The sequence below is a fragment of the Salinarimonas sp. NSM genome (genome assembly GCF_052380005.1).
Classification (GTDB): Bacteria; Pseudomonadota; Alphaproteobacteria; order Rhizobiales; family Beijerinckiaceae; genus Salinarimonas.
On the sequence record NZ_JBQTCJ010000003.1, the window covers coordinates 1 to 55,481 of the forward strand.

Sequence of the window (55,481 nt, forward strand, 5' to 3'; positions counted from 1 at the left end):
GCCTCGAGCGGCCCGATCCCCGCCGCGACGAGCGCCGCGCGCTCGATCGCCTCGCGTCGCGCCTGCGCCCGCGCCGCCTCGCCGTCGATGCGCTCGGCGTGCGCGCGCAGCCGGTCGGGGATCTCGACGAGCATGCGGTAGTCCCGGCGCAGCTCCTCGAAGCCGATCAGGTCCGCGACCTTGCCGTCGCCCCATCGGGAGAAGCCGCCGCCGCGATAGGCGCTCGTGCCGAAGCCGCGCGCCAGCAGGTAGGCGAAGAGTGGGTCGGCGTCGTAGGGCGCGCGCTTGTCCGCGCGCTCGCTCTCCGCGCGCTCGGCCTTGGTGCGGGCGGCCGAGGCCTGCTCGGCGAGCGCGGCGAGCGCGGCGCTCGCCTCCGCCCAGGCGGCATCGCCGGGGATCTCGTCCTCGACGCGCGCCTCGAGCGCGTCCGTCGCGGCCTCCGCCGCGTCGAGGGCGGCAACGCGGTCGTCCCGCTCGCGGGCCGTATCGCGCTCCCGCGCCTCGAGCGCGGCGACCCGCGCGCGGAGTGCGTCGAGCGCGCCGCGCCGCTCCTCCAGGATCGCGAGCGCCTCGCGTTCGGCCCTGTCGAGGGCGGCGGCGGCGCCGTCCTCGGCGAGCGCCTGGAGACGATGGCGGGCGAGGGCGGCGTGCGCCTGCGCCTCCCGCGCACGGGCCTGCGTCAGGTCGGCCTCCGCGGACGCCGCGGCCGCGGCGAGGCGGGTCTCGTCCGCACGGGCCCTGCGCTGCGCCTCGTCGATGCGGGCGCGCACGCTGCGGGCGGTGTCGACGCTCATGGGGCTCACCAATCCGTGATCCGGCCGCCCTCGACGGGCATGGCCCACTCGACATCGAGCGCCCCGCGCGGCTTCTCGCCGAGAACGTCGTCGCGGATGATGCCGTCGTCCTCCTTGTCGCGCCGCACGGCCTCGAACGTGCGCTCGGGCACGCGCACGCCGAAGACCGAGACGCGCGTCGTCTCGTTCGTCTCCTCGCTCTCGACGGGGAGTTCCAGCACGCGGCCGTCCGGGCCGATCGGCTGGACGACGAGGTAGTAGTTGCGCGCCCGCTCGTTGGCGTCGGGAATGCGGAAGACGCCGGTGGGGATCTCCTCGTCGACGACGATGCGCAGCACGTAGGAGAGAGCGAGCGCATCGCGCAGCGCCTCCAGCTCCGCCACCGTGGCCGACGCGCGCGCGGCGTCGCCGGCAGCGAGGTAGCCCTCGGCGCGCGTGCGCAGGGCGTCCGCCTGCTCCCGCGCGTCCGGCACGCGCGCCTCGGCCAGGGCGGCGGCGTGGGCCGCGGAGAGGCGCTGCGGGAGGACGCTGCCGATCAGTTCCGCCTGCGCGATCCGCGCGCGCTCGGCCTCGCCGGCGCGCCAGGCCGACCAGCCGACGCCGCCGACCGCGATGAGCAGAACCAGCCCCGCCACCGCGGCGATCTTGCCGCGGGCGATCCACAGCCCCGCGAGCCGCCGGCCGAGCGCCGAGCCGCGACGCACGTAGGCGAAGCGCTTCTCCCGCAGCGCCGCGATTCCGGCGTGCAGCGCCTCGTCCGTCACGGCGATGCCCTGCGCGGCGTAGAGGCCGCGCAGGCGCTCCATGAGCACGTCCTCGCGCTCGTCGCGGGAGATCTCGCGGGTGAGCGCCGCCTCCTCGTGGCGGAGCGTGTCCACCACGTCCATCGCCAGCATCAGCTCGTCGAGCCCGCCCCGCTCGGCGTCGACCCCGCCCGCCATGCCTCGCTCCCGTTTCCCGCCGCGTATCCCGGCCTGCGTCAGGCGGGCAGCTCGAGCCCCTTGCCCTCCTCGGCGAGGCGCGCCATCCGACGCTTGCCGTCCTCGACCGCCTCGCGGATCTCCTCGGAATTCTTCGTCGCGGAGACGCGCATCTCCTCGATGATCTCGAAGGAGCGCGTCTGGAAGTTGATCACCGAATCGACGAGCGCTTTGACGGCGTCGGCGCGGATCGTCGGGCCGTAGCCGGCCTTGAGCGCCTCCTCCTGCACCTTGCCGCCGATCTCGGCCAGCACCTCGAGCGACTGCGCGGCGCCCTCCTTCATGGCGTCGAGCGTCTTCGTCGATTCGTGCAGGCCGAAGATGCCGGTGAGCGAGGCGGAGAGCGCGGTGAACACCGACTCGTTCGTGGAGAAGAACGAGATCGCCTGCTGGTAGACGCGCTCCTTGGCCGATGTCGTCTGCATCAGCCGCGCCATCACCACCTCGGACGTGTTGTAGCCGATGGTGAGGTTGTCGGAGAGGTCCTTGGCGATCTGGAAGCGGCCCTCCTCGGCGCGAAGCGCGCGCATCTTCTCGTCGCGGGCGAGCTCGAGCCGGGCGCGCTCGGCGGGGTCCGAGCCGGCGAAGGCGGCGACCGCGTCGGAGGACTGCTTCAGCGCCCCCTTGGCCTCCTCGAGCTTGCCGCCGGCGACCCGCAGCACCTCCAGCGCGGCGATCTCGGCCTGCTTGAGCGCGCCGCGGAAGTCCTGGTAGGCCTCGAGGATGACGTGCTCGCGGTCGATGTTCGCCTTCGTGTCGCGCGCGACGTCGAGATAGGTCTCGCGGATCTCGGCGAAGCGCTGGGCGATGTCGCCGCGGGTCATCTTCATCATCATGTTGGCGAATCGCTCGCCGACCGAGACGCGCCCGTCCTCCATCTGGTCGACCAGCATCTTCGAATCGTCGCGGATCGAGTTGAAGGCGTTGGTGATGGTCTCGTAGCGCTGGGCCACCTCCATCTGCCGGACCTGCTCGCGCACGACCTCGTTGAACAGCGATTGCTGCGAGAGCGTGCGGGCGATCACCGCGACCTGCTCGGGGGCGAGGAGCTGGATGCGGTCGAGGAGCGCGACGACGGGCGCCTCGTCGCTGCGCACCTCCGGCACGAGGCCGAGCTCGCGCAGGCGGCCGATGGCGCGGTCGAGATATTGCAGCGGGCTGGGGAGGGGAGCGGAGCCGGTGGCGGCGGTCTCGGTCGTGTCGGTCATGGCGGGCCCTCGCGTCGGAGCGGTGCCAGCCGGAGAGATCATACTTTCGCGGTCTCGGAAAGTCGTCCTGTTGCGTATGACGTGCCGGGCACACACGGCGCACGCGCCGTCAGGACGTCTCCACCGGGCCGCCGGCTTCCTTCCAGGCCTTGAAGCCGCCCTCCACGTGGGCGACGGGCTTCAGCCCCATCTCGTCGGCCCTGGCCGCCGCGAGCGCCGAGCGCCAGCCGCCGGCGCAGAAGAAGACGAAGCGCTTATCCTGCGCGAACACCGGCTTGTGGTAGGGGCTCCGCGGGTCGATCCAGAACTCCAGCATGCCGCGCGGGCAATGCACCGCGCCTGGCATGCGGCCCTCGCGCTCGAGCTCGCGCGGATCGCGCAGGTCGACGAACACGACGTCCTCGCGGCCGGCGAGCGCCATCGCGTCCGCCACGGGCAGCGTCTCGATGCGGGCGTTCGCCTCCTCCATCAGGGCCTCGTAGCCCTTCACGATCGTCTGGGGCATGGTCGCGCTCCGCTCCTCGTCCGTGCTTTCGTGCGAGGGTCGCAAACCGGGCCCGCGCACGCAAGCGCGAGCCCTCGGATGCCATCCGGCAGGAACGGGGGACCATGACCGCCTCTCTCGGCTTCTCGAACCTGGATCTCGTCGCGCTCGCCTTCTTCGCGGCGGCGTGGGGTGGCTATCATCTCGCGGTCGAGCGGCTCGGGCCGGCGCGGCGCTCGCTCAACACGCGCATGGCCGCGCACCGGCGCGCCTGGATGCGCGAGCTGCTCGGGCGGGAGAACCGCATCGTCGATTCGACCATCATGGCTTCGCTCCAATCGGGTGCGGCCTTCTTCGCCTCGACGGCGCTGCTCGCGGTCGGCGCCGTCCTGGCGCTGATCCAGGCGACCGAGACCGCGCTCGCGCTGTTCGCCGATCTGCCCTTCGGCGTCGCCACGACGCGGCTCGCCTTCGAGGCGAAGGTGTTCGGGCTCGGCGTGATCTTCGTCTACGCCTTCTTCAAGTTCGCCTGGTCCTACCGGCTGTTCAACTACGCCGCGATCCTGGTCGGCGCGATCCCGCAGGACGGCGGTGCGCCGGAGGCGGCGGTGGCGGCGGAGCGGGCGGCGCGGATGACGATCGTCGCCGGCGGCCACTTCAATCGGGGGCAGCGGGCGTTCTTCTTCGCGCTCGGCTACCTCGGCTGGTTCGTCGGGCCATGGGTGCTGATCGCGGCGACGGCCGCGGTCCTCGTCGTGATGGCGCAACGGCAGTTCCGGTCCGACGCGCTCGCCGCCCTGGATGTCCCGACCGATCGCGCGTAAGGGTGGGCGCATGACGAACCCCGCTCCCGACGACGTCTCCCGCACCCTCCTAGACCTCGTCGCGCAGCGAGGGCCGGGGAAGACGATCTGCCCCTCCGAGGTCGCCCGCGCGCTCGGCGGGCCGCATCCCGAGGGCTGGGGCCCCCTGATGCAGCCGGTCCGCCGTGCGGCGGTCGCGCTCGCCAAGGAGGGGCGTGTCGCCATCCTGCGCAAGGGCCGGCCGGTCGACCCGGACGACTTCAAGGGCGTCTACCGGATCGGGCTGCCGCCGGAGGCGGAGTAGGGGCCTTGACGCGATGCGGCCGCCGACGCAATCGCTTGTCATGTCCCTGATCCTCTATAAGATAGACGACGAAGGACCAGCCGACGGAAGGATGCGGACGCGATGATCGAGCGCGAGGCGGCGCAGGACGCGCTGGGCTATCGCCCACTCTACCGCCGGGTCCGCGACGTTCTCGTCAAGCGCATCGGGGACGGCGTCTGGCAGGCGGGCGCCGCGATCCCGAGCGAGCCCGAGCTCGCCGCCGATCTCGGCGTCTCGCAGGGCACCGTGCGCAAGGCGCTCGACGCCATGGCGGCGGAGCGGCTCGTCGTGCGCCGGCAGGGCCGGGGGACCTACGTCGCGCGCCACGACGACGCGCGCATCCTGTTCCAGTTCTTCAAGCTCGTGCCGGACGACGGGCCGGCCCGCTTCCCCACGAGCCGCTTCCTGTCCGTCGGGACCGGTCGCGCCGACGCGGCCGAGGCGACGCGGCTCGCCCTGGCGCGCGGGACGCGGGTCGTGCGGCTCGAGCGCGTGCGCGCGCTCGACGGGCGCGAATGCGTCCACGAGCGCATCGTGGTGGAGAAGGCGCGCTTCCCGGATCTCGACAAGCGCGACCTGCCCAACAATCTCTACGAGATGTACGCCAACCTCTACGGCGTCTCCGTCGGCCGAGCGGTCGAGCGCCTCAAGGCGATCGAGGCACCGGCGCGCATCGCCGAGGCCCTCGGAGTCTCCCCCGGCGCCCCGCTCCTCCAGGTCGACCGCATCGCCACCGCCATCGACGGCGCGCCGGTGGAATGGCGGCTCTCCCTGTGCCGGACCGAGCGGGTGCACTACGCGTCGGACTTGCGGTGAGCGCGGGTCCGAGCCGCGGGCGCGGGAGGGTCCCGCCGCCTCAGAACCGCAGCCCGACGCCCGCCGTCACCGTATGGCTCCGCGCCGTCTCGTCGAACGACCCGGTATAGGCGACCTCGCCGGTGAGCCGGGCGTCCGTCGCCTCGATCCGCAGGCGGGCGCCCACCTCCAGCGCGTCGCGGCCGACGCCGTTCGCGCGCGCCACGATGCGGGTGCCGAGCAGGTCGACCGCGGTCGCCGGTGCCAGGTCGCCGGAGCGGCGGGCGTAGGCGAGGTCGAGCTCGGGTGCGAGCCGCAGCGTCTGCGACAGCGCCAGCGGCGCGAAAGCCACCCGCAGGCCGGGGCCGAAGGCGGCGCGGGCGTGCTCCTGCGCCGGCAGGGTGAGCGACAGGATGCCCGCACCGGTCTCGGTGGCGGCGTCCGTGCGCTGCCAGGAGCCCGAGGCGTGCAGGTAGGGCGAGAGCGCGCCGAAGGCAGCCTCGAAGCGCGCCCCGAAGCGCAGCCGCGCGTCGAGCGCCGTGCCGGACACGTCCGTGCGCCCGACGAAGGCGCGCGTCGTGCCGAGCCCCGGGATGCTGCGGCGGGTGAGCGTGTCCTCGAAGCCGGCGACCTGCCCGATCACGTCGGCGAAGAAGGCGCCGCGGCCGAGCGTGGCGTAGGCGAAGAGGTGGCGCGCGTCGCCCTCGGCGGCGTCGCCGCCGGTCGCGAAGTCGGTCTCGCTGCGGGTCGCGCCGACGCCGACGCCGAGCCGCAGGCCCGCGCTCGGCGCGAGCTCGACGCCGGCGAGCACGCCGGAGAGGTCCGTGGTCGAGCCCGGCCCGCGCGGCCCGCCGTCGAGCCGTGCCTGGCCCCAGAGCCCGCGCACCCAGACCGACCCGTCCACCGTGCCGTCGGTCGCGAGGCCCACCGTTCCGGTGGCGGCGCCGAGATTGGCGTAGGCCACGACCGGCCCGCCGGAGGCGCTCTGCGCGGGGAGGGGCGCGCCGACGGCGCCCGCGCCGATCTGGTTGCCGATCGCCGCCGTGACCTGCGAGACGCTGCCGAAGCGGTGCGTCGCCATCGCCGCGAACGAGCCGCCCGCGCGGGTGTCGCGAGTGGCGGCGAGGTTCGAGAGGCTGAGCAGGCCCCAGCCGTAGACCGGGTCGACGCCCGGCGCGCCGAGGTCGTTGGCCGTCTGCAGCAGGAGCTGGGCGAGATCCTGCGCGCCGGCGGCCGGGAACATCTCCTTGGCGACGGCGAGCGCGCCCGAGACGTGCGGCGCGGCCATCGAGGTGCCGGACAGGCGCTTGTAGGTGCTGCCGGGGACGGTCGAGTAGATGCCGTCCCGGTCCTGGTCGTCGCCGCCGCCGGGGGCGGCGAGGCAGTAGTCCATCGCGACGCCGCAGCGGTTGGCGTATCGCGTGATGATTCCGTCGCGACCGACCGAGGTCACCGCGAGCCAGCCGCGCTGGAGCTCGGGGAAGAGGTAGGGCAGGCCGGTGAGGATGCCCGGCTGGTCGAAGCTGTCGTTGCCCGTGGCCCAGACCTGCACGGCGCCGCCGGCGACGAGGTCGCGATAGGCCTGGAGCAGCCCGGGAAACTCGCCCGCGAAATCGGCGCGCGCGACCTCGGGCGTGCGCACCGAGACGCCCCAGGAATTGTTGATGATGCGCGCGCCGTTGCCGTAGGCGGCGCGATATCCCGCCGGCAGGAGCCGCTCCATGTCGGCGAAGCTGATGCTCCCGCCCTGGAGGATGAGCACCGGAAGGAGGCGCGCGCCGGGCGCCACGCCCATCATCTCGCGCCCGTCCCGCGCGGCGCCGATGATGCCCGCCACGTGCGTGCCGTGCTCGTCCGAATCACTGGTGACCGGGCCGCCCGTGTACATGTCGAACGAGGGACCGATGCGGCCGATGAACTCGGGATGATCGAGCTGGAGCCCGGTATCCATGATGGCGACCGGGACGTTCGCCCCGGTGAAGCCGAGGGATAGCGGCACCTGTGCGCCGATCATGGAGAGGCCGTACTGGGCCTGGAATTCCGGCGTCTGGGCGATCGCCGACGAGGACACGGCCAGCGCCACGAAGGACACCAGCGACGCAACGCGAACCGACATGATGAACCGTTCCGAAGTCTTTGGGACGTCGTTCGTAAGCGCACGACGCAAGAGCGGCAACGTGCCGTGTGCGGGCGCGCGTCGGAATCGCGGATGGGCAAGAATCGCACGCGCGCACGGCGCGACCTCTCGGCCGCGCCGTGCGCGTTCGCGTCCGGCCCCGTCGCCTTCGGATCAGAGGCGGTAGCGGATCTGGTCCGTCCAGAAGCGCTCGAGCCGCGTCAGCGCCGTGTTGAGGCGGCCGAAGTCCTCGTCCGAGATGCCGCCGATCGGCTCGATCGTGCGCGAGTGCTTCTCGTAGAGGGCGTGCACGATGTCGTGCACCTCCTTGCCGCTCTCGGTGAGGGAGATGCGCACCGCGCGGCGGTCGACGCGCGAGCGGGCGTGGTGGAGATAGCCCATCTCGACGAGCTTCTTGACGTTGTAGGAGACGTTCGAGCCGAGATAGTAGCCGCGGGTGCGCAGCTCGCTCGCCGTCAGCTCCTTGTCGCCGATGTTGTAGAGCAGAAGGGCCTGGACCGAGTTGACGTCGTCGCGGCCGCGCCGCTCGAACTCGTCCTTGATCACGTCGAGCAGCCGCCGGTGCAGGCGCTCAACGAGGTGCAGGGCCTCGAGGTAGGCGGGCTTCACGGGGCCGGGCGTCTCCTCGCGGGACACGGGCTCGACGATGGACTTCGCCAGAGTGTTCATCATGCGCCTCACTGTTCTTGTGTAGTGGCCGGGTTCCCGGCTCGTTCATGAGGCGAAACTAGGTTGCTCCGATAAAAACGAGTTTAAACGACACGATGAACGACAAGTTTCCACGATTCGGCGATTCCCGGAAAGATACGCCGATATTCATCGTCAAAGGCTCTAGGCCTTGTGAGATCTAGGCGAGATCTCATTAACCCTTACTCGTCTTCACCGGATGCGAGGAACGAGATCAGGAGATAGGTAACCATCAGCCCACAATAGGCCGTCGCGAGCGTGAGGCTGACGGGCACGACGCCCGGAAAGAACACCGCCAGGATGAGGTGGCTCATGACCGCGAGCAGCCACAGGACCCCGCCCCAGGTGGCCGTGAGCCAGAGGCCGACGGCGGCGATCGGGTCGATCACGGCGAAGTAGACGATCGCCGCCTGGAAGCCGAGCGTGCGGTCCTCGAAGGGCGGGACCATCGCGCTCGCGCCGACGATCACCGCCCAGAAGGACAGGCCCTTGGCGATCCACAGGAGCGCCATGAGCCGCATGAACCAGGTCAGCGTCCTGTCCCAGCGCAGGCCCCGCCCGGAGGCGGGCTCGGACAGCTTGAGCGCCGCGTCGACCGAGGAGGGCTCGGGACGGCCCTCCTCGGAGGCGCCGGCGCGACGCCGGAAGGGCCACATCAGAGGACGAGCTCGTCGTCGCCGAGCGGCGCGAAATAGGCCTCGATCGCCTCGGGCGTCACGTCCTCGAGCCGCGGCGGGCTCCAGCGCGGGGCGTGGTCCTTGTCGACGACGACCGCGCGCACGCCTTCGTAGAAGTCGTGACCGTCGAGGATGCGCGAGACGATGCGCCACTCCATCCGCATCGCGTCCGCGAAGGAGAGGCCCGCCCCGCGGCGCATCTGCTCGAAGGCGAGCTTCAGCGACGTCGGCGACTTCGCGGCCAGCGCGTCGCGCATCTCAGCCGCGGGTGCGTCGCCGGCCTGCGCCATCCGCTGGAGCGCGGCGAGGACGGCCTCGACGGAGACTTCCGCGAAGCAGGCGTCGATGGTCGCGGCCTTCGCCTCGATCGGCGCCGGGCCGGGGTCGCGGCGATGGCGTTCGATCAGCGCGTCCGGGTCTTCGCCCGCGATGAGGCCCGCGCGGACGCCCGCGATGGCGGCGCTGTCGACCGTGTGCGTCGCGAGCCCCAGGGCGAGCGCGTCTGCGGGGCCGATCCGCGCGCCCGTGAGCGCGAGCCAGAGGCCCGTCCGCCCCGGCAGCCGCGGCAGGGCGAAGCTCGCGCCGACGTCGGGGAAGAAGCCGATGCCGACCTCGGGCATGGCGAAGAGGTAGCGCTCGCCCGCCACCCGGTGGGAGCCGTGCAGCGAGACGCCGACGCCCCCGCCCATGACGATGCCGTCGATCAGCGCGACGTAGGGCTTCGGGTACGATTCGATGAGCGCGTTCAGCTCGTATTCCTCGCGCCAGAAGGCGTGCGCCTCCTCCCGCCGTCCCGCCTTGCCGGCCTCCACCAGCATGCGGATGTCGCCGCCCGCGCAGAACGCCTTCTCGCCCGCGCCCTCGATGACGACCCGCGTCACCGCCGGATCGCTCACCCACGCGTCTAGCGCGGCGCGCATGGCGCGCACGGCGTCGAGGGTGAGCGCGTTGAGCGCCCGGGGCCGATCGAGCGTGATCAGCCCGGCGGCGCCCTCGATGCGGCAATGGGCGTCTCGTGTGTCGGTCATGCGTGCCTTCCTGTGGGAACGGGTTTAGGCGGGCGGGGGAGGGGGCGTCAATGCGGGGAGCGGCCGGTCGACGGCGCGCGCGGTGCTGCACGTTGCCATCGCGCCCGAACGCACGCTAAGGCTCGGCCGGTCGCGCGGACCGACCCGCCCGCGCAGGTGGACATGCGATGGATCCCCTCGTCCTCGCCGCGATCCTCTTCGCGGCCTTCCTGCACGCCGCCTGGAACGCGCTCGTCAAGGCGAACGTCGATCGCTTCACGATGATGCTGATGATCGCCGTGGTGCAGACCGGCATCGCCTGCGCGATCGTTCCCGTCGTGCCGCTGCCCGCGGCGGCGGCGTGGCCGTGGCTCCTGCTCACCGCGATCCCGCACACGACCTACAAGGTGTTCCTGGCGCGCGCCTACGACACCGGCGAGCTCGCGCGGATCTACCCGATCATGCGCGGCCTCACCCTCGCGCTCGTCACCGGCGCCTCGATCGGGCTCCTCGGCGAGAGCGTCCCCCTGCTCGGGCTCGTCGGCGTCGCGGTGATCGGGGCGGGCGTGGTGATCCTGTCGGGATCCGGCGCGAGCGGCAGCGCGATCGCCGGTGCGCGTGCGGCGACGCTCGCGATCACGCTCGGCGCCGCGGGGAGCGCGGCGGCCTATACGGTGATCGACGGCATCGGCGTGCGGCTCGCCGGCGAGGTCGCCGCCTTCGCCGCCTGGATGTTCGTCCTCGACGGGCTCGGCATGATCCTCTTCGCCGCGGCGACCCGGGGGCGGCCCGCCTTCGAGGCGATGAGGCCGCATTGGCGGGTGGGCCTCCTCGCCGGATCGATCGCCTTCGGCTGCTACTGGATCGCGCTGTGGGCGCTCGCCCACGCCCCCATCGCCCTCGTCGCGGCGCTGCGCGAGACGAGCATCCTGTTCGCCCTGGCGCTGGCGCGCCTGCGGCTGCGGGAGCGGCTCGACCGGGCGAAGCTGTCGGGTGCGGGCGCGGTGCTGGCGGGGATCGTGCTGATCCGTGTGGCTTGAGGGCGGCGCTGCCGCGCCCGTTCGCCCCGACCGCGGCATCCGTGTCCTTGCGCATGGCGCGGGATGCGCCCCATGCTAGACCTGTTCCAAACGCATCGTCGGCCCTCTCCGTCTCCCCCGGGCCGGCACGGAGACCCGTCGATGTCGAGCCACACACCGTTCCAGCGTCCCGGTTCCGATCCGTCCTCCCGTGCCGGCGACCTGGGTGCCTCCGCCGCGCAGGAGGTGCACGGCCGGCTGGACCTGCGCCATCGCCCGCGCCGCAACCGCAAGGCCGACTGGTCGCGCCGGATGGTGCGCGAGAACACGCTCACCGTCGACGACCTGATCTGGCCGCTCTTCCTCACGGACGGGGAGGGTGTGCGCCAGGAGGTGCCCTCCATGCCCGGCGTGGTGCGGCTCTCCGTCGACGAGGCGGTGGCCGAGGCGGAGCGGGCGGCCGCGCTCGGCATCCCGGCGCTGGCGCTCTTCCCCAACACCGATCCGGCCAAGCGCGACGAGCGGGGCTCGGAGGCGCTCAACCCGGAGAACCTCGTCTGCCGCGCGAGCCGCGCGATCAAGCGGGTGGTGGGAACGGTCGGCCTCGTCACCGACGTGGCGCTCGACCCCTACACCTCCCACGGCCACGACGGGCTGCTCGCCGGGGAGACCATCCTCAACGACGAGACGGTGGAGACGCTGGCGCGCCAGGCGGTGCTGCAGGCGCAGGCCGGGTCCGACGTGATCGCCCCCTCGGACATGATGGACGGGCGCGTCGGCGCGATCCGCGAGGCGCTCGACGCCGCCGGCCACGCCGACGTGCAGATCATGGCCTACGCGGCCAAGTACGCGAGCGCCTTCTACGGCCCGTTCCGCGATGCGGTCGGCACGTCCAAGACGCTGTGCGGCGACAAGCGCACCTACCAGATGGATCCCGCCAACGCCCGCGAGGCGCTGCGCGAGGTCGCCCTCGACCTCGAGGAGGGCGCCGACATGGTGATGGTGAAGCCCGGCATGCCCTATCTCGACATCTGCGCCAAGGTGAAGGACGCCTTCGGCGTGCCGACCTTCGCCTACCAGGTGTCTGGCGAGTACGCGATGATCGAGGCGGCGGCGCGCAACGGCTGGCTCGACGGCGAGCGGGCGATGCTCGAGAGCCTCATGGCCTTCAAGCGCGCGGGCTGCGACGGCGTCCTGACCTACTTCGCCCCGCGCGTGGCCGAGATCCTGTCGCGTCGCTGAGGTGCGGGCAGCCGTGCTCCGGCCGATCGTCACCCTCTGCGCGCTGGCGGCGCTGGCGGTCCTCCTCGGCGCCTGCGGCAGCGCCGCGCGCGAGGAGGCGCGCCTGTGCCGCCTCACGCTCCCCGTCCTCAACGTCGAGGGCGCCCGGCTGGCCGTGCTGCGCAGCGTGCCCGCCGGGGAGAACGCGGTGCGGGTCGACTACACGGTGGAGGCCGGCGGGCGTTCGCGCCAGCGCTGGGTGGTCTGCCGCTTCGCGCCGACCCAGATGCGCGCCGGCACGCCCGAGATCGTGGCGCTGGAGACCGACACGGGGCGCATCGGCGGCGCGTCGCTCTACCTGATGCGCCGCTTCTGGCTCGACACCCCGGATGCGCCCGCCGCGGACCCCGGAGCGGGGTGACGGCCCGGCGCGCCCACGAGAGAAGAATCCTCCCCATCCGACAGCGATCCCCATCCCGCCGGGAACAAAGCCGGCGTCCCGTGCGTAGCGCCAGGGCAAGCGAAACGCGGCCGGACGGCGCCTCGACGGCGCCCCGGCCATCGTCGGATCGGGAGGATGCCTCATGGCCGCTGGCACGGTTCGCGTCGGGTTGGTGGGCGTCGGCAATTGCGCGAGCGCCTTCCTCCAGGGGCTGAGCTTCTACGAGAGCGCGGCGGCGAACGAGCCGATCCCGGGGCTCATGCACGCAGACCTCGGCGGCTACCGCGTGCGCGACATCGTCGTGTCGTGCGCCTTCGACGTCACGGACGCGAAGGTCGGGCTCGACCTCGCCGACGCCATCCACGCCGCTCCCAACGGCACGCTGCGCTTCGCCGAGGTCGCCCCGACGGGTGTCACCGTCGCGCGTGGGCCGACGCTCGACGGGCTCGGGCGCTATCTCTCCGCGCGGGTGCGCGAATCCGAGGCGCCCGTCGCCGACGTCACCGAGGCGCTCAAGCGCTCGGAGACGGAGGTGCTCGTCTCCTACCTCCCGGTCGGCTCGCAGAAGGCGGCGGAGTTCTACGCCGAGCGGGCGATGGAGGCGGGCTGCGCCTTCGTGAACTGCATGCCGGTCTTCCTCGCCTCGAACCCGGACTGGCGGCGGCGCTTCGCCGAGGCCGGCGTGCCGATCATCGGCGACGACATCAAGAGCCAGGTCGGCGCCACGATCACGCACCGGGTGCTGACGAACCTCTTCCGCGAGCGCGGCGTGCGGCTCGACCGGACCTACCAGCTGAACGTCGGCGGCAATTCCGACTTCGAGAACATGCTCGAGCGCGAGCGGCTCGTCTCGAAGAAGATCTCCAAGACCCAGGCCGTCGACAGCCAGCTCGGCACGCCGATGAACCCGGACGACATCCACATCGGCCCCTCCGACCACGTGCCCTGGCTCGGCGACCGCAAGGTCGCGCACATCCGCATGGAGGGCACGGCCTTCGGCAACGCGCCGATCTCGCTCGAGATGCGCCTCGAGGTCTGGGACAGCCCGAACTCCGCGGGCATCGTCATCGACGCGGTGCGCTGCGCCAAGCTCGCGCTCGACCGCGGGCTTTCGGGCGCGTTGGTGGGACCGTCCTCCTACTTCATGAAGTCGCCGCCGCGGCAGTTCACCGACGCGCAGGCGCACGCGCGGACCGAGGCGTTCATCGCCGGCGACGAGGCGGACGAGGCGGCCGGCACGAGCCTGCCGGGGAACGCGAAGACGGGGCAGACGCTGCAATGAGCCTTCTTCTCCACCTCGTCCGTCACGGCGCGCACGACGGCGCGCCCGGCACGCTCGCCGGGCGCGATCCCGCGATCCGGCTGTCCTCGAAAGGGCGCCGCGAGGCGGAGGCGCTCGCCGCGAGCCTGGCGGGCGTGCGTCTCGCCGGGATCGTCTCGAGCCCGCAGCCGCGCACGGTCGAGACGGCGGAGATCCTGGCGCGCGGGCGCGGCGTGACGATCGACGCCGCGCTGGACGAGATCGACTTCGGCCCCTGGACCGGTCGCAGCTTCGCCGAGCTCGAGGGCGATCCCGTCTGGCGGCGCTGGAACGAGGCACGCGACACGGCGGCGACGCCGGCGGGCGAGACCATGGCCGATGTCGCCGACCGCGTGGAAGGCCTCATCGCGGATATCGCGGGCGTGCATCCCGCAGGCGCGGAGCTCGCCCTCGTCACCCATTGCGACGTGATCCGCGCCGTCTCGTGCCGGGCGCTGGGCCTGCCGTTCTCGCGCGTCTTCGACATCGAGATCGCCACCGCGAGCCGCACCACGCTCGTCCTCGACGCCGACGGCGCGCGGGTGCTCGTGGTGAACCACACCCCACGCGATGCGACGTCCGAGCCATCGCTCGACGCCCCCGAGGAGACCCTTCGTGAGCCTGTCGCGTGACGCCATAGCCGAGCGGGTCGAGGCGCTCGGCCCCTGGTTCCACAACCTGTACCTGGACGGCGTCTGGACGGCGCCCGACCACTTCCTGGGCGATTTCCCGGGCATCATGTGGCGGCGCTTCCGGGACGCGCTGCCGGAGGATCTCGCCGGCCGCTCCGTCCTCGACATAGGCTGCAACTCGGGCTTCTACTGCGCCGAGATGAAGCGCCGCGGCGCCGGGCGCGTGGTCGGCATCGATTCCGAGCCGTTCTACCTCGCCCAGGCGCGCTTCGCCGCGCAGGTGCTCGGTCACGACAGCGAGTTCCGGGAGATGAGCGTCTACGACGTCGGCGCGCTCGGCGAGCGCTTCGACATCGTGCTGTTCATGGGCGTCGCCTACCATCTGCGCCACCCGCTGCTCGCGCTCGACCTCCTGTGGGAGCACGTCGCCGACGACGTGCTCGTCTTCCAGTCGATGCAGCGCGGGGCGAGCGAGGTGCTCGAGCCCGCCGACGACATGGACTTCTTCGACACGGAGGCCTTCGACGCGCCGGGCTGGCCGAAGCTGCACTTCATCGAGAACCGCTACGCGGGCGACCCGACCAATTGGTGGGCGCCCAACAGCGCCTGCACGCAGGCCATGCTGCGCTCGGCCGGGTTCCGGCCGTTCTCGCAGCCCGAGAAGGAGGTCTTCGTCTGCCGACGCACCATGCGCGCCGAGGGCGCCGCGCCGGTCTACCCGGCGCGCGGGCGCGACGACGCCATCACCGAACGACCGAGGAAGGGACGAGCCGCATGATCGACGCCGCGATGATCTGGAACGAGCCGAACAACAAGTCGCACTGGGACCTCGAGCTCGATCCCGACCTGCGGCTCTTCGCCGAGACCGCGATCGCCGGCGCGCGGGCGATCCGCGACGCGAACGCGGGCGTGCCACGGGTGCTCGGCGGCATGTCGCCGATCGATGCCGGCTTCGTGCGCAACATGGAGGCGCGCGGCGTGCTCGACCACGTCGAGGCCATCGCCGTGCACGGCTTCCCGCTCGACTGGAACCACTGGTCGATCCACGAATGGCCGCGGATGGTGGCCGAGATCCGGGCGCTGACGCATCTGCCGGTCTGGGTGAGCGAGGTCGGCGTCTCCACCTTCGGCGCCGAGGAGGTGCAGGCCTGGGGCCTCGCTCGCACCGCCGAGCTCCTGAAGGGCGAGGCGCCGCGCATCCTGTGGTACTCGCTGTTCGACCTGCCCAAGGCCTGGGGGGCCACCACCCGCCATCGCGAGGCGGAGGGCTCCTCCTACTACCGCCACTTCTACCTGGGCCTCATCCGCGAGGACGGGACGCCCAAGCCCTCGCTCGAGGTCTTCGCACGGCACACGCCCGATCTGGGCTTGTGCCAGTGGTTCCATTTCGAGGATCATCGGCTCGACGACGCGGTCGCCTGGATGCGGCGGCTCGGCGTGCGTCACCTGCGCACCGGTCTCTCATGGGCGGACTGGTATCGCCCGAACGCGCAGGCCTGGTTCGACCGGATGATGGATGCGCTCGCGGAGTTCGACGTGACGGTGACCTTCTGCTTCACGCCCGAGCATCTCGGCATCGCGCCGCACCACACGAGCCCGCCGCTGCGCAACGAGGACTTCGCCGAGTTCTGCCACCTCATGATCGAGCGCTACGCGGCCCGCACGGGCATCGTCCCCGCTGCCGCGGCGCGACGCGCGCCGTTCGACGCCACCGCCGGAGCGGCGTGATGGCCGGGCGCGCCGACGCGCCGAGCGCGGAGGCGGCACGCGCCTTCCTCGCCGCGCTGGCGGCGTCTCCCGACGCGCCGATCGAGACGCCCGTGATGCTCGTCGTGGCTCATCCCGACGACGAGACCATCGTGCTCGGCGCGCAGATGCCGCGGCTGTCGCGCCTCGAGATCGTCACGGTCACCGACGGCGCGCCCGTCGACGGGCGCGATGCCGCGGCCCAGGGCTTCGGAACGAGCGAGGCGTATGCGCAGGCGCGGCGCCGCGAGCAGGCCGCCGCCGTCGCCCTCGCGGGCATCGGCGAGGAGGCTCTCGGCCATCTCGGCTTTCGCGACCAGACGAGCGCGAACCGCCTGATCGATCTCTGCTCGGTCCTCGCCGCGCTCTTCGCCGCGCGGGCGCCGGAGATCGTCGTGACGCATGCGCTCGAGGGCGGGCATCCCGATCACGACGCCGTCGCCTTCGCGGTCCGCGCCGCGCGCCTGCTCGCCCTTCGCGGCGGCGCGCGGGCGCCCGAGCTCGTGGAGGCGCCGCTCTACCGGCTCGACGGAGAGACCCGCGTCTTCCAGAGCTTCGCGCCCGGCTCCGGCGCGGGGGAGACCGTTCTCGACCTCGACGAGACGCGGCGCGATCTCAAGCGCCGCATGCTCGCCGCGCATGCCACGCAGGCCGCCGTGACGACGCCCTTCGGCCTCTGCGTCGAGCGCCTGCGCCCCGCGGAGCCCGTCGACGTCGACGCGTTGCCGAACGGCGGCGCGCTCCTCTACGAGCGTCGTCCCTGGAACCTCGACGGCCCCGGCTGGCGCGCCGCCGTCGCCACCGCCCGCGAGGCGTTCGACCTGCCGCCGCGCTTCTGACGCATCGCCGGCCGCCTTCCCGCCGCGAGCGAGCCTCCCGACGGCCACGATGTCGCAGCCCATGCCCGGGGACCCGGAAAGGCGAGACGACGCCACCTGCGATAATGCAATACGCCGGCAAATGAAGCGAAAACGTTAGACCACTAAGTATAGTCGTCAAAAAACTGTTACCGAGCCCCAATAGAGCGTGATCGCGCGGCGTTGAGCGCCGCTATCCCGCACGTTCTACAGGATCGGAGACGACCTCCATGTTCCGCACCCTTCTCGCCGGCACGGCCGCCGCCGTCGCGCTCGTCGCCGCCGCTCCCGCCTTCGCCCAGGACTGGAAGCAGGATCTCCCCGTGTTCCGCATCGGCCTGCTCGGCGGCGAGAACGAGGCGGACCGCCTGCGCAACAACGAGTGCCTGATCGAGTCGCTCGGCTCGCGCCTCGGCGTTCCCGTCGAGCTGTTCCCGGCGCCGGACTACGCCGGCGTGATGCAGGGCCTGCTCGCCGACCAGCTCGAGATGTCGTTCCTGGGTGCCTCGGCCTATGCCGGCATCTACCTGCAGGATCCCGAGGCGGTGGAGCCGGTGTTCGTCGGCGCCGAGGCCGACGGGTCGCTCGGCTACAAGTCGGTGATGTACGTGCGTGCCGACAGCGGCATCACCTCGCTCGCCGAGCTCGAGGGCAAGTCCCTCGCCTACGCCGACCCGAACTCGACCTCCGGGTATCTCGTGCCGCGCGCCGAGCTGCAGGCGCAGGGCATCGACGACGAGGCGTACTTCTCCAACGTCGGCTTCGGCGGCGGGCACGAGCAGGCGGTCACCGCCGTGCTCAACGGCCAGTACGACGCGGGCGTCACGTGGGTCTCCGGCATCGGCGATTCGGCCGAGGGCTACACCCGCGGCAACCTGCGTCGCATGATCGACAACGGCCTGCTGAACATGGCCGACCTGCGCATCATCTGGGAGTCGAACCTGATCCCGAACGGCCCGGCGGTCCTGCGCAAGGACATCCCGGCCGAGGTGCGCGAGATCGTCGTCGACTACCTCGCCACCCAGCACGAGACCGATCGCGACTGCTACGTCAGCGTCTCCTTCGGCGACGGCCAGGGCTGGGCGCCGGTCGACCATTCCTTCTTCGAGGGCGTGGTCGCCATGCGCCGCGCGGAGCTCGAAGGCTCGCGCTGATCGTCGTATCCGACGGGACGGACCCTCGCCGCGAGCGGGGGTCCGTCGCGTTCGTCCGGTGCGTGCACAACCGGCCCGAGCCCACCACCCCGCGAGGACGTCATGCTCGAATTCAAGGCGCTCACGAAGCGCTTCAACTCCAACGTCGCCGTCGACGCGGTCACCCTGACCATTCCCCAGGGTCAGATGGTCGGCGTCATCGGGCGCTCCGGCGCGGGCAAGTCGACGCTCCTGCGCATGATCAACCGGCTGAACGACCCCTCCGGCGGCGCGCTGCTCTACAAGGGCGTCGACGTCGCGAAGCTCGAGGGCGCGGCGCTGCGCAAGTGGCGCTCCGACTGCGCCATGGTGTTCCAGCAGTTCAACCTCGTCGGGCGGCTGAACGTCATCACCAACGTGATGACCGGGCGCCTGCACGAGCACGGCCTCGTCTCCTCCATGCTGCAGATGTTCTCTGCCCGCGAGCGCGCCTTCGCGATCCGTGCGCTCGATCGGCTCGGCATGGCGCACACGGCGCTCCAGCAGACGGATACGCTCGCGGGCGGACAGATGCAGCGCGTGGCCATCGCCCGCGCGCTCGTCCAGGAGCCGGAGATCCTGCTCGCCGACGAGCCGATCGCCTCACTCGACCCGCTCAACGCCAAGGTCGTGATGGACGCGCTGCGCGCCATCAACGTCGAGGACGGCCTCACCGTCATCTGCAATCTGCATACGCTCGACACGGCGCGCGCCTATTGCGACCGCATCATCGGCATGCAGGGCGGGCGCGTCGTGTTCGACGGCGCCGCGTACGAGCTCACCGACGAAGCCGCCCGCGAGATCTACGGCGCCGAAGCGGGCGAGGCCTTCCAGGAGGGCCTGACCTCGACGTCGCTCGGCGGTCACTCGCGGCCGGCGCCGGCGCCCGTGCGTGCCGCGGCCGTGGGCTGACGCGATGTCCGCGCACGCGCTCGCCTCCTCCGCCGCCGGGCCGGACGCACCCGACGCCGTCGCCCTGTTCGAGACGCATCGCAAGGCGCTGATCCGCCAGAAGATGTGGACGAACCTCCTGTTCCTGGCGCTCTTCCTCGCGATGCTCGCCTGGTCGATCGACGTCTCACGCTTCTTCCCGGAGCGGCTGGCGCAGGGCGTGCCGCGCATCTTCGAGTATTTCGGCACGATCCTGCCCGGCCTCGAATGGGACAAGCTCTTCCTGCCCCGCGGCGAGGACGGGCGTGCGGTGCCCGGTTCGCTGACGTTCTGGTACTCGGACCTCGACAAGTACCTGCGCCTCATCTTCGAGACGATCCTGATGGCGATCACGGCGACGATCCTCGGCGCCGCGGCGGCCTTCGCGCTCTGCTTCCCCGCAGCGCGCAACCTCGCGCCGAAGGGATGGGTCGGCGTCGCCTGCCGGCGCCTGCTCGAGGTCTTCCGTGGCGTGCCGGAGATCCTGTATGCCCTCGTCCTCGTCTTCGCGGTCGGCATCGGGCCGCTCGCCGGCGTCATCGCCATCGCGATCCACACCGCCGGCGCGCTGGGCAAGCTCTTCGCGGAGGTGAACGAGAACGCCTCGATGCGCCCCGTCGACGGCATCCGCTCGGTGGGCGGCACATGGTTCGAGGAGGTGCGCTACGGCATCCTGCCGCAGGTCCTGCCGAACTTCGCCTCCTACACGCTGCTGCGTTTCGAGATCAACGTGCGCGCCTCCTCGATCGTCGGCTTCGTCGGCGCGGGCGGGATCGGGGCCGAGCTCAACCACGTGATCAGCTTCTTCTCGGACGACCGCGTGCTCGCCGTGCTGATCCTCGTCGTGCTGACCGTGACCTGCATCGACCTGATCTCCGAGCGCGTACGCCACGCCTTCATCGGGCTGGAGAACCTGAAATGAGGACGTTCACCCTCGCCGCCATCGGTCCCGCCGAGATCGAGGCGGCGCGCGCCGACAACCCGAAGGCCTTCGGCGACCCGCGCAGGCGCGCCCTCGTCGTCGGCTCGTGGGCCGTGATCCTGGGCTACCTGCTCTACTCGCTGTGGCTGTTCGAGTTCTGGAAGCTGTTCGCGTCCTCCGAGAACGCCCTGCGCATGATCACGCGCATGTTCGTCTGGCAGGGCATGGACACCTGGATGTACGCCCAGATCTACACGGGCATCGCGGAGACGATCGCGATGGCCTTCCTGGGCACGCTGCTCGCGACCATCCTCGCGCTCTTCATCGCCTTCGCGGCGGCGCGCAACACGATGCCGCTGTTCCTGCCGCGCCAGGCGACGCGCCGCGTGCTCGACGTGCTGCGCGGCGTCGACCAGGTGATCTGGGGCCTCGTCTTCGTGCGCGCCGTCGGGCTCGGCCCGCTCGCGGGCGTGCTCGCGATCTTCGTCTCGGACACCGGAACGCTGGCGAAGCTCTATTCCGAGGCGATCGAGAACATCGACAGGAAGCAGGTCGAGGGCGTCACCTCCACCGGCGCGGACGGCGTGCGCACGATCCGCTACGGCATCCTGCCGCAGATCCTGCCGGTGTTCATCTCGCTGTCGCTCTACTCCTTCGAGTCGAGCACCCGCTCGGCGACGATCCTCGGCCTCGTCGGCGCCGGCGGCGTCGGCATGGTCATCATCGAGCGCTTCCGCGCCGGCCTCTTCGATCAGGTGGCCTTCGTGGTGATCAACGTGCTCGTCGTCATCGCGGTGATCGACTGGGTATCGGCCAAGATCCGCCGACGCTTCATCGGCGAGCGGGGGCATTGACCATCCGCCTTGGGTGCGACCCTCGAGAGGTCACGCGGCCCGCTCCGTCGATTTTTCGAGCGGCGAGGGATTAAGATCGCTGTCCGTGCGTAATTGCCTTCGAGAGCAACGACGGACGGGCTCGATGGGCGACGCCTCGGAGATCACGGCACACGTACGAAGCCTGCGGCGCTACGCGCTCCAGCTGACCCGCTCGCGCGACGCCGCGGACGATCTCGTGCAGGAATGCCTGGCACGCGCGATCGCGAACGCGTCGACCCTGAAGCCCGGGCTGCCGGTCCGCCCCTGGCTCTTCCGGATCCTGCACAATCTCCACGTCGGCGAGCAGCGCAAGCTGCGGCTGCGCAGGGCGGCGCTGCTCCATCCTTCGGACGACGAAGTCCCCGCGCCGCAGGACGATTCGCTCGAGCTGCGTGCCGTCCTCGACGCGGTCGCGCGACTGCCCGACGAGCAGAGGGCCGCGCTCCACCTCGTCGCGGTCGAGGGCATGTCGTACCAGGAGGCCGCACGCGTCCTGGAAGTTCCCGTGGGAACCCTGATGTCGCGCCTCGCACGGGCGCGAGAGGCACTGAGGCGCGCGCTGCAGCGGCCCGGGGCTGCCTCCCTGCAGATCGTGGGAGGGCGTGATGTCCGATGAGCCGACCGAAGCCGACCTCCATCGCTGGCTCGACGGCGAGCTCGGCTCCGCGGACGCGGCGCGAATCGAGGCGTTCCTCGAACGGGACGAGCGAACGCGCGCCCGCCTGGCCGATTATGCCCGCAACGACCAGCTCCTGCGCTCCGCGCTCGCGACGGACGACGTGGCCGAGCCGTCCCCGGCGATCGACGATCTCGAGCGGCGCCTCTCGGGGCGGCTTCGCAGGAGGGGCGTACGCCCGATCGCGGCGCTTCTCGTCGCGTCGGCAGCCGCCTTCGTGGCGGGTGTGGCGACCTATCCCGTGCTCCAGGGGATCGTCCCCTGGCGTGTCCCGCCGGTCGTCGAGGCGGCGATCCGTGCGCACGACGTCCTCGAGACGACCAGCCGGGTGGAGGTGCCCGCATCCGCTCGCGCCGAGCTCGTCGAGCGACTGGAGCGTCATCTCGGTGCCGACGTCCTCGTGCCGGACCTCGCCGCGGTCGGGCTGAGTCTCGTGGGCGGTCGCCTGCTCGTCGCGGACGAGGGGCCGCTCGCGCAGATCGTCTACGAGGACGTCCGCGGCTCGCGCCTGAGCGTGTACTTCGCCGGTGCCGACACGGTCGAGCAGGACGAGATCACGCTCGTCGAGGTCGAGGACCTCACGGCGGGATACTGGCAGGGGCGCACGCTCGCCTACAGCGTGATCGCCGACATGGACCCCGAGATCCTGCGCCAGGTCGCGATCGAGGTCTCGGCCGCGGTCGAGGCCGCACCCAGGAGCTGACTCACATCGAGGAGGTATGCATGCTGTCGTCGATGAGCCCCAAGCTGATCGCCGGTGCGATCATCGTTCCCGCCGTCGCTGTTTTCGCGACGTGGTCTCTCGCATCGAACGCGGCGAGACCCGAGCTCACCACGGTGACCCAACAGGGATGCGGCGCGCCGGTGAATTTCGCGCTGCCGCTGCGCACGTCACGGGAAGCGGCTCCGACGGTCCTCGTCACGTACGGGCCCGTGGAGCTGACGGCGGCCGAGCCCGTGTCCCTCGGCTTCGACCCCACGCTGACGGCGGCGAACGAGGTCGCGATGAACGACGGCGCCCTCGTGCTGCCGATGACGTTCGGCACCGACCGCCTCTCGCCGAAGGCGATCCGCGTGAACTGCCGCGACGGTGCCGTGACCTCGGTCCGCTACGAACGCGACCGGACCGTCCGGAACTTCAACGTGGTTCGCACGACGCCGGAAGTGGTCGGCGATCCGCAGACCTGAGGCTCCACCGCGAGCGGGCGACGCGCCGCGTCGTTCGCCCGCGCAACTCCGTCGAGACGATGCCCCTCCGCCTTCGCCCCCTACGCGACCTTCTCGCCCGATCCGTCCCGGTGAAGCTGCCGGGTTCGGACCCCCCGCGCCCGCGGCTTCTGACGTGCCGCCGATGTGGCGGTGGGCGCTTCTACGAGCTTCCGACCAAGGGGATCTGCACCCTGCTGCGTTGCGCCGACGAAAGCTGCGCGCAGTGGCACGAGGCGGCCCCGATGCTCGGCCATCTCGAGCCGGCCGACATCGAACCCGCCGTCGACGCGGCTGCGCTCGACGGGCCGCGCCAAGTCTACGTGGATTAGCGATGCCGTCGCGACCGCGCCGCGTCGACGGCACGCGACCGGCCGAGTGACGAAGTGCTTGTCGGCCGCCGCGGACGTGAGATCATGTGATCCCCACCATTGATTCGGAGGTCGCGATGCACGGCCGCGATGGTGCCTCGCGTCTCCGCCATACTTGGCTCGCCGCGTTCGTCGCCGTGGCCTGCATCGCGGCGGCGATGGTGTTCGTCAATTCGTGGGCGGAAGACCGCGTCCGCGCGTCGCTCGAGGCTCGCAGCTCGATCGAGCGGCTGCATCGGGCCGTCATCGAGGCGGAGCGGGCGCAGCGTGCCTACATCCTGACCCGGGATCGAGAATATCTCGCGGACGCCAACGAGGCGCGGGCGAAGCTGGACGGGCTCGCCGACACGGTTCGGGACGTCGTGGCGCGCAACGCCATCGAGAGCCGGGCCGTCGACGACCTGTTCGCACTCGTGGACGAGCGGGACGCCCAGCTCGCGGCGGCCGTCGAGGTCTTCGAGGCCGAGGGTGCGGCCGCGGCCGCGGAGGCCGTGCGCAGGAACGAGATCCGCCGGACGTCGGCGCGGATCTTCGACATCGTCACGTCGATCGACGAGGAGGAGAATCGAATCCTCGCGGGCCGCGAGCGAGATGCCGGCGTGTTCCGCGCCCTGCTGATGCTCGCGATCGTCGGTGTCGGCGGCGTCGCCGTGCTCGTGACGATCTCGGGACTTCGCGAGGAGCAACGCCTCGCCGCGCGCCTCGACGCCGCCAACCGGGACCTGGAGCGTCGCGTGGACGAGCGGACGCGCGAGCTCGAGGTCGAGCGTGCGCGCATCGAGCATCTGCTGCGCGACCTCGGGCACCGGGTCGGCAACAATCTCTCCATGGTCTCCTCGTTCCTGCTGCTGGAGGCGCTGAAGTCGGACGACGAGCGGGTGAGAGCCGCGCTGGAACGAGCCCACCGCCGCATCCTCGGGATCGCGTCCGCGCAGCGTCGGTTGCGGATCGAGGCCGGCTCGGCGCATGTCGATGCGCAGGCCTATCTCGCCGCGATCGTGGAGGACGTACGGGAGATCCTGGTCGCTGAGGGTGTCGTCCTCGATCTGGCCTGCGAGCCCGTCGACCTGCGCGGTGCGGACGCCGTCGCGCTCGGCATCATCGCCAACGAGCTGATCACGAATGCGCTCAAGCACGCCTTTCCTGACGGCACGGGCCGCATAACGGTGTCGCTGCGCACGCGCGAGGGCGCTGTGATGCTCGAGGTCGCCGACGACGGCCGCGGGCTCCCCACGGAGGATGCCGGTGGCTTGGGAGGCCTCCTGGTCCGCTCGATGGTCGCCGCGCTCGGCGGGAGGGCGGCGACATCGATGGCGGGGCGAGGAGATCGCCCCGGGACGCGGTGGACGATCGGCTTTCCCCATCGTCATCCGGACGGCTCGCCTCTGGCCACCGCCGCGGGGCACGAGGAGATGCGGCGGGCGGGCTGACTGCCGCTCGCGCCTCGATGCGCTCCGGCCATCCTGCGAAAAGAACGTGGCGGCTCATCGCAGCTTCATGCGCGGGCACGGCCGTGACGCGATCGGTCGCAGCTCGAAGGCGGGACAGGACAGAATTCCCGCCCTATGATGCGTAATTGCCACGACGAGGGTTTCGTGCTGATCTCGGGGTTCACGGGGGAGCGGGCGACCTTATAACCGGCTGCGGCGCGTGGATGAGCGCCGATCGCTGCGGGGACGTGTATGGCGTTGCGGAACCAGGACGAGCGGAGGACGACGAAAGCGGCGCTCGCCTTGCTCGTCGCGGTTTCGCTGGGGCTGACGGCGACGCCGGCTCTCGCGCAGTTCGACTTCTTCGGCCTCTTCGGCGGTGGCGACGAGGAGCCGCCCGCGCCCAGCGCGGACGCGCTGCCCTACGATCTCGACATCGCCGTGGAGGGTGACGTCGACATCGACGACGCCTTCGAGACCGTCTCCACGCTCTACCGCCTGCGCGCCGACCCGCCGCCGGACGCGGAGGCGCTCGTGCGCCGGGCGCAGAGCGACCTCGTGCCCTTCATCGACGCCCTCTGGGGGCTCGGCTACTACAATGCGAGCGTGCGCATCGAGGTGGCCGGCGTGCCGCTCACCATCCGCGGCGAGAACGCCGCGGCGGCCGCTGCCGCCGCACGCGGCTACCGGGGCGCCGAGCTCGTCCCCGTGCGCGTGCTGATCGAGCCGGGCAACGTCTTCCGCGTGCGCGCGCTGCGCGTGCTCGGTCCCGACGGCACGCCGCTCGCGCTGCCCGAGGGCGTCTATGCGCTCGAGCCGGGGGACGAGGCGGCGAGCGCCGCGATCCTCGCCGCCCAGGCCGACATCGTCGACTATTATCGCGCCGCCTCGCGCCCGCTCGCCGCCATCGCCGGCATCGACCCGGTGGTGGTCCACCCCGAGCGGGCGCTCGACCTGACGATCCGGGTCGAGCCGGGACCCGTGGCCGGTATCGGGCCGATCGCGGTCGGCGGCAACGAGGACGTGCCCGAATCCGTCATCCGCTCCTTCATCTACACCGAGCCGGGCGATCCGTACTCGCCCGAGGCGCTCGCCTCCATCCGCCGCTCGATCGGCCGGATCGAGGCGATCTCGTCGGTGCGGATCCGCGAGGCCGAGGCACTCGATCCGAATGGCGACCTGCCGCTCGAGGTCGTCGTCTCCGAGCGCCTGAAGCGCCTCTTCGGCGTCTCGGCGAGCTATTCCACCGCCGACGGGCCGGCGGCGTCGATCTACTGGGCGCACCGCAACCTCTTCGGCGGGGCCGAGCGGCTTCGGCTCGAGGCCACCGCGCTCTACCTCACCCAGACCGGGGCGCGCACGCAGCGCAATGGCGACGAGTGGTGGGACGACGTCGGCGGCAAGGTCTCGGCGAGCTTCATGAAGCCGGCGCTGTGGGGCACCCGCAACGACTTCCTGGCGGACGCGTTCGTCTCGCGCGATCGCACGGCGGGCTACACCGCGGAGCTCGTGAACGTCACCGCCGGGATCCGCCACCGCTTCGGCGACGGCTTCAACGTCCAGGCCGGCGTCGAGTACGAGACGGGGCGCGGCACGGATGTACTCGGAAAGTACGACTACACGCTGGTGGGCCTGCCGCTCTCGGCCGAGCTCGACGGCAGCGACTCGCGGCTCGACCCGCGCGAGGGCTATCGCCTGCGCGCCGGCGTGACGCCCTATCTCGAGGCCTTCGGCTCGAGCACCGGCTTCACCTATGCGCTCGCCGAGGGCTCGGTCTACCTGCCGCTCGACGCGCTGAAGCGCTGGGTCATCGCCGCCCGCGTCGAGGTCGGCTCGATCGCCGGGGCGGAGCTGAACGAGGTGCCGGCGAACCGGCGCTTCTACGCGGGCGGCGGCGGGTCCGTGCGCGGCTACGCCTACCGCAGCCTCGGCCCGCGGATCGGCGCCGAGCCGATCGGCGGCCGCTCGCTGTTCGAGGCCTCGGTAGAGGCGCGGCTGCGCGTCACCGACACGATCGGCATCGTCCCCTTCGTCGACGCCGGCTCGGCCTTCCGCGAGAGCTACCCGAGCTTCGACGAGGAGCTGCGCTTCGCCGCCGGCATCGGGCTTCGCTACCACACGGCGATCGGGCCGCTGCGCGCCGACATCGCCTTCCCGCTCAACCCCGAGGAGGGAGACGACGCGTTCGGGCTCTATCTCGGCATCGGGCAGGCCTTCTGATGATGCGCACGCGCACGGTTCTCCTCTCGCTCGCCCTGATCGGGACCACCCTCGCGGGCGGGCTCCTCGCGACCTCGGCGCTGCGCGCGCAGGAGGACCAGGGCGTGCTGGCGGGGCTGATCTCGAACCTGCTCTCGACCCCGACCCAGCAGATCTCCATCGGCTCGGTCGAGGGCGCGCTGTCGTCGGAGGCGACGATCCGCGACATCCGGATCTCGGACGGGGAGGGCGTCTGGCTCTCGCTCGACCGCGCCACGATCGACTGGAACCGCTCCGCGCTGATCTTCCAGCGCAGGCTCGAGGTGAACGAGCTGACGCTCGGCACGCTGACGGTGGAGCGCCTGCCCGTGCCGGGCGAGGACGTCGACGAGGGGGACGTGGAGGAAGGGCCGCTCTTCCCCGAGCTGCCGCTCGAGGTCGACGTCGATCGCTTCGCGCTGGAGGAGCTCGTGCTGGGTGAGCCGGTGCTCGGCACCGCCGCAAGACTCTCCGCGGAGGGGTCGACGCGCATCGGTGATCCCGAGGAGGGGATCACCCTCGACTTCGAGGCCCAGCGGCTCGACGAGCCGGGCACCTTCAGCGCGGACGTCGCCTACCAGCCGGTGGCGAACACGCTCGCCCTCGACGTCACGCTCGACGAGCCCGCCGGCGGGCTCGTCGCGCGCATCGCCGACCTGCCGGGCCTGCCGCCGGTGCGGCTCACGCTCCAGGGAGAGGGCCCGCTCGCGGACTTCGCGGCGAACCTCGACTTCGAGGCCGGTCCGACGATCGGCGCGGACGGGCGCGCGACGGTGCAGCGCGTCGACGGCGCCTACGCCCTCGATCTCGACCTCGCCGCGCGCATCGCCGGTCTCCTACCGGAGGCGGTGGCGCCGATCTTCGAGGGCACGACGCAGCTCTCCGGCGACGTGACGGTGGGCGATTCCGGCCGCATCGCGCTGGAGGGTGTCCGCCTCGCCTCGCCGGTGGCCGAGCTGACCGTCGGCGGCGCGATCGGGCCGCAGGGCGCGCTCGACCTGGCCGTACAGGGCCGGGCGCTGCCGACGGAGGGCGGCGTCACCGAGGCGGGCCGCGCGCGCATCGGCGAGCTGGCGCTCGACCTTTCCGTCAACGGATCGGTGCAAGCTCCTCGGATCGACGGCGAAATCGTCGCGCGTGACGTCGCGACGCCCGTCGTATCCCTCGACAGCCTCGACCTGACGGTGGATTCGGCGCCCGTCGGCACCGACGATCCGCCCACCCGCTTCTCCTTCGACGTCGATGCCGCCGCGCAGGGCCTCGCCTTCGCCGATGAGGCGCTCCAGGACGCGATCGGCCCGAGCCTGTCGGTCGTCGCGCGCGGCGCGGTGAGCGCCGAGGGCGTCGCCGACGTCGAGACGGCGGCGATCGAGACGCAGACCGCCTCGGCGACCTTCCAGGGGCGCCTCGGCGCCAGCGATCTCGACGGCACGCTCGACGCCGCCATCCCCGGTCTCGAGGCCTTCTCGCGCCTCACCGGGCTCGACCTCGCCGGCTCGGCGGACGTCTCGGCGCGCCTCGTCGGCGATCCGGCCGCGGAACAGATCACGGCGCAGCTCGACGGCACGCTCGGCGGCTTCGAGAGCGGCATCGCGGCGATCGACGGCCTCGTCGGCGACACGGCGACCCTGTCGGGCACGGCGCAGCGGATTCCCGGCGGGTTCGGCCTCACCAACCTGATGCTCGACGGCGCGAACCTCATGCTCGTCGCCGACGGGCGGGCGACGGACGAGGACGCGGACCTGACGCTCGACGTCACGATCCCCACGCTCGCACCCCTCGACGCGCGCATCGACGCCGGGCGCGCGACGGCGCAGGCGCGGCTGACGGGCTCGCTCGCGACGCCAAACGTTGCCGCCACCGTCTCGCTGCGCGACGTCGTCGCCATGGACCGGCCGATCGAGCGGCTCGACCTCAGGCTCGCCGCCCAGGACGTCACCGGCGATCTCGACGCGGACATCGCGCTCTCCGGCAGCGTCGCCGGCGAGGCCGCTGAGGGCACGGCACGTCTCCGGCGCACCGACGGCGGCGGGCTCGCGCTCGACGGCCTCGACCTGGCGATCGGCTCGGTCGATCTCGCCGGCGACCTCGCCGTCGGCGACGCCGGCCTCGCGGCGGGCGAGATCCGCCTCGACGCCGGCGATCTCTCCGACCTCGCGCCGCTGCTGCTCACCGAGCTCGGCGGGGCGCTCGAGGCGGACGTCTCGCTCGCCGTCGAGGACGGCGGGCAGAACGCGGACATCATGGCGGAGGGCTCGTCGCTCCGGGTCGGCGACGTTGCTCTGTCCGACGTGTTCGTCGATCTGCGGGCCCGCGACCTCTTCCGCAACCCGGTGCTGAACGGCGCGGTGCGGGCGCAGCGGCTCGTCGCCGGGGGGCAGACATTCGAGAGCGTCGGCCTCGCCTTCGACGGCACGCCTCAGGAGACGGCCTTCACGGCCTCCGCCACCGCGCAGGGCTTCGACCTCGATGCGGACGGTCGGCTCGTGCCGGAGGGCGATGCGATCACGATCGCGCTCTCCGAGTTCAGCGCCACCCGCGACGGGCGCAGCATCGTCCTCGCCGACGAGGCCTCCGTCACGATCGCCGACGGCGCGGTCGCGATCGACGGCCTGCAGCTGCGGGCGGACGGGGGCACCATCGCGGTCGACGGGACCTTGGGCGAGGCGCTCGACCTCGAGGCGCGGATCGCCGACCTGCCGCTCTCGGCGGCGGAGATCTTCGTGCCCGATCTCGGAATCGCGGGCGTCGTGAACGGCACCGTCGACGTGTCGGGCACGCCGGCGGCTCCGGAGGGGGCGTACGACCTCTCCGTCTCCGGCTTCTCCGTACCGCAGCTGCGCGACGCCGGCCTCCCGGGCGTCGACCTGGAGGCGCGAGGCGCATTCACGGGGGAGCGGGCGACCGTCGACTCCACCCTCGCGGTCGGCGGTGGCCGGCTCGCCGTGTCGGGCTCCGTCCCGCTCGATCCGTCCGGCACGATCGACCTCGACTTCACGGCGCGCGCCATCCCGCTCGCGCTCGCCCGGGCGGCGGCGCCCGACCTCGACATCTCCGGCACGCTCTCGGGCTCGGCCGATCTCGGCGGCACCTTCGAGGCGCCGACGGGAAGCTACAGCCTCGACGTCGACGGGCTCTCGCTCGCGCAGGCGCGCGACGCCGGCATCGACGCGATCGACGTGACCGCCACCGGCCGCCTCACCGGCGATCGGGCGACGGTCGACGCCAGCATCGCCGCGCCGCCGCTCGGCACGCTCTCGGTCGACGGCTCGGTGCCGCTCGACCCGTCGGGCACGATCGACCTCGCGGTCAGCGGACCCGTGAGCCTCGACCCGCTGTCTCGCTTCCTCGATCCCGGCCAGCGCGTCGGCGGGCAGGCGCAGGTGGACCTCGACGTCGGCGGCACGTTCGCGGATCCGCGGATCACCGGCGGGGCCGCGCTGTCGGGCGGGGCGTTCCGCGATGACCTGCGTGGCATCGCGCTCACCGACATCTCCGGGCGGGTCAGCGCCGAGGGCGACACGGTGCGCATCGCCGACCTGACGGCGCGCACGCCGAACGGCGGCACGCTGTCCGTCGGCGGAAGCGTCGGCTTGCGCGGCGGCTTCCCCGCGACCCTGACGATCACCGGCCGCGACGCCCAGCTCCTGAGCTCGGACCTGCTCACCGCGGTCGCCGATCTCGACCTCGACGTGACCGGCCCGCTCGCAACGACGCCGACGATCGCCGGCCGAGTCGATCTCACGACCCTCGACGTCACCATCCCCGACACGCTGCCGACCACGCTGGAGCCCCTCCCGGGGACCGAGCACGTCGACCCGCCTCCGCAGGCGGCGGCGCGGCTCGCGCTGGCGCGGGAGCGGGCGGCCCGCGAGGCGGGCGCCGGCGGGGCGCCGTTCGACGCGCGCCTCGACCTGACTGTGAATGCGCAGAACCAGATCTTCGTCCGCGGGCGGGGAGTCAACGCCGAGCTCGGCGGGCAATTGCGGCTCACCGGCACGACCAGCGACCCGATCGCGCTCGGCGCCTTCGACCTGCGCCGCGGGCGGCTGGACATCCTGGGCCAGCGGCTCGACTTCACCCGCGGGCGCCTCACCTTCGAGGGTTCCCTCATCCCGTCGCTCGACCTCGTCGCGCAGACCAGCGCCGAGGGCATCACCGCGCAGATCGCCGTGCGCGGTCCCGCGACGGCGCCGCGCTTCGAGCTCTCCTCCACGCCGGACCTGCCCGACGACGAGATCCTCTCGCGCATTCTCTTCGGCCGCGCCGCGGGCGGACTGTCGGCCGGGCAGGCGCTCCAGCTGGCGCAGGGCGTGGCGAGCCTCGCCGGTGGCGGCGCGGGCGTCTTCGAGGAGATCCGCAAGAGCCTGGGCGTCGACAGCCTCGACATCTCGGCCGGGGAGGGCGGGCCGACGGTGGGCGTCGGCCGCTACATCGCCGACAACGTCCGCCTGGGCATCCGCGCAGGCGCCCGCCCGGACGACACCGGGGTCTCGCTCGACATCGACCTCACCGACCGCCTGCGCTTCCAGGGCGCGGTCGGCGCCGACGGCCGCTCCTCGGTGGGCGTGGGCTACGAGATCGAGTATTGAGGGCGGCCCGTCATCCGGATGCCGAAGGCAGTCCGGGACCCAGAGCCACAGGTGCCTGTCGAGCGGCGTGTACGCCGCGGCGCTCGACGCCTCCGGCAGCGTTCCTCGACGCCTCCGGCAGCGTTCGTGGACGCGCGCGCTTCGCGGACGCTCATCCGACACCTGTGGTTCTGGGTCCCGGACTTGCTTCGCAATCCGGGATGACAGCCTTCACGCCGCCCCCACGCGCACCCTGATGTCGTGGAACGCCGCGCCGCCGTAGGGCGCGACCTGGTCGGCGCCCGACAGCGTGTTGATGCCGCGCCCGTCCGGATGCGCGGCGTTCGGCCAGATTCCCTCGGCGATCAGCACGCCGCGGCGGACTCCCTCGAACAGGCGCGCGACGACCAGCACTCGCCCGCGTGCGTTCTCGAGCGCGACCCAGGCGCCCTCGGCGATCCCGTTCGCGGCCGCGTCCGCCGGGTGGATCATCACGGTCGGACGCTCCTCCTTGGCCTTGGAGGTCGGCGTCTCGGTGAAGGTCGAGTTGAGGAAGTGCCGTGCCGGGCTCGTCGCCAGGCGGAACGGGTATTCTTCCGTCGGCTCCTCGGTGACGGCCCAATGGTCGGGGAGGGCGGGCATCTCCGCCCAGGGCCCCATCGTCCCCGCGTTGGGGGCGGGGACGCGCGACCAGTCGGGCCGGAAGCGGAACTTGCGGTCGGGCCAGGCGAAGCCGTCGAGGTAGTGGGCGGTCTCGAAGGGCGGCTGCACGTCGTTGAAGGCCGCCTCCTCCAGCGCCGCGAGCGATCCCCAGCCGGACGACGACAGCGTCTCGTCGATCATCTCCCGCGGGCTCATCGAGAAGCCGCGATGCGTCGCGCCGAGACGCTCGGCCAGCGCGCAGATCACCTCGTGGTTCGAGCGGCACTCCCCCGGCGGCTCGACGATCTTCGGCCCGAGCTGGATGTGCTGGTGCCCGCCGCCCTGGTAGAGGTCGTCGTGCTCGAGGAACATCGTCGCCGGCAGCACCACGTCGGCATGGGCGGCAGTCTCGGTGAGGAACTGCTCGTGCACGACGGTGAAGAGGTCCTCGCGCGCGAAGCCGCGCTTGACCAGCTCCTGCTCCGGCGCGACCGAGACCGGGTTCGAGTTCTGGATGAAGAGCGCCGTCACCGGCGGGCCGCCGCACAGGGCCTCGGCGTCGCCCGTGAGCACGCGTCCGATCTGGGATTGGTCGAGCATGCGCACCGACGGGTCGCGCAGGTCGTGGCCCTCGATCAGCGACTTGTCCCAATGGTATATCGCGCCGTTGTTGTGGAAGGCGCCGCCGCCCTCGACCTGCCAGGCGCCGGTGACGGCGGCGATGCAGGACGCCGCGTGCATGCTCACCGCGCCGTTGCGCTGGCGGGTGAAGCCGTAGCCCAGCCGGAAGTAGGTGCGCTTCGTCTCGCCGACGAGCCGGGCGAAGGCCTCGATCTCGGCGGCCGGGATGCCGGTGATCGCCTCGGCCCAGGCGGGCGTGCGGGTCGCGAGATGGGCGGCGAGGTCGTCCGGGCAGTCCGTCCAGCGGCGCAGGTACTCCCAGTCCGCGAGGCCGTCGCGGAAGAGGACGTGCATCGTCGCGCAGGCGAGCGCGCCGTCCGTCCCTGGGCGCAGCAGCAGCTTCACGTCCGCCTGCTTCATCGTGGCGTTGTCGTAGACGTCGACGACGACGATCTTCGCGCCGCGTTCCTTGCGGGCGCGGATCGCGTGGGTCATCACGTTGACCTGCGTGTGCACCGCGTTGGTGCCCCAGATCACGACGCAGTCCGCCTTCGCCATCTCCCGCGGGTCCGGACCGGCGAGCCGGCCCGTCCCGGCGATGAAGCCGGTCCAGGCCATGTTCGTGCAGAAGGTGGAGAACATGCCGGAATAGCGCTTGGCGTGGCGCAGGCGGTGGATGCCGTCGCGCATCACGAGGCCCATCGTGCCGGCGTAGTAGTACGGCCACACGGCCTGCGGGCCATGCGCCGCCTCCGCCGCGAGGAAGTGCTCGGCCACGAGGTCGAGCGCCTCGTCCCACGTCGCCCGCCGGAAGGCGCCCGCGCCCCCGTTCGCGCCCTTGGCGCCGGTGCGGATCAGCGGATGCGTCAGCCGGTCCGGATGGTGGATGCGCTCGGCGTAGCGCGCGACCTTCGCGCAGATGACGCCGGCGGTGTAGCTCTGCGTCGGGTCTCCATGGACGCGCCCGATCGTGCGTGCGTCGAGAACCTCCACCTCCAGCGCACAGGTGGAGGGGCAATCGTGCGGGCAGACCGACTTGCGGCGGGCGATGCGAGGGGGCGCGTTCATGGGGATGTTCTGCCAGAGTTCCGCGCCGCCGGGAAGCGGCAGGCGAATGCGTCGGCGTCGAGGCCGCTCTCAGGGCTCGGCACGACCTGGCTCCTCGTAGGAGAGCGACCAGTCCGGCCCCGCGTGCCAGGTGCCGGTCGCCGAGGGCGGGATGCGCCAGCGCAGGCTGCGCACGAACTCCGCGCCGCCCCCTTTCAGCGCGCGCTGGAGCGCCATGCACTCGTCGGTCGTCGCGGCGAGCGCGCCGCCGTCGCTCTGGGCCCGTACGAACTGCGCGGGGCCGATCGCCCGGGCGGCGAGGATGCCGTCTCCCGCGCCGCGGCGCCGCGCCAGCAGGCCGATGCCGATCCCCGTGCTCGCGAGGCGGCTCCCCGGCCGGTCCTCTCCCGGAACGCCAAGCGGGAAGAGGATGCGCCCCCCGGCTGTTAGCCGATCGAGCCAGGCGGCTGCCGGACGCTCGACGCTGGCGTTGACATAGACGACGTCGACCTCCTCCCCCTCCTTCGGGAAGCGCGCTCCGTCGCCGGCGACGACCCGCGCCTGCGGCAGGTGCGCGAGGTTTACCCGCGCCGTCTCCGCGAGGACCGGGTCGACCTCGACTCCCAGCACCCTGCCGCTCTCGCCGACGCAGCGGGCGAGGAGGGCGGTGTAGTAGCCGGTGCCCGCGCCCACGTGCAGCACGCGCTCGCCCGGCATCGGCGCGAGCGCGGCGAGCCAGCGGGCGTGCAGCGACGGGCTGCCGTTGTTCACCCGCCGCGCCTCGGCGAGCGCGAACAGGCCGTCCTGGTAGAGCACCACCGGGTCCGTGCACGGCACGTCGCGATAGCCGCCGGGCGAGGCCATCCGCCAGGGAGGCGGGCCGAGGTAGCGCTCGCGCGGCTCGGCGGCGAAGGCCGCCTCAAGCGCGGGGTGGGGCCGGTGGGCATGGCTCATCATCTGGCGCGCGAAGGCGCGGCGCACGACGGCGAGCTCGTCCTCGGCGAACGGCGCGTCGACGTCGGGGGCGGCGGTCATTGCGGTATCCTCGGGCTGGGACCCAGATCATAGTCGCGCACCAGGCCGCACGCCACAGCCAGAACGTGCTTCTTGCCTTGGGGAACCGCCGCGCCGTCGCCACCGTTGCTCCGCCGTGTCCAAGATCGCTCACGCCCTGCGCCTCGCGCGATCCTTCTCCATGCTCGCGCGCGCGGTCCTCGCTGCGGGGCGCCTGCGCCCGCGCGACCGGGACGCGCGGCTCGCTATGTTCCCCGCGGACGGGCTGCCGGTGGCACGGCCCGTCGAGATCCGCTGGAACGACCACCTCGTGCCCTGGATCACGGCGCGCAGCGACCGTGACTGCGCGGTCGCGCTCGGCGCCATCCACGCCCATCTGCGGCTCACCCAGCTCGAGGTGCTGCGCAAGGTCGCCAGGGGTCGCGTCGCCGAGATGGCGGGGCCGGCGGCGATCGACGTCGACCGGGCGCTGCGCACGCTCGGGATCGCGCGGGCGGTGCCCGGCATCCTCGCCATGCAGCCGCCCGAGACGACGCAATGGCTCGAGGGCTTCGTCGACGGGATCAACCACGTCGTCGACACCGCGCCCGAGGACCCGCCGGACTTCCCCATGCTCGGGCTCGGCCGCGAACGCTGGACGCCCGCCGACGTGATGGCGGTGGGCCGCGCGGCGGTGGCGGACGTCAACTGGCTCGTCTGGCTACGCCTCGTGCCGCTGCGGCGCGAGCCCGGCTGGCCCGACCTGTGGGACAAGCTCCTCGCCAACGGCACGGGCTCGATCGCCAACCTCGCGGGCTTCGACCTCGAGACGATGCTCGCCGGCGCGCTCGGTGGCGCGCTGAAGGGGTCGAACGCCTGGGCGGTCCATGCCGATAGCAGCGCCACCGGTTCGGCGCTGCTCGCGGGCGATCCGCACCTGCCGATCTCGGTGCCGAACATCTGGCTCTGCGCGGGCTACCGCTCGCCCTCCCATCATTGCGTCGGCTTCCAGCTGCCGGGCCTGCCCTTCACGGCCTTCGGCCGCAACCCGGACCTCGCCTGGGGCGGGACCGCGCCGCACACGGCCTCCTCCGACCTCTTCGACCTCTCGGACCTGCGCTACGAGCCGTTCGACTCGCGCTCCGAGACGATCCGCGTGCGCGGCGGCGGCGAGGAGACGGTCGTGATCCGCACGAGCCGCTACGGCCCGATCATCTCCGACGCCGTGCCGATGGGCGCGACCTACGCTCTGCGCTGGGTCGGGCACGAGCCCTCCGACGAGCTCTCCTCGATGCTGGCGCTCAACCGTTCGAGGAGCTTCGAGGACTTCCGCGAGGCGGCGGACGGGATGGCGGTGCCGGGCCAGAACTGGGTCGTCGCCGAGCGGACGGGCGGCATCGCCAAGCAGATCGCCGCCAAGCTCCCGCGCCGCCCGCACGCGCCGCTCGCCGACCTGATCTCCAGGCCCGAGGCCGCCAGCCATTGGGAGAGCTTCGTCACGGCGAAGGACTTCCCGCCCGAGCGGGATCCCGCGCGCGGCTTCGTCGTCTCCGCCAACGACCGGCCGGAGGACGGACCCGCGCCGCTCGCCTACTTCTACTCGCCCGTCGATCGCGTCGAGCGGATCGCCTCGGTGCTCGCCGAGGCGCGCCCGGTCACGCTCGAGACGATGGCGGCGCTCCAGCGCGACGTCGCCGTGCCCGGCGCGCTGGCGCTGCGCGACCGGATGCTCGCGCTCGCCAAGGCGGCGGGGGAGCGTGGGAACGGGGAGGGCGGCCCCACGACGCGCGAGGTGCTCTCCGCCCGCGGCGAGGTGGTGCCGCTCCTCGTGGACTGGGACGGCTCGTATCCCGAGACCTCGCGCGGGGCGCTCGCCTTCGAGCTGCTCGTGGCACACGTGAGCGCGGACTACCATTCCCAGGCCGAGCGCGCCTTCTACGGCGCGCTCTTCACCGCCCGCACGCTGATCGCGCAGGACCTCCACGAGCCGCGCACCGCGCTCGTCACGGCCGTCGCGAAGGCGCTCGTCGCCACCGCGAAGGAGCTGCGGCGCTACGACACCTGGGGCGACATCCACCGCCTGCGGCTCGCGCACGTGCTCGGCGGCCTGCCGCTGGTGGGCCGCCGGCTCGTCTTCGCGGACCTGCCCGTCGGCGGCACGTCGGACGCGGTGATGAAGACCGCGCACCCGGCGGTGCCCCGGCCGCACCGAGCGTTCTACGGATCGATCGCGCGCTTCGTCTGCGATCTCGGCGCGGAGGACTCGGCCACGGCCGTGCTGCTCGGCGGCCAGGACGGCTGGCTCGGCAGCGCGGCGATGCTCGACCAGCTTCCCCTCTGGCGCGAGGGCCGCGCCATGCGCCTGCCGATGAGCGAGGCAGCGGTCGAACGCGACTTTCCGCATCTCATGACGATCGCGCCATGCTCGACGCCACCCCGCTCCTGAGGCTCTGGGCCGCGCGGCGACGGCGCGTGCTCGACGGGCAGGATGCCGTCGCCGCGCAGGACCGCACGCTGCGCGCTCTGGTGTCCCGCGCCGCCGAGACGCGCTTCGGGCGCGCGCACGGCTTTTCGCAGATCCGCTCGGCGGAGGACTTCCGCGCCCGCGTGCCGGTGCGCGGCTACGAGGAGCTGTGGTCCGGCTGGTGGCAGGAGAGCTTCCCCGTCCACGAGGGCGTGACCTGGCCGGGGCGCATGCCCTTCTTCGCCCTGTCGTCGGGGACCACCACCGGGCGCACGAAGTACATCCCCGTCAGCACGGAAATGGTGGCCGCGAACCGCCGGGCGGCGCTCGACATCCTGGTCCACCATCTCGCGCGCCGTCCAGGCTCGCGCGTGCTCGCCGGCAAGAGCTTCATGCTCGGCGGCTCGACGGCTCTGGAGCCGCTCGCGCCCGGCGTGCGCGCGGGGGATCTCTCGGGGATCGCGGCGGCGACCGTGCCGGCCTTCGCGCGGCTGCGCACCTTCCCGCCGCAGCGCCTCGCGCTCGAGGCCGACTGGGAGCGCAAGATGGCGGCACTCGCGCCCGCCGCGCTGGCGCAGGACATCCGGGCTGTCTCCGGCACGCCGACCTGGCTCCTCGCCTTCTTCGAGACGCTGGCGGCGAGCCACCCCGCCCGCGGCGAGCGGCTCGCCGCCTACTGGCCGCGGCTCGAGCTGGTCATCCACGGCGGCGTCGCCTTCGCGCCCTACGCCGCCCGCTTCGCCCGGCTCGTCGAGGGCTCCGACATCCGCCTCCAGGAGGTCTACCCGGCGAGCGAGGGGTTCTTCGCCATCCAGGACGGGCCGCCCGAGGCGGGCCTGCGGCTCATCGTGGACAACGGCGTCTTCTACGAGCTCGTGCGTCCGGACACGTTGGGAACGGCCGCGCCCGAGCGGCTCGGGCTCGCGGAGGCGGAGATCGGCGTCGACTACGCCCTCGTCGTCTCGACCAACGCCGGCCTGTGGGCCTACGAGGTCGGCGATCTCGTGCGGCTCGTCTCGAAGGACCCGCCGCGGATCGTCTTCGCGGGGCGCACGGCGTTCACGCTGTCGGCCTTCGGCGAGCATCTCACGGGTGCTGAGATCGACCGGGCGGTGACCGAGGTCGTCGCGCGTGCCGGGCTCGGGCTCGTCGAGGTTTCGGCGGGCGCGCGGCACCGGGCGGCGGGTGCGGCGCACGACCACCATCTCTTCGTGATCGAGCTCGTCGCGGGCGCGCCGCCCCACGAGGACGCCCGGGCGCTGCGCGACGCGCTCGATGCCGCGCTCGCGCGCGCCAACGCCGACTACGCCTCCCACCGCGACGCGGGCCAACTCGCGGCGCCGGAGCTGATCTGCGCGCCGCGGGGCACGTTCGAGGCCTGGATGCGCGCGCGCGGCAAGCTCGGCGGCCAGAACAAGCCGCCGCGGGTCATCGGAGACGCGGCGTTGCTCGCGAGCCTCGAGCGGGAGGCCGAGGCGGGAACACGGGTTCCCTCCGGCCGTTGAACACGGCCGCGGTCGAGAGCCGCGTCGCCCGAGGATCCAACGAGATGGCCGAGATCACCCTCCAGACGCGCAGCCCTTTCACGCTCGCCGACATGGTGAGCGGCGACGCGCCCGAGATCACCGCGACGGGCTTCCTCTTCACGCCCAGCGCCGTCGCGGCCGCGAAGAGCCGACCGGCGGTCGTGATCCTGCCGGGGCTCGGCGGCATCATCGCCGAGCGCGAGATCCGTTATGCGAAGCGGCTCGCCGAGGAGGGCTACGTGGCGCTGGCCGTGGACACGTTCGGCAGCCGCGGCGCGGCCTATTCCAACCACACGCTGCGCGCGCTCCACGTCACGGAGACGATGATGCTGGCGGACGCCTACGCCGCGCTCGCGCATCTCGCGAGCCTGCCGATGGTCGACCCGGCGCGGATCGCCGTGATGGGCTTCTCCTACGGCGGCATGGTCTCGGTGCTCGCCGCCTACCGCCAGATGGCCGCGCTGTTCGGCGCCGACGGGCTGCGCTTCGCCGGCCACGTGAGCTACTACGGTTGCTCGGTACCGCGCTTCGACGATCCGACGACGACCGGCGCGCCGGTCGAGATCTTCCTCGGCGCGCTCGACCGCAACGTCGATCCGGACCGCTCGCGCGAGATCGCCGAGGACCTGCGCCGCGGCGGATCGCGGGTGGGCTTCCATCTCTTCCAGGACACCTACCACCAGTGGGATTCGCAGAACCTGGAGAAGAAGTTCGTGCGCTTCTCGCTCTATTCGTGCCGGTTCGCGGTGGATCGGAACAACCGCCTGCGGGACCTGCGCACGCGCCTGCCCATCACGGGACGCGTCTCGCGCACGCTTGCGCTCGCCGCCAACGCCGACCCGCGCGGCTACCACATGCTGCGCGACGAGCGCGTGATGGCCTGGACGGACACGCGTCTCTCGGACTTCCTCGCCGAGGCGCTCAGCCACCGTCCGCCGCGGGCGGCGCCAGCCGATGCCGGCGCACGAACGGCGCCTGCGCGGCGATGAAGGCGAGGTTGGCGGGCAGGACCGCGAAGGTCTTGAACGCCACCCACACGTCGACCGGAAAGAACCGCCAGGTGATCTCATTGAGAACGCCGAGCAGGATCAGGTAGGCGCTCGCGCGCAGCGTCAGCACGCGCCAGGCCCGCGTCCCGTCGAGCACGAGCGAGCCGCGCAGCACGCTCTTCAGCACCAGCCGCCCCATGGCGAGGCCGCCGAGCAGGATCGCCGCGTAGAACCAGTTCATCACGGTCGGCCGGATCATGATGATCAAGGCCTCCTCGGCGGCGAGGCTCGCGCCGCCGAAGGCGAGGACGACGAGGGTCGAGGCCAGTGGCGTGAGCGGCACGCGCCGCTCGCGCACGAGGTTCGCGACGAGGGCGAGAACCGTGGCTGCCATGAAGACGCCGGTGCCGACGAAGATGCCGCCGAGCTGGTTGCCGACGAAGAAGGCGATCAGCGGCCCGAGCTCGTAGGTCAGCCGCTCCTTCAGCCGCAGGACCGGGACCGCCGCTGCGGCGCCGGCCGTCTCTCGCCGCATCGCGTCCATCCGCGCTCCCGGGCTCTCCGCACGGCGAGGGACGCCGCGCGAAGCACAACGGTGGGCGGGGGAGGGGTGTTCCAGCGCCGGGGGGGGGCGGGCCGGCGGGTCCCGCTCACCCCAAGATCTGCGCCACCACCGCCACGCAGTCCCCCGGCTTCACGAGCCCCGGGAAGTGGCGCGCGGCGAGGATGCCGTCCATCGCCGCGCGATAGGGGCGGGGCGCCGCGCCGGTGCGGCCGATGGGCGCGATCTCGGCGATCACGTCCCCGGCGCGCACGGCTTCCCCGAGGTCGACCCGGAAGGCGACGAGGCCGCCCTCCTCGGCGAAGGCGAAGCAGTCGCCCGACGGCATGTCGAGCCAGCGCGTCTCGCGCCGCGCGACCGCGCCCCGCAGGATGCCGGCGTGGATCAGGAGGTCGCGCACGCCCGCGCGGGCGATCGCCGCCGTGCGCGCGGAGGCGGTGCCGCCGCCGCCGAGCTCGGTCGTGACGAAGGTCTTGCCCATGGCCTCGACGGTGGTGTCGAGCATGCCCACCGCGTCGATCTCGAGCATGGTCATGGAGTAGGGCGCGCCGAACGCCTCCACCGCCGCCTTGCAGGCAGCCTCCTGGGCGGGGTCCGGCAGGCGGTGCGCGGCGGCGAAGGGGACGAAGTCGAGCGTCCGGCCCCCCGAGTGGAAGTCGAGCACGACGTCGGCGAGCGGCACGAGCGCGCGCGCGACGTAATCGGCGATCTTCTGCGTGACCGTGCCGTCGGGTCGCCCTGGAAACGCGCGGTTGAGGTTGCCCTTGTCGATGGGCGAGGTGCGCGTCCCCGCCTCGAAGGCGGGGAAGTTCATGGCCGGCAGGATGATGACGCGCCCCGTCACGTCCTGGGGCCGCAGCGTGCGGGCGAGCTCGTAGAGGGCGATCGGCCCCTCGTACTCGTCGCCGTGGTTGGCGCCCGTCAGGAGGGCGGTGGGGCCCTCCCCGTCGGCGACGACGCAGATCGGGATCATCACCGAGCCCCAGGCCGAATCGTCGCGGCTGTAGGGCAGGCGCAGGTGCCCGTGCCGGACGCCGTCGGCGGCGAGGTCGATCGTCGGGACGACGGGGGAGGGCGGCAGGTCGGGAGCGGGAAGCGCCATGGCGGGCCTCACGCCTTCACGAACAGCTCGCGCGGGACGTTCGCGAGGCATTCGACGCCGCTCTCGGTGATGACGATGCTCTCGGTGATCTCGAGGCCCATGTCCTCGAGCCAGAGCCCGGTCATGAAGTGGAAGGTCATGCCGGGCTCGAGCACCGTCCTGTCGCCGCGCCGCAGGCTCATCGTGCGCTCGCCCCAGTCGGGCGGGTAGGACAGGCCGATCGGGTAGCCGGTGCGGTTGTCCTTGACGATGCCGTGGCGCTCCAGCACCGCGAAGAAGGCGCTCGCGATGTCCTCGCAGGTGTTGCCGGGCCTGGCGGCGGCGAGCCCCGCCTCCATGCCCTCGAGCGTCGCCTTCTCGGCATCCAGGAAGGCCTGGGAGGGCTGACCGAGGAAGACCGTGCGCGAGAGCGGGCAATGGTAGCGGTTCACGCAGCCGGCGATCTCGAAGAACGTGCCCTCGCCGGTTCTCATCGGCCTGTCGTCCCAGGTGAGGTGGGGCGCCGACGCGTCCGCGCCCGACGGCAGCAGCGGCACGATGGCCGGGTAGTCGCCGCCGACCTCCGGCGTGCCGCGAATTCCGGCGTCGTAGATCTCCGCGACGAGGTCGCACTTGCGCATCCCGGGCTCGATGACGTCGAGGATGCGCGCGTGCATGCGCTCCACGATCCGCGCCGCCTGGCGCATGTAGGCGAGCTCCTGCGCGCTCTTGACCGCGCGCTGCCAGTTCACGAGCGCGGTGGCGTCGGCGTACTTCACCTCGGGCATGCCGAGCAGCAGGCGCGTGTAGGCCTGGGCCGAGAAGTAGTAGTTGTCCATCTCGACGCCGATCCTGCCCTGCGCCCAGCCGCGGTCCTGGAGCACGGTGCACAGCACGTCCATCGGATGGCGCTCGGTGGACTGCACGTAGTGGTCGGCGTAGCCGACGATGTCGTCCTGCCGGAGATAGGTCGTGCGCCTGGCGCCGTTCGCGTCCTGCCCGCGTCCGAACCAGACGGGGTCGCCCTCGGGACCGACGATGACGCATTGGTGGACGTAGAACGACCAGCCATCGTAGCCCGTCAGCCAGGCCATGTTGGAGGGATCGCTGACGATGAGCGCGTCGAGGCCGCGCGCGTCCATCGCCTCGCGGATCTTGGCGAGGCGGGCGGCGTATTCGGCGCGGGTGAACTTGAGGGCGACGTCGGTCATGGGGCTTGTCTCGGCTGGGGATCAGATGTCGGTGACGAGGCCCGCGCCGGCGTCGGCGACGCGCGCGCGGGCGAGGGCGGCGATGGCGGTGTCCTGCGCGCCGGTTCCCGTGAGGTCGCACACGGTGATCGCGTCGGGTCCCGCACGGCCCGGGGCGGTGCCGGCGAGGACGGCGCCGAGCTCGGGGCTGGCGTGATCGGTGGGGAGCGCGCCCGCCGCGATCGCCGCGCGCAGCTCGCCGAGCCGACGGCTCTGGGCGAGGCTGTCGACCACGACGAGATCCGCGCGCGCCAGGATGGCGGGATCGAGCTCGGTCTTCGTGTCGGCGTCCGAGCCCATCGCGGTGACGTGCTGGCCGGGCGCGAGCCAGTCGGCGAACAGGATCGGCGCCGTCGCCGGCGTCGTCGTGACGACGACGTCCGCCCCGCCGACGGCGGCCCGCGGCTCGCCGACGGCGCGGGTCCGCACCCCCGTCGCCGCCTCGACGTCGGCGGCGCAGGCCGCGGCCTTCACCGCGTCGCGCGCCCAGACGCGGATCTCGGACAGGTCGCGCACGAGGGCGAGTGCCTGCATCTGCAGGCGCGCCTGCGTGCCCGCGCCGAGAACCGCGGCGACCCGCGCGTCCTTCCGGGCGAGCGCATCCGCGGCGACGGCGCCGGCGGCGGCGGTGCGCACGTCGGTCAGCCAGCCGTTGTCGAGGAAGACCGCCTCGACGAGGCCGGTCGTGGCAGAAAGGACGACCATGAGGCCGTTCACCGAGGGAAGCCCGCGCTTCGGGTTGTCGAAGAAGCCCGGCGAGATCTTCACCGCGAAGCCGTCGAGGCCGGGCACGAAGGCGGTCTTCACGTCGACCTCGCCGTGCACCTCCGGCATCGCCATGGAGAGGATCGGCGGCATGATCACGCGTCCCGAGGCGAGCGCCAGGAACGCGCCGCGCACGGCCTCGAGGGCGGCGCGGTCGAGCGGCACGGCCGCGCGCAGCGCGGCCTCGCCGACGAGGGTGACCGTGCTCATCGGGCGAGCCTTTCGAGGATGGCAGGATCGGAGACGATGCGGGCGTGCTGCGCGGGATCGACGTTCGCGCCGGTGAGCAGCGCGACGGTCGGGCCGATCGGGCGAATGCGGCCGGCGAGGATCGCCGCCGGCCCGACCGCGCCGCCGCCCTCGACCACGACGCCCTCCGCGACATGGCAGAAGGCCATGCCGGCGGCGATCTCGTCCTCGGTCAGGAGCACGACCTCGTCCATGAGGTCGCGCAGCATCGCGAGCGTGTGGCGGTTCTCCAGGCCGATACCGCCGCCGAGCGAATCCGCGAGGCTCTGCGCCTCCTCGACCAGGACGGGCCGGCCCGCGGCGAGGCTCGCGTGCATGGCGGCGCCGCGCTCCATCGAGATGCCGACGACACGCGCGCGCGGCCGCCGCGCCTTCACCGCCGCGGCGACGCCGGCCGCGAGGCCGCCGCCGGAGAGCGGGATCAGCACCTGCGCGACGTCGGGCACGTCGTCGAGGATCTCGAGCCCGAGCGTGCCCTGGCCTGCAATCACGTCGGGATGGTCGAAGGGCGGGATCTCGACGAGCCTCTCCTCTGCCACCCTCCGGTCGACCTCGCCTTGCGCCTCGTCCTGCGAGGCGCCGTGGATGGCGATCTCGGCGCCGAGCGCCGCGATGGCGTCGCGCTTGTTGGCCGGCACGAGGCGCGACATGGCGACGACGCAGCGTACCCCCGCCTCGCGCGCGGCATGCGCCAGCGCCCGGCCGTGATTGCCGGTGGAGACCGTGACGACCCCGCGCGCACGCTCGGCGTCCGTGAGGTTCGCGAGCGCGTTCGTCGCGCCGCGCAGCTTGAAGGCGCCGGTGATCTGCTCGTGCTCGTGCTTGAGGACGACGGGCGCGCCGAGCCGCCGGGCGAGACCGGGCGAGGGCCGCGCCGGCGTTTGCCGCACGCGGCCCATGAGCGCGGCGCGGGCGCGCTCGATCTCGGCGAGGCCGGGATGCGCGCTCATGCGAAGGCCGCGGGATCGGGGAGGGGGAGGGCGGCGAGGCGCGCGTCCACGCGTGGGCTCTCGCCGACGAGCCGCGCGCAGGCCCACGCGGTCGCGAGGTTCGAGGTGACGACGGGCACGCCGAGCGCGCGCTCCATCTCCCCCGCGATCCCCGCCGAGCGCAGCGCCGTGCAGGAGACGAAGAGCGCGTCCGAGCCCGGCGCCAGCGCCGCCCCGGCGGCCTCCGTCAGCGTCGCCGCATCGAGCCGCGCCATTTGCCGGTCGTCCTCGAGGCCGAGGCAGGAGACCGCGGCGACCGCAAAGCCGTGCGCCTCGAAATAGGGCGCCACAGACGCGGCGGTCTCCTGCGTGTAGGGTGTGAGGATCGAGATCCGCCGCGCGCCGTGCGCCCGCAGGGCGTCCACCGCCGCGCGCGTCGGGGTGACAACGGGCACGCCCGGCTTGCCCTCGCGGATCGCGGCGGCGACCGCCTCGTCGCCGATCACGATCGAGGCCGAGGTGCAGGAATAACAGATCGCGTCGAGGCGCTCGTCCGGTAGGAGGAGCGCCGCCGCCCGCGCGAGGTCCGGCTGCATGGCGCGCAGGTTCGCGGGCGTCGTGGGGTTGGCGTAGGCGACGCGCGCCACGTAGACGCCGACCCGGGCCCCGGCGACCATGCGCGTGAAATCGGGCTCCGTCGTGTGGTCCGTCGCCAGGATCACGAGGCCGATGCGGCGGGCCACCGGATCGGCATCGAAGCCGAGCGGCAGCTCGAGCCGGCGCGGCGGGCGGGCGGCGCTCACGACCCCACCCGTCCGTAGCGCCGCTCGAGCCAGCGCAGGCCGAAGACCGAGATCAGGCTGATGACGAGGAAGAACACGCCCACCATCGTCATCGGCTCGATGTAGCGGTAGTTGAAATTGGCGATGGAGCGGGCCTGGTTCATCAGCTCCAGGATGGTGATGGCGGACAGGAGCGGCGTCTCCTTGAACATGGCGATGAAGTAGTTCGCCAGCGCCGGGATCATCGGCGGCACCGCCTGGGGCATGATGATCCGCGTCCAGGTCTGCGACGGCGTGAGGTTCACCGCCTTCGCCGCCTCCCACTGCCCGCGCGGCACGTTGTCGATGCCCGCGCGATAGACCTCCGCCGTGTAGGTGGCGTAGTGCAGCCCGAGCCCGATCACGCCCGCCACCAGCGGCGAGAGCGTGATGCCGATGTCCGGCAGGACGTAGAACAGCACGTAGAGCTGGACGAGGAGCGGCGTGCCGCGGATGAATTCCGCGAGAAAGGCCACAGGCTTGCAGACGAGGAGGTTCCTCGAGCGGCGCAGGAGCGCGATGGCGAGCCCCACCACCGCCGCGACGAGGGAGCCGAGCAGGGTGGCGAGGATCGTGATCTTCACGCCCTCCCAGAGGGTCGGGATGATCGAGATCGCGAAGGACCAGTCCCAGAGCATGGCGCGTCCCTCCCGTCAGGCCCGCACGCCGTCGAGGCCGCGGCCGAGGCGGCGCTCGAGGGCCCTGATCGCGCCGGAGATCGCCAGCGCGAACAGGAAGTAGATCACCATGATGGTGGCGAAGGGCACGAGCGTGCTGCCCGTCTGGGCGCGCATCACCTGCGCCTGGAAGGTCATGTCGGAGATCGAGATGAGCGAGACGATGGCGGTCGCCTTCAGAAGCTCGATCGCGTTGTTGCCGAAGGTCGGCAGCATCGGGACGATCGCCTGCGGCAGCAGCACGAAGCGCATCGCCTGGAAGCGCGTGAGGTTCAAGGCCACGCAGGCCTCGCGCTGCTCGCGGCCGATGGACTGGACCGCGCCGCGCACCACCTCCGCCCCGTAGGCGCCGACGTTGAGGCCGAGCGCCAGCACGCCGGCCTGGAGGGGCGTGAGCTCGACGCCGAGCAGCGGCAGCACGAAATACGCCCAGAACAGCTGCACGAAGACCGACGTGCCGCGGAAGAACTCGATGTAGGCGGTCGCCAGCGCCCGAACCGTGCCGAAGCGCGACAGCCGCCCGAGCCCGGCGACGAAGGCCATCACGAGCGCGAGCGCGCAGCCCATCACGGTCAGCTTGGCCGTGACGACGGCGCCCTGCAGGATGAGCGCGATGTAGCCGGCATAGTCCATGGCGGGCGTCCCGACGGGTTGCGCGAGCGGGGCGAAGAGAGCGGCGCGCCGACGGGCGGCGCGCCGCGGGGGAGGCGGTTCAGCCGCCGGCGCAGAGCGCCTCGCGGCTCGTGCTCATCGCGGCCGCGGCGGAGAAGCCGTAGGGCTCGATGATCGCGGCGAACTCGCCCGACGCCTTCATCTCGGCGAGGATGCGGTCGTACTCGTCGCGCAGCGCCGTGTCCTGGCGGCGGAAGGCGGCGCCGTCGCAGTAGACCGGCGCGTCGGCCACCGGCGCGACCATGGCGAGGTTCTCGTCCTCGGCGCGCTTGAGCAGGTCGGAGATCGAGAGCACCGGCAGCGAGTAGACGTCGATGCGCCCGTCCTGCAGCATGTTGATGCCGCTCTGGCCGTCCGGCACGACGATGACGCGGTCGCGCGGCACGCCGGCCTCGAGCGCGAGGCGCTCCTCGGTGCCGCCGCCGGGCGCGCCGATCGTCGCCGTCGGGTGCGCGGCGATGTCGGCGAAGGTCTCGAGGCCGAGCGGGTTGCCGGCCTTCACGGCGAAGGCCTCCGCGTCGCACAGCACCGGCTCGGAATAGGCCACCGCCGCGCAGCGCTCGGGGCGCATGAACAGGCCCGCCGTCACTGCGTCGAAGCGCCCCGCCTGCAGGCCGGGGATCATCGCGCCGTACTCGGAGATCGAGGCGACGACGTCGTCGATGCCCATGCGCTCGAAGATCGCGCGGGCGACGTCCGGCGCGGCGCCGGTGACGGTGCCGTCCGGGTTCACCTGGGTGAAGGGCGGCTCGTTGGCGATGGCGATGCGGGCGAAGCCCTGGTCGCGCAGCTCCTGGATGCGCGGGTCGTCCTGCGCGACGGCCGGCGCGGCGAGCGCGGCGGCGGCGCCGACGAGCGCGACGGCGGCGATCCGGCGGGTGAGCGTGGCGATGGTCATGGTCCTGGTTCCCCTTCTTGCTTGGCGTCTCACACTTGGTGTCTCACTCTTGACGTCTCACGGGTCGTCGTCCCACGCGGCCCGCCGCGTGGGCGGCGGGCCCGAGGGTCACACGCGGTGGCCGGCCGCGATGATCTTGCGCAGGAAGCCCTGCGTGCGCTCCTCGCGCGGGTTCGTGAAGATCTCGTCCGGCGGCCCCTGCTCGACGATCCGGCCGCGGTCGAAGAACATCACCCGGTCGGCGAAGTCGTGGGCGAAGCCCATCTCGTGGGTGACGAGCAGCATCGTCATGTCGGTCTCGCGCGCGAGGCGGTGCATGACGGAGAGCACCTCCTCGACGAGCTCCGGGTCGAGCGCGGAGGTGACCTCGTCGAACAGCATGATCCTCGGCTCGAGGGCGAGCGCGCGGGCGATGGCGACGCGCTGCTTCTGGCCGCCCGACAGCTGCGAGGGCATCGCCTTCGCCTTGTCGGCGAGGCCGACCATGTCGAGCAGCTCCATCGCGCGGCGCCCGGCCGCGTCCCTGGCGACGCCCTTGGTGAGCACGGGGGCGAGCGTCACGTTGTCGAGCACACACATGTGCGGGAAGAGGTTGAACAGCTGGAAGACCATGCCGACCTTGGCGCGCATCCGGTGCAGGTGCGCCTCGTCGGCGGGGACGAGCCGGTCCCCCTTGCGCATGTGGAAGAGCTCCTCGCCCTCGATGCGGATGTGCCCGGAATCGATGGTCTCGAGCGTCATCAGGATGCGCAGGATCGTGGTCTTGCCCGAGCCCGACGGCCCGATCAGCGCGAGCTTCTCGGCGGGCGCGACCGTGAAGGCGAGCTCGTTCAGCACCTGGAAGTCGCCGAAGCTCTTCGAGACGCGGTCGACCTCGATGATCGGGGCTGGCGCAATCGGCTGGGTCACGGAGGCGCCTCGCTGTCCTGCGATGAGACGTCCGACGGTGACGCTCGGGCAAAGTCATGTCAATGTGCAAAATAAAATCATGACAATTTAGCTGCTGCTGCATCTTGCGCGGGCGTTCCGCTCAGATCGCGAGCATCGCCGGCTCCGGCGCGGCGTGGATCAGGTGCGCGACCTGGGCGAGGCCCGTGCGCAATTGCGCGGCATCCGTCGAGCCGAGCGAGATCCGCACGGAGGGCTGAAGCGGCGCCTCGCCGATGCGGAAGCTCTGGCCGGGCGCGATGGCGACGCCCTGCGCCCGCGCCTGGCTGACGAAGGCGCTCTCCCCGTGCGCCTCCGGCAGCGGCACCCAGACGTGCAGGCTCTCGGGATGAGCGCGGTAGGCGATGCCGGCGAGCGCGTCGGCGACGATGCGATGGCGGGCGTGGATCGCCCGGCGCTGCCAGCGGACGAGCTCCATCGCCGTCCCGTCCGCGACCCAGGTCGAGGCGATCTCCGCCATCAGCGGCGTCGCCATCCACATCGTGACGAGGTGCCTGTTGGCGGCTGCTGCGACGAAGCGGTCGGGCACCGCGAGGTAGCCGATGCGCAGGCCGGGCATGACGATCTTGCTGAAGCTCGTGACGTAGAGCGTGCGTTCCGGCGCGAGGCGGGCGATCGGCGGCGGGCGGCCCTCGACCATCGGCCCGAGCGGATCGTTCTCGATGAGCGCGAGGTCGCGGCGGCGCGCCACCTCGACCAGGGCGGCGCGCCGGGCCTCCCCCATCAGCGTCGCGCAGGGATTGATGACGGTGGGCTGCACGAACACCGCGCGCAGGTCGTGCTCGGCGCAGGCCCGGTCGAGCGCCTCGGGGATCATGCCGTCCTCGTCGACCTCGATCCCCACGAGCCTGATGCCGAGATAGCCGGCGAGCGGGGTGAGGGTGTGGTGGCCGATCGCCTCGGTCCCGACGGCGGAGCCGGGCGGGGCCGCGCTCATCAGCGCGATCGTCTGTGCCGGGGTGGCGCCGTTGGTCACGGTGACGTTCAGCGGCGAGATGTCGAGCCCGCAGCCGCGCAGCCATTCCGCCGCGAGTGCCCGGTGGCGCGGGAAGACGACGTTGGGGCGAAACGACAGGATCGCGCTCGCGGGCACGTCCTGCGAGAGCCGTGCGAGCGCGGCCTTCATGCGCTCGAGGTGGATCGGCTCGCAGATCGGCTTGAGGATGGAGAGGTCGATGAGCTCGTTGAGCCGCTCGGGCAGGTAGGGCGGCTCCGGCTCGCGCCTCAGGCTGCGCACGAAGGTGCCGCGCCCGGTCTCCCCGGCGACGAGTCCGCGGCGGGCGAGCTCCTCGTAGGCGCGGCTCACCGTCTGCACGGCGACGCCGAGCTCGTCGGCGAGCCGGCGCTGGACGGGCAGCTGCGTGCCGTCGGCGAGAACGCCGTCCGCGATCGCGCGGGCGATCTGGTCGGCGAGCGAGGCGTAGACGGGACGCTTGAGCGTGGACGGGTCGGGGCGCCAGATTGTCATGAGTTCAGTTGTCGTTTAAGTCAGTTCAATCGGCAAGCGTTTTCGAGGCGGGGGACCGGCGATACGATGAGGCCTGTGAAGCTCGACGCCATCGACCTGCGCATCCTCGCCGCCGTGCAGCGCAACGGGCGGATCACCAAGCTCGCCCTGGCCGAGGTCGTGGGCCTCTCGCCGACGCCGTGCTGGAACCGGCTCGATCGCCTGGAGAAGGCGGGCATCGTCTCGGGCTATCACGCCCGGGTGTCGTTGAAGGGGCTCGGGCTGTCCGCGGCCACCGTGATGATGGAGGTGACGCTCGGCGCCCACCGCCAGGCGGATTTCGAGCGCTTCGAGCGGGCGGTGAGGACGACGCCGGAGATCGTGTCGTGCTGGTCCGTCGGCGGGGGCGTCGACTACGTCCTCAAGGTCGTCACCCGCGACATCGACGCCTACCAGCGCCTCGTCGACGGCCTGCTGGAGCGCCAGATCGGCATCGACCGCTACTTCACGTACATCGTCACCCGCACGGTGAAGGACGAGCCGGGGCCGGACCTCGCCGCGATGGCGGACGAGGCGGGCGGTCAGGCGCTCGCGGCGCGATGACGCGCCGCGCGCCGGACCTTGCGCCCGGCGCCGAATTCTCGCATCAGGGGCGCATGAGCGACACGAGCGACAGCGAAGCATCCCGCGCCGGCGCGGGAGAGGCCCCGAGTGAGCCGGACTACGCCGAGACCGGCCGCAAGGTCTTCGCGCGCGAGGCGGGGTTCCGCACCGCCGCCGACAAGTCCGACGCGCTGCCGCCGATGGAAGGGCTCGAGATCGCCTTCGCCGGGCGCTCGAACGTCGGCAAGTCGAGCCTCGTCAACGCGCTCACCGGCCGCAACGCGCTCGCGCGCACGTCGCACACGCCCGGGCGCACCCAGCAGCTGATCTTCTTCGACGTGGGCGGGCTGTTCACGCTGGTCGACATGCCGGGATACGGCTACGCCGCGGTCTCCAAGCAGAAGGTCGCGGCCTGGACCCAGCTCGTGCGCGACTATCTGCGTGGGCGCGCCAACCTCGCCCGCATCCTGCTCCTGATCGACGCGCGCCACGGCATCAAGCCCAACGACGTCGAGATCATGGACATGCTCGACAAGGCGGCGGTGTCCTACCAGATCGTGCTCACCAAGGCGGACGCGCCGAAGAAGGCCGAGCTCGACGCCGTGATCGCCCGCACGGGTGAGCAGATCTCCCGGCGCCCCGCCGCGCATCCGCGCGTGCTCGTCACGTCGAGCCGCTCGGCCGAGGGGATCTCCGAGCTGCGCGCCGCGATCGCGCAGCTGCTGGCCGAGCGCGGCGTCGCCCTGCCGGCGATCCGGCCGGAGGACTGAGGCATGGCGGAGCGCCTGCTCCTGGCATCCGGCGCACTGGCCGGGCTCCTCGGCGTCGCCTTCTCGGCGATGGCGACGCACAGGACCGGGTCGGGGACGCTCGAGGTCTCGGCCTCGTTCCTGCTCTTCCACGCGGCCGCGTTGGTGGGGATCTCCGCGCTGATCATGGGTGCCCATGTCGCCCGCAAGGCGGGGCTCGTCGCGGGCTGGCTGCTCGTCGCCGGCCTCGCCCTGTTCTGCGGCGACCTCGCGCTGCGCGCCTTCGAGGGACGCGCGCTCTTCCCCAACGCCGCGCCCACGGGCGGCGTTCTGCTGATGGCGGGATGGCTGGCGCTCGGAGGGGCGGCGTTCGTGCGGCGGTGAGGCGTCGCGAAACCGTCGGACGCGAGGCCTACCATCGCGCCTCGTTTCGCATTAGAAGCCCCGCCAGCGCCTGAAGCTCGAACCGCCGGACGACCGCCGCCATGACCGAGAAGACCCCCGACCCCAGCCCCTCCGCGCACGAGCGCGCCGAGATCCTCGTCCAGGCCCTGCCGCACATGCAGCGCTACGACGAGGAGGTCGTCGTCATCAAGTACGGCGGCCACGCCATGGGCGACCAGGCGGCCGCGGAGGATTTCGCCGAGGACATCGTGCTGCTCGAGCAGTCGGGCCTCAAGCCCATCGTCGTTCACGGCGGCGGGCCGCAGATCGGCGCGATGCTGACGCGGCTCGGGATCGAGAGCGAGTTCCAGGCGGGCCTGCGGGTCACCGACAAGGCCACCGTCGAGATCGTCGAGATGGTGCTCGCGGGCTCGATCAACAAGCAGATCGTCGGCTGGATCGCGGCGGAGGGCGGCAAGGCCATCGGCCTGTGCGGCAAGGACGGCAACATGGTCCACGCCCGCAAGGTGACGCGCACCGTCGTCGATCCGGATTCGAACATCGAGAAGGTGGTCGACCTCGGCTTCGTCGGCGAGCCGGACCACGTCAACCGCCAGATCCTCGACGCGGTACTAAAGGCCGAGCTCATCCCCGTGCTCGCGCCCGTGGCGGTCGGCGACGGTGGACAGACCTACAACGTCAACGCCGACACCTTCGCGGGCGCCATCGCCGGCGCCATGCACGCCAAGCGCCTGCTGCTGCTGACGGACGTGCCGGGCGTGCTCGACAAGAACAAGCAGCTCATCCCGGAGATGACGGTGGACGATTGCCGCCGCCTCATCGCCGACGGCACGATCACCGCGGGCATGATCCCCAAGGTCGAGACCTGCATCTACGCCATCGAGCAGGGCGTCGAGGCGGTGGTCATCCTCGACGGCAAGGTGCCCCACGCGGTGCTGCTCGAGCTGTTCACCGACCACGGCGCGGGGACCTTGATCCGCCGGACGTGAGGCGCACCCTCGCAATCCCGCGCCATACGCGCTACATTGAGAAGGGGCCGCACCGGCCCCTTTTTCGTCGGGACATGAGACACATACCTTCCCCCTCCGCCGCGCGGGCCGATCGCCGCCACTTCGTCGCCCCGGACGCGCGGGGCTTCGGCCATGTCGAGACGTGGATCTTCGATCTCGACAACACGCTCTATTCGCACGAGGCGCAGGTCTGGCCGCAGATCGACGAGCGGATCACGCTCTTCGTGGCGAACCTCTTCGGCATCGACGGGATCTCGGCGCGCGCGCTGCAGAAGCACTACTATCACAAGTACGGCACGACGCTGCGGGCGCTGATGACCGAGCACGCCATCGATCCGCACGCCTTCATGGACTTCGTCCACGACATCGATCACCGCCACATCGAGCTGAACGCGGCTCTGGGCGATGCGATCGAGCGGCTGCCGGGGCGCCGGCTGATCCTGACCAACGGCTCGCGCAGGCACGCCGAGGCGGTGGCGGCGAAGATCGGCATCCTCGACCATTTTGAGGACGTGTTCGACCTCGCCGACGCGAACTTCACGCCCAAGCCCAACCGCGAGGCGTACGAGATATTCCTGAATCGCTACGCCGTCGACCCCGCCAAGGCGGCGATGTTCGAGGACATCGCCAAGAACCTTCGCGCGCCCCACGATCTCGGCATGACGACGACGCTCGTCGTGCCGCGCACGGCGGACCCGTTCCGCGACGCCTTCGAGCAGGAGGCCGTGGAGGAGCCGCACATCGACTACATCACGGACGACCTCGCCGCCTTCCTCACCGGCGACGTCGGCACCTGAGGCGGGGAGGGGGCGAAGCATGTCGGACGTCGTCGTCCCGCGCGATATCCAGGTCCCTCCCAATCTCCAGGCGCGCTTCACGGCGCCCGCCGACATCGCCTTCGACACCTTCGACGCCCGCGACGGTACGACGATCCGCTGGGCCGCCGTCGCACCCGAAGGCGCGCGTGCGACGGTCGTGCTGCTGCCGGGCTTCACGGAATACGTCGAGGCCTATTTCGAGACGATCCGCGATCTGCTCGCGGCGGGCATCGCCGTCTTCGCGATGGACTGGCCGGGGCAGGGCGGCTCGGGGCGCTACCTCGCCGAGCCCGAGAAGGCGCACGCCTGGGGGTTCGAGGCGCACGTGGGGGCGCTCCGGCGCTTCCTCGAGACGATCGTGCTGCCCGCGGAGACGCCTGGGCCGCTGACGCTCGTCGGCCACTCGATGGGCGGGCATCTCGCCACGCGCTTCCTCGAGGAGGTGCCGGGGCTGGCGGACGCGGCCGCGCTCTCCGCGCCGGCCTATGCCGTGGGCGTCGACAGCCCGCTGCCACCCGCCCCGACGCGGCTCGTGGTGGAGCTCGTCGTCGCGCTCGGCTTCGGCGAGGCCTGGGCGCTGGGTGCCGGGCCGTGGGAGCGCCAGGCGAAGCGGCGCGCGCGCCTGCGGTCGCGCCTCTCCTCCGACCCGGAGCGCGCCGCGATCCTCGAGCGATGGGCCGAGGCGAACCCGCACCTGCGCGTCGGCGGGGCGACCTGGGGCTTCGGGCGCAGCTTCATCCGCTCGGCGCGCCGCGTCGTGGAACCGCAGCGGCTGGCGCGGATCGGCGTGCCGGTGCTCATCGGCTCGGCCGGCTGCGACGCCTTCACGGATTCGCGCCTGCACGAGACGGTGGCGGCGAGCATCCCCGCCTGCCGCGTCCTCGCGTTCCGCGAGGCCCAGCATTGCCTCTTCCTGGAGAGCGACGCCATCCGCGGCCCGTGGATGAGCGCGCTGATCGCGCTGGCGACGAGCGGGCGTCTGCCGGCCTGAGCCGCCCGCAAAAAAGCGTGCGCCCCTTGTAACGTTCGCGCCCTCCGCTTCGTATAGACTTTCGGCGCCGCGACCGCGTGCACCACGAGAGAAGGACATTCACAGCATGCGTCATCCCCGTCCGCGCACCGGCTCCATCGGTCTCGCCGCCCCGCTCGCCGCCCTCCTCCTCGGCGCCGCGACCGGCTCCGCCGCGGCGCAGGGCGCGCCCGAGACGCGTGCGTGGACCGAGATCCTGGCGGCGGCCGAGGGCCAGACGGTGTACTGGAACGCCTGGGGCGGCGATCCCGCGACGAACGACTTCATCGCCTGGGTCGGCGAGGAGGTGAACGCCCGGCACGGCGTCTCGGTCGTACACGTGAAGCTCTCCGATACCGCCGAGGCCGTTTCGCGGGTTCTCGCCGAGAAGGCCGCGGGGCGCGACGCGGGCGGGGCGGTCGACCTCATCTGGATCAACGGTCCGAATTTCCTCGCCATGAAGGACGAGGGCCTGCTCCACGGCCCCTTCGTCGAGGCGCTGCCGAACTTCGCGCTGGTCGATACGGTCGAGAAGCCCTCCAACGTCGTCGACTTCACCGTGCCGGTCGAGGGCCTCGCCGCACCCTGGCGCGTCGCACAGGTGGCCTATCTCTACGATGGCGAGGCGGTCGACGTCGCGATGCTGCCCCGCTCGATCCCGGAGATGAGCGACTGGGCCGCGGCCAACCCCGGGCGATTGACACACCCGACGGCGCGCGACTTCCTCGGTGCGACCTTCCTCAAGCAGGCTCTCGTCGAGCTCGTCGACGACCCCGCCGCCCTCCAGGAGCCGGCGACCGA

General features: G+C 72.1%; 51 protein-coding genes and 1 pseudogene (1 of these 52 running past the window's edge). 31 read left to right on the top strand and 21 right to left on the bottom strand.

The window, feature by feature from the left end; genetic code table 11:
* The 4 genes and pseudogenes from ACTZWW_RS02215 to ACTZWW_RS02230 all read right to left on the bottom strand — a co-directional run.
* Positions 1-794 (bottom strand): annotated as a pseudogene (locus ACTZWW_RS02215) (hypothetical protein); the annotation flags it as partial.
* Positions 795-799: 5 nt separating this feature from the next.
* The gene (locus tag ACTZWW_RS02220) at positions 800-1,735 is read right to left on the bottom strand and encodes a DUF6384 family protein (protein ID WP_444779300.1); all 936 of its coding nucleotides are present in this window, start codon (positions 1,733-1,735) and stop codon (positions 800-802) included.
* Positions 1,736-1,773: 38 nt separating this feature from the next.
* Positions 1,774-2,982 carry a cell surface protein gene (locus ACTZWW_RS02225; protein ID WP_444779301.1) on the bottom strand — a complete coding sequence of 403 codons (1,209 nt, stop codon included), beginning with the start codon at positions 2,980-2,982 and terminating at the stop codon, positions 1,774-1,776.
* Between the two features lie 109 nt (positions 2,983-3,091).
* The gene (locus ACTZWW_RS02230) at positions 3,092-3,487 is read right to left on the bottom strand and encodes a rhodanese-like domain-containing protein (RefSeq protein ID WP_444779302.1); all 396 of its coding nucleotides are present in this window, start codon (positions 3,485-3,487) and stop codon (positions 3,092-3,094) included.
* A 104-nt stretch (positions 3,488-3,591) separates the two neighbouring features.
* On the opposite strand from ACTZWW_RS02230, the gene ACTZWW_RS02235 reads away from it, so the two are divergent.
* The 3 genes from ACTZWW_RS02235 (at position 3,592) to ACTZWW_RS02245 (ending at position 5,410) form a co-directional block, all read left to right on the top strand.
* Positions 3,592-4,290 (top strand): DUF599 domain-containing protein, encoded by a 699-nt coding sequence (locus ACTZWW_RS02235; protein ID WP_444779303.1) that lies wholly within the window; start codon positions 3,592-3,594, stop codon positions 4,288-4,290.
* Positions 4,291-4,300: 10 nt separating this feature from the next.
* Positions 4,301-4,573: a DUF3253 domain-containing protein gene (locus ACTZWW_RS02240; protein ID WP_444779304.1), complete on the top strand. Its 273-nt coding sequence runs from the start codon at positions 4,301-4,303 to the stop codon at positions 4,571-4,573.
* 102 nt (positions 4,574-4,675) lie between these two features.
* Positions 4,676-5,410, top strand: coding sequence for a GntR family transcriptional regulator (locus tag ACTZWW_RS02245; protein WP_444779305.1), 735 nt, complete (start codon positions 4,676-4,678; stop codon positions 5,408-5,410).
* Positions 5,411-5,450: 40 nt separating this feature from the next.
* Here ACTZWW_RS02245 and ACTZWW_RS02250 read toward each other — a convergent pair whose 3' ends face one another.
* The 4 genes from ACTZWW_RS02250 to ACTZWW_RS02265 all read right to left on the bottom strand — a co-directional run bounded on the left by ACTZWW_RS02250 (position 5,451) and on the right by ACTZWW_RS02265 (position 9,918).
* Entirely contained in the window at positions 5,451-7,505 is a 2,055-nt protein-coding gene (locus ACTZWW_RS02250; RefSeq protein WP_444779306.1) for a S8 family peptidase, read from the bottom strand.
* Between the two features lie 174 nt (positions 7,506-7,679).
* A complete protein-coding gene (gene ldtR, locus ACTZWW_RS02255; protein ID WP_444779403.1) occupies positions 7,680-8,195 on the bottom strand; it encodes a transcriptional regulator LdtR in 516 nt (171 codons plus the stop codon).
* Positions 8,196-8,395: 200 nt separating this feature from the next.
* Positions 8,396-8,869 carry a DUF6163 family protein gene (locus ACTZWW_RS02260; protein WP_444779307.1) on the bottom strand — a complete coding sequence of 158 codons (474 nt, stop codon included), beginning with the start codon at positions 8,867-8,869 and terminating at the stop codon, positions 8,396-8,398.
* Positions 8,869-9,918 carry an enoyl-CoA hydratase/isomerase family protein gene (locus ACTZWW_RS02265; protein ID WP_444779308.1) on the bottom strand — a complete coding sequence of 350 codons (1,050 nt, stop codon included), beginning with the start codon at positions 9,916-9,918 and terminating at the stop codon, positions 8,869-8,871. Before ACTZWW_RS02265 ends, ACTZWW_RS02260 begins: the two co-directional genes overlap by 1 nt.
* Before the next feature lie 167 nt (positions 9,919-10,085).
* Here ACTZWW_RS02265 and ACTZWW_RS02270 point away from each other — a divergent pair, with 167 nt between their 5' ends.
* The 18 genes from ACTZWW_RS02270 (at position 10,086) to ACTZWW_RS02355 (ending at position 31,526) form a co-directional block, all read left to right on the top strand.
* On the top strand, positions 10,086-10,937 hold the full coding sequence (locus tag ACTZWW_RS02270) for an EamA family transporter (RefSeq protein ID WP_444779309.1): 852 nt from the start codon (positions 10,086-10,088) through the stop codon (positions 10,935-10,937).
* A gap of 141 nt (positions 10,938-11,078) precedes the next feature.
* Entirely contained in the window at positions 11,079-12,158 is a 1,080-nt protein-coding gene (gene hemB, locus ACTZWW_RS02275) for a porphobilinogen synthase (protein WP_444779310.1), read from the top strand.
* Between the two features lie 13 nt (positions 12,159-12,171).
* A complete protein-coding gene (locus ACTZWW_RS02280; RefSeq protein ID WP_444779311.1) occupies positions 12,172-12,558 on the top strand; it encodes a hypothetical protein in 387 nt (128 codons plus the stop codon).
* Between the two features lie 163 nt (positions 12,559-12,721).
* A complete protein-coding gene (locus tag ACTZWW_RS02285) occupies positions 12,722-13,861 on the top strand; it encodes an inositol-3-phosphate synthase (RefSeq protein ID WP_444779312.1) in 1,140 nt (379 codons plus the stop codon).
* On the top strand, positions 13,858-14,511 hold the full coding sequence (locus ACTZWW_RS02290; protein ID WP_444779313.1) for a histidine phosphatase family protein: 654 nt from the start codon (positions 13,858-13,860) through the stop codon (positions 14,509-14,511). The genes ACTZWW_RS02285 and ACTZWW_RS02290 overlap by 4 nt, the downstream gene beginning before the upstream one ends.
* The gene (locus ACTZWW_RS02295; protein ID WP_444779404.1) at positions 14,501-15,289 is read left to right on the top strand and encodes a TIGR04290 family methyltransferase; all 789 of its coding nucleotides are present in this window, start codon (positions 14,501-14,503) and stop codon (positions 15,287-15,289) included. Before ACTZWW_RS02290 ends, ACTZWW_RS02295 begins: the two co-directional genes overlap by 11 nt.
* Positions 15,286-16,239, top strand: coding sequence for a beta-xylosidase (locus ACTZWW_RS02300; protein WP_444779314.1), 954 nt, complete (start codon positions 15,286-15,288; stop codon positions 16,237-16,239). Before ACTZWW_RS02295 ends, ACTZWW_RS02300 begins: the two co-directional genes overlap by 4 nt.
* Positions 16,239-17,096, top strand: coding sequence for a PIG-L deacetylase family protein (locus ACTZWW_RS02305; RefSeq protein ID WP_444779315.1), 858 nt, complete (start codon positions 16,239-16,241; stop codon positions 17,094-17,096). The genes ACTZWW_RS02300 and ACTZWW_RS02305 overlap by 1 nt, the downstream gene beginning before the upstream one ends.
* A gap of 248 nt (positions 17,097-17,344) precedes the next feature.
* Positions 17,345-18,268 carry a phosphonate ABC transporter substrate-binding protein gene (gene phnD / locus ACTZWW_RS02310; RefSeq protein ID WP_444779316.1) on the top strand — a complete coding sequence of 308 codons (924 nt, stop codon included), beginning with the start codon at positions 17,345-17,347 and terminating at the stop codon, positions 18,266-18,268.
* Between the two features lie 102 nt (positions 18,269-18,370).
* Positions 18,371-19,198, top strand: a complete 828-nt coding sequence (gene phnC / locus ACTZWW_RS02315) for a phosphonate ABC transporter ATP-binding protein (protein WP_444779317.1) — start codon at positions 18,371-18,373, stop codon at positions 19,196-19,198.
* 4 nt (positions 19,199-19,202) lie between these two features.
* Positions 19,203-20,138 carry a phosphonate ABC transporter, permease protein PhnE gene (phnE, locus tag ACTZWW_RS02320; RefSeq protein ID WP_444779318.1) on the top strand — a complete coding sequence of 312 codons (936 nt, stop codon included), beginning with the start codon at positions 19,203-19,205 and terminating at the stop codon, positions 20,136-20,138.
* Positions 20,135-20,992 (top strand): phosphonate ABC transporter, permease protein PhnE, encoded by an 858-nt coding sequence (gene phnE / locus ACTZWW_RS02325; protein ID WP_444779319.1) that lies wholly within the window; start codon positions 20,135-20,137, stop codon positions 20,990-20,992. Before phnE (ACTZWW_RS02320) ends, phnE (ACTZWW_RS02325) begins: the two co-directional genes overlap by 4 nt.
* Positions 20,993-21,116: 124 nt before the next feature.
* On the top strand, positions 21,117-21,629 hold the full coding sequence (locus tag ACTZWW_RS02330) for a sigma-70 family RNA polymerase sigma factor (protein WP_444779320.1): 513 nt from the start codon (positions 21,117-21,119) through the stop codon (positions 21,627-21,629).
* Entirely contained in the window at positions 21,619-22,392 is a 774-nt protein-coding gene (locus ACTZWW_RS02335) for an anti-sigma factor family protein (RefSeq protein WP_444779321.1), read from the top strand. The genes ACTZWW_RS02330 and ACTZWW_RS02335 overlap by 11 nt, the downstream gene beginning before the upstream one ends.
* A gap of 20 nt (positions 22,393-22,412) precedes the next feature.
* Positions 22,413-22,877: a hypothetical protein gene (locus ACTZWW_RS02340; RefSeq protein ID WP_444779322.1), complete on the top strand. Its 465-nt coding sequence runs from the start codon at positions 22,413-22,415 to the stop codon at positions 22,875-22,877.
* Between the two features lie 466 nt (positions 22,878-23,343).
* Positions 23,344-24,696, top strand: coding sequence for a sensor histidine kinase (locus ACTZWW_RS02345; protein ID WP_444779323.1), 1,353 nt, complete (start codon positions 23,344-23,346; stop codon positions 24,694-24,696).
* Between the two features lie 252 nt (positions 24,697-24,948).
* Complete coding sequence (locus ACTZWW_RS02350; protein WP_444779324.1) at positions 24,949-26,916, top strand: autotransporter assembly complex protein TamA; 1,968 nt, start codon at positions 24,949-24,951, stop codon at positions 26,914-26,916.
* Positions 26,916-31,526, top strand: a complete 4,611-nt coding sequence (locus ACTZWW_RS02355; RefSeq protein ID WP_444779325.1) for a translocation/assembly module TamB domain-containing protein — start codon at positions 26,916-26,918, stop codon at positions 31,524-31,526. Before ACTZWW_RS02350 ends, ACTZWW_RS02355 begins: the two co-directional genes overlap by 1 nt.
* A 210-nt stretch (positions 31,527-31,736) precedes the next feature.
* Here ACTZWW_RS02355 and ACTZWW_RS02360 read toward each other — a convergent pair whose 3' ends face one another.
* Positions 31,737-33,836 (bottom strand): molybdopterin-containing oxidoreductase family protein, encoded by a 2,100-nt coding sequence (locus tag ACTZWW_RS02360; protein WP_444779326.1) that lies wholly within the window; start codon positions 33,834-33,836, stop codon positions 31,737-31,739.
* A gap of 69 nt (positions 33,837-33,905) precedes the next feature.
* Positions 33,906-34,850: a protein-L-isoaspartate O-methyltransferase family protein gene (locus ACTZWW_RS02365; RefSeq protein ID WP_444779327.1), complete on the bottom strand. Its 945-nt coding sequence runs from the start codon at positions 34,848-34,850 to the stop codon at positions 33,906-33,908.
* 115 nt (positions 34,851-34,965) lie between these two features.
* Between ACTZWW_RS02365 and ACTZWW_RS02370 the strand changes: the two genes are divergently transcribed.
* Genes ACTZWW_RS02370 through ACTZWW_RS02380 form a run of 3 tightly spaced genes read left to right on the top strand, consistent with a single transcriptional unit; the run spans position 34,966 to position 39,787 of the window.
* On the top strand, positions 34,966-37,254 hold the full coding sequence (locus ACTZWW_RS02370; RefSeq protein WP_444779328.1) for a penicillin acylase family protein: 2,289 nt from the start codon (positions 34,966-34,968) through the stop codon (positions 37,252-37,254).
* On the top strand, positions 37,230-38,777 hold the full coding sequence (locus ACTZWW_RS02375; protein WP_444779329.1) for a GH3 family acyl-acid amido synthetase: 1,548 nt from the start codon (positions 37,230-37,232) through the stop codon (positions 38,775-38,777). Before ACTZWW_RS02370 ends, ACTZWW_RS02375 begins: the two co-directional genes overlap by 25 nt.
* 44 nt (positions 38,778-38,821) lie before the next feature.
* A complete protein-coding gene (locus ACTZWW_RS02380) occupies positions 38,822-39,787 on the top strand; it encodes a dienelactone hydrolase family protein (protein ID WP_444779330.1) in 966 nt (321 codons plus the stop codon).
* On the opposite strand, the gene ACTZWW_RS02385 is transcribed toward ACTZWW_RS02380, so the two are convergent.
* The 11 genes from ACTZWW_RS02385 to ehuR form a co-directional block, all read right to left on the bottom strand.
* Positions 39,720-40,322 carry an inner membrane-spanning protein YciB gene (locus ACTZWW_RS02385; RefSeq protein ID WP_444779331.1) on the bottom strand — a complete coding sequence of 201 codons (603 nt, stop codon included), beginning with the start codon at positions 40,320-40,322 and terminating at the stop codon, positions 39,720-39,722. The two genes, ACTZWW_RS02380 and ACTZWW_RS02385, sit on opposite strands and share 68 nt — an antisense overlap.
* Before the next feature lie 115 nt (positions 40,323-40,437).
* The gene (doeB, locus tag ACTZWW_RS02390) at positions 40,438-41,451 is read right to left on the bottom strand and encodes a N(2)-acetyl-L-2,4-diaminobutanoate deacetylase DoeB (RefSeq protein WP_444779332.1); all 1,014 of its coding nucleotides are present in this window, start codon (positions 41,449-41,451) and stop codon (positions 40,438-40,440) included.
* A gap of 8 nt (positions 41,452-41,459) precedes the next feature.
* Positions 41,460-42,641, bottom strand: coding sequence for an ectoine hydrolase DoeA (gene doeA, locus ACTZWW_RS02395; RefSeq protein ID WP_444779333.1), 1,182 nt, complete (start codon positions 42,639-42,641; stop codon positions 41,460-41,462).
* A gap of 21 nt (positions 42,642-42,662) precedes the next feature.
* Positions 42,663-43,655 (bottom strand): cyclodeaminase, encoded by a 993-nt coding sequence (locus ACTZWW_RS02400; protein ID WP_444779334.1) that lies wholly within the window; start codon positions 43,653-43,655, stop codon positions 42,663-42,665.
* A complete protein-coding gene (gene eutB / locus ACTZWW_RS02405) occupies positions 43,652-44,644 on the bottom strand; it encodes a hydroxyectoine utilization dehydratase EutB (RefSeq protein ID WP_444779335.1) in 993 nt (330 codons plus the stop codon). Before eutB ends, ACTZWW_RS02400 begins: the two co-directional genes overlap by 4 nt.
* The gene (eutA, locus tag ACTZWW_RS02410; protein WP_444779336.1) at positions 44,641-45,426 is read right to left on the bottom strand and encodes an ectoine utilization protein EutA; all 786 of its coding nucleotides are present in this window, start codon (positions 45,424-45,426) and stop codon (positions 44,641-44,643) included. The genes eutB and eutA overlap by 4 nt, the downstream gene beginning before the upstream one ends.
* On the bottom strand, positions 45,423-46,082 hold the full coding sequence (gene ehuD / locus ACTZWW_RS02415; RefSeq protein WP_444779337.1) for an ectoine/hydroxyectoine ABC transporter permease subunit EhuD: 660 nt from the start codon (positions 46,080-46,082) through the stop codon (positions 45,423-45,425). The genes eutA and ehuD overlap by 4 nt, the downstream gene beginning before the upstream one ends.
* Positions 46,083-46,097: 15 nt before the next feature.
* Positions 46,098-46,754 carry an ectoine/hydroxyectoine ABC transporter permease subunit EhuC gene (gene ehuC / locus ACTZWW_RS02420; protein ID WP_444779338.1) on the bottom strand — a complete coding sequence of 219 codons (657 nt, stop codon included), beginning with the start codon at positions 46,752-46,754 and terminating at the stop codon, positions 46,098-46,100.
* A 79-nt stretch (positions 46,755-46,833) separates the two neighbouring features.
* Entirely contained in the window at positions 46,834-47,691 is an 858-nt protein-coding gene (gene ehuB / locus ACTZWW_RS02425; RefSeq protein WP_444779339.1) for an ectoine/hydroxyectoine ABC transporter substrate-binding protein EhuB, read from the bottom strand.
* Between the two features lie 108 nt (positions 47,692-47,799).
* Entirely contained in the window at positions 47,800-48,600 is an 801-nt protein-coding gene (gene ehuA / locus ACTZWW_RS02430) for an ectoine/hydroxyectoine ABC transporter ATP-binding protein EhuA (protein ID WP_444779340.1), read from the bottom strand.
* Positions 48,601-48,721: 121 nt separating this feature from the next.
* Positions 48,722-50,107, bottom strand: coding sequence for a MocR-like ectoine utilization transcription factor EhuR (gene ehuR, locus ACTZWW_RS02435; RefSeq protein ID WP_444779341.1), 1,386 nt, complete (start codon positions 50,105-50,107; stop codon positions 48,722-48,724).
* 75 nt (positions 50,108-50,182) lie between these two features.
* Between ehuR and ACTZWW_RS02440 the strand changes: the two genes are divergently transcribed.
* The 7 genes from ACTZWW_RS02440 to ACTZWW_RS02470 all read left to right on the top strand — a co-directional run.
* Entirely contained in the window at positions 50,183-50,689 is a 507-nt protein-coding gene (locus ACTZWW_RS02440) for an Lrp/AsnC family transcriptional regulator (RefSeq protein ID WP_444779405.1), read from the top strand.
* A 53-nt stretch (positions 50,690-50,742) separates the two neighbouring features.
* Positions 50,743-51,459 (top strand): ribosome biogenesis GTP-binding protein YihA/YsxC, encoded by a 717-nt coding sequence (gene yihA, locus ACTZWW_RS02445; protein ID WP_444779342.1) that lies wholly within the window; start codon positions 50,743-50,745, stop codon positions 51,457-51,459.
* 3 nt (positions 51,460-51,462) lie between these two features.
* A complete protein-coding gene (locus ACTZWW_RS02450; RefSeq protein WP_444779343.1) occupies positions 51,463-51,822 on the top strand; it encodes a DUF423 domain-containing protein in 360 nt (119 codons plus the stop codon).
* 101 nt (positions 51,823-51,923) lie between these two features.
* The gene (argB, locus tag ACTZWW_RS02455; RefSeq protein ID WP_444779344.1) at positions 51,924-52,832 is read left to right on the top strand and encodes an acetylglutamate kinase; all 909 of its coding nucleotides are present in this window, start codon (positions 51,924-51,926) and stop codon (positions 52,830-52,832) included.
* Positions 52,833-52,906: 74 nt separating this feature from the next.
* Positions 52,907-53,650: a pyrimidine 5'-nucleotidase gene (locus ACTZWW_RS02460; protein ID WP_444779345.1), complete on the top strand. Its 744-nt coding sequence runs from the start codon at positions 52,907-52,909 to the stop codon at positions 53,648-53,650.
* A gap of 19 nt (positions 53,651-53,669) precedes the next feature.
* Positions 53,670-54,662 carry an alpha/beta fold hydrolase gene (locus tag ACTZWW_RS02465; RefSeq protein ID WP_444779346.1) on the top strand — a complete coding sequence of 331 codons (993 nt, stop codon included), beginning with the start codon at positions 53,670-53,672 and terminating at the stop codon, positions 54,660-54,662.
* 106 nt (positions 54,663-54,768) lie between these two features.
* Positions 54,769-55,481, top strand: partial view of an ABC transporter substrate-binding protein gene (locus ACTZWW_RS02470; protein WP_444779347.1) — the 5' portion only. Its footprint extends 535 nt past the window's final position; only the first 713 of its 1,248 coding nucleotides appear in the window; the start codon lies at positions 54,769-54,771; its stop codon lies off the right edge, out of view.

What these genes read in the sequence shown, in the direction of transcription:
- phnD (WP_444779316.1), top strand. Translation starts at nt 17,345, where the DNA reads ATGTTCCGCACCCTTCTCGCCGGCACGGCCGCCGCCGTCGCGCTCGTC.
- ehuD (WP_444779337.1), bottom strand. Translation starts at nt 46,082, where the DNA reads ATGCTCTGGGACTGGTCCTTCGCGATCTCGATCATCCCGACCCTCTGG.
- ACTZWW_RS02225 (WP_444779301.1), bottom strand. Translation starts at nt 2,982, where the DNA reads ATGACCGACACGACCGAGACCGCCGCCACCGGCTCCGCTCCCCTCCCC.
- ACTZWW_RS02460 (WP_444779345.1), top strand. Translation starts at nt 52,907, where the DNA reads ATGAGACACATACCTTCCCCCTCCGCCGCGCGGGCCGATCGCCGCCAC.
- ehuB (WP_444779339.1), bottom strand. Translation starts at nt 47,691, where the DNA reads ATGACCATCGCCACGCTCACCCGCCGGATCGCCGCCGTCGCGCTCGTC.
- ldtR (WP_444779403.1), bottom strand. Translation starts at nt 8,195, where the DNA reads ATGAACACTCTGGCGAAGTCCATCGTCGAGCCCGTGTCCCGCGAGGAG.
- eutB (WP_444779335.1), bottom strand. Translation starts at nt 44,644, where the DNA reads ATGAGCGCGCATCCCGGCCTCGCCGAGATCGAGCGCGCCCGCGCCGCG.
- ACTZWW_RS02340 (WP_444779322.1), top strand. Translation starts at nt 22,413, where the DNA reads ATGCTGTCGTCGATGAGCCCCAAGCTGATCGCCGGTGCGATCATCGTT.
- ACTZWW_RS02375 (WP_444779329.1), top strand. Translation starts at nt 37,230, where the DNA reads ATGCTCGACGCCACCCCGCTCCTGAGGCTCTGGGCCGCGCGGCGACGG.
- ACTZWW_RS02245 (WP_444779305.1), top strand. Translation starts at nt 4,676, where the DNA reads ATGATCGAGCGCGAGGCGGCGCAGGACGCGCTGGGCTATCGCCCACTC.
- doeA (WP_444779333.1), bottom strand. Translation starts at nt 42,641, where the DNA reads ATGACCGACGTCGCCCTCAAGTTCACCCGCGCCGAATACGCCGCCCGC.
- ACTZWW_RS02230 (WP_444779302.1), bottom strand. Translation starts at nt 3,487, where the DNA reads ATGCCCCAGACGATCGTGAAGGGCTACGAGGCCCTGATGGAGGAGGCG.
- ACTZWW_RS02290 (WP_444779313.1), top strand. Translation starts at nt 13,858, where the DNA reads ATGAGCCTTCTTCTCCACCTCGTCCGTCACGGCGCGCACGACGGCGCG.
- ACTZWW_RS02380 (WP_444779330.1), top strand. Translation starts at nt 38,822, where the DNA reads ATGGCCGAGATCACCCTCCAGACGCGCAGCCCTTTCACGCTCGCCGAC.
- ACTZWW_RS02285 (WP_444779312.1), top strand. Translation starts at nt 12,722, where the DNA reads ATGGCCGCTGGCACGGTTCGCGTCGGGTTGGTGGGCGTCGGCAATTGC.
- ACTZWW_RS02265 (WP_444779308.1), bottom strand. Translation starts at nt 9,918, where the DNA reads ATGACCGACACACGAGACGCCCATTGCCGCATCGAGGGCGCCGCCGGG.
- ACTZWW_RS02350 (WP_444779324.1), top strand. Translation starts at nt 24,949, where the DNA reads ATGGCGTTGCGGAACCAGGACGAGCGGAGGACGACGAAAGCGGCGCTC.
- ACTZWW_RS02355 (WP_444779325.1), top strand. Translation starts at nt 26,916, where the DNA reads ATGATGCGCACGCGCACGGTTCTCCTCTCGCTCGCCCTGATCGGGACC.
- phnC (WP_444779317.1), top strand. Translation starts at nt 18,371, where the DNA reads ATGCTCGAATTCAAGGCGCTCACGAAGCGCTTCAACTCCAACGTCGCC.
- ACTZWW_RS02270 (WP_444779309.1), top strand. Translation starts at nt 10,086, where the DNA reads ATGGATCCCCTCGTCCTCGCCGCGATCCTCTTCGCGGCCTTCCTGCAC.
- ACTZWW_RS02345 (WP_444779323.1), top strand. Translation starts at nt 23,344, where the DNA reads ATGCACGGCCGCGATGGTGCCTCGCGTCTCCGCCATACTTGGCTCGCC.
- ACTZWW_RS02260 (WP_444779307.1), bottom strand. Translation starts at nt 8,869, where the DNA reads ATGTGGCCCTTCCGGCGTCGCGCCGGCGCCTCCGAGGAGGGCCGTCCC.
- ACTZWW_RS02465 (WP_444779346.1), top strand. Translation starts at nt 53,670, where the DNA reads ATGTCGGACGTCGTCGTCCCGCGCGATATCCAGGTCCCTCCCAATCTC.
- ACTZWW_RS02300 (WP_444779314.1), top strand. Translation starts at nt 15,286, where the DNA reads ATGATCGACGCCGCGATGATCTGGAACGAGCCGAACAACAAGTCGCAC.
- ACTZWW_RS02240 (WP_444779304.1), top strand. Translation starts at nt 4,301, where the DNA reads ATGACGAACCCCGCTCCCGACGACGTCTCCCGCACCCTCCTAGACCTC.
- doeB (WP_444779332.1), bottom strand. Translation starts at nt 41,451, where the DNA reads ATGGCGCTTCCCGCTCCCGACCTGCCGCCCTCCCCCGTCGTCCCGACG.
- ehuC (WP_444779338.1), bottom strand. Translation starts at nt 46,754, where the DNA reads ATGGACTATGCCGGCTACATCGCGCTCATCCTGCAGGGCGCCGTCGTC.
- hemB (WP_444779310.1), top strand. Translation starts at nt 11,079, where the DNA reads ATGTCGAGCCACACACCGTTCCAGCGTCCCGGTTCCGATCCGTCCTCC.
- phnE (WP_444779319.1), top strand. Translation starts at nt 20,135, where the DNA reads ATGAGGACGTTCACCCTCGCCGCCATCGGTCCCGCCGAGATCGAGGCG.
- ACTZWW_RS02335 (WP_444779321.1), top strand. Translation starts at nt 21,619, where the DNA reads ATGTCCGATGAGCCGACCGAAGCCGACCTCCATCGCTGGCTCGACGGC.
- ACTZWW_RS02330 (WP_444779320.1), top strand. Translation starts at nt 21,117, where the DNA reads ATGGGCGACGCCTCGGAGATCACGGCACACGTACGAAGCCTGCGGCGC.
- ACTZWW_RS02305 (WP_444779315.1), top strand. Translation starts at nt 16,239, where the DNA reads ATGGCCGGGCGCGCCGACGCGCCGAGCGCGGAGGCGGCACGCGCCTTC.
- argB (WP_444779344.1), top strand. Translation starts at nt 51,924, where the DNA reads ATGACCGAGAAGACCCCCGACCCCAGCCCCTCCGCGCACGAGCGCGCC.
- ehuR (WP_444779341.1), bottom strand. Translation starts at nt 50,107, where the DNA reads ATGACAATCTGGCGCCCCGACCCGTCCACGCTCAAGCGTCCCGTCTAC.
- ACTZWW_RS02220 (WP_444779300.1), bottom strand. Translation starts at nt 1,735, where the DNA reads ATGGCGGGCGGGGTCGACGCCGAGCGGGGCGGGCTCGACGAGCTGATG.
- ACTZWW_RS02250 (WP_444779306.1), bottom strand. Translation starts at nt 7,505, where the DNA reads ATGTCGGTTCGCGTTGCGTCGCTGGTGTCCTTCGTGGCGCTGGCCGTG.
- ACTZWW_RS02365 (WP_444779327.1), bottom strand. Translation starts at nt 34,850, where the DNA reads ATGACCGCCGCCCCCGACGTCGACGCGCCGTTCGCCGAGGACGAGCTC.
- ACTZWW_RS02450 (WP_444779343.1), top strand. Translation starts at nt 51,463, where the DNA reads ATGGCGGAGCGCCTGCTCCTGGCATCCGGCGCACTGGCCGGGCTCCTC.
- ACTZWW_RS02235 (WP_444779303.1), top strand. Translation starts at nt 3,592, where the DNA reads ATGACCGCCTCTCTCGGCTTCTCGAACCTGGATCTCGTCGCGCTCGCC.
- ACTZWW_RS02385 (WP_444779331.1), bottom strand. Translation starts at nt 40,322, where the DNA reads ATGCGGCGAGAGACGGCCGGCGCCGCAGCGGCGGTCCCGGTCCTGCGG.
- yihA (WP_444779342.1), top strand. Translation starts at nt 50,743, where the DNA reads ATGAGCGACACGAGCGACAGCGAAGCATCCCGCGCCGGCGCGGGAGAG.
- ACTZWW_RS02400 (WP_444779334.1), bottom strand. Translation starts at nt 43,655, where the DNA reads ATGAGCACGGTCACCCTCGTCGGCGAGGCCGCGCTGCGCGCGGCCGTG.
- ACTZWW_RS02360 (WP_444779326.1), bottom strand. Translation starts at nt 33,836, where the DNA reads ATGAACGCGCCCCCTCGCATCGCCCGCCGCAAGTCGGTCTGCCCGCAC.
- phnE (WP_444779318.1), top strand. Translation starts at nt 19,203, where the DNA reads ATGTCCGCGCACGCGCTCGCCTCCTCCGCCGCCGGGCCGGACGCACCC.